General features: G+C 60.4%; 39 protein-coding genes and 1 pseudogene. 15 read left to right on the top strand and 25 right to left on the bottom strand.

Annotated features, from left to right (window positions below):
* Positions 1 to 500 precede the first annotated feature (500 nt).
* From C481_RS02560 to C481_RS02550, 3 genes are all read right to left on the bottom strand, one after another.
* The gene (locus tag C481_RS02560) at positions 501 to 1,253 is read right to left on the bottom strand and encodes a YqcI/YcgG family protein (RefSeq protein WP_006107319.1); all 753 of its coding nucleotides are present in this window, start codon (positions 1,251 to 1,253) and stop codon (positions 501 to 503) included.
* A 26-nt stretch (positions 1,254 to 1,279) separates the two neighbouring features.
* Positions 1,280 to 2,137 (bottom strand): adenylyl-sulfate kinase, encoded by an 858-nt coding sequence (gene cysC, locus C481_RS02555; RefSeq protein WP_006107318.1) that lies wholly within the window; start codon positions 2,135 to 2,137, stop codon positions 1,280 to 1,282.
* Between the two features lie 241 nt (positions 2,138 to 2,378).
* A complete protein-coding gene (locus C481_RS02550; RefSeq protein ID WP_006107317.1) occupies positions 2,379 to 3,602 on the bottom strand; it encodes a sulfotransferase family protein in 1,224 nt (407 codons plus the stop codon).
* Positions 3,603 to 4,213: 611 nt separating this feature from the next.
* On the opposite strand from C481_RS02550, the gene C481_RS02545 reads away from it, so the two are divergent.
* Complete coding sequence (locus tag C481_RS02545; RefSeq protein WP_006107316.1) at positions 4,214 to 4,861, top strand: hypothetical protein; 648 nt, start codon at positions 4,214 to 4,216, stop codon at positions 4,859 to 4,861.
* Between the two features lie 298 nt (positions 4,862 to 5,159).
* On the opposite strand, the gene C481_RS02540 is transcribed toward C481_RS02545, so the two are convergent.
* Positions 5,160 to 7,232, bottom strand: coding sequence for a PAS domain S-box protein (locus C481_RS02540; protein WP_049904361.1), 2,073 nt, complete (start codon positions 7,230 to 7,232; stop codon positions 5,160 to 5,162).
* 535 nt (positions 7,233 to 7,767) lie between these two features.
* On the opposite strand from C481_RS02540, the gene C481_RS02535 reads away from it, so the two are divergent.
* Together C481_RS02535 and C481_RS02530 are read left to right on the top strand one after the other, a co-directional pair.
* On the top strand, positions 7,768 to 9,411 hold the full coding sequence (locus tag C481_RS02535; RefSeq protein ID WP_006107314.1) for a BCCT family transporter: 1,644 nt from the start codon (positions 7,768 to 7,770) through the stop codon (positions 9,409 to 9,411).
* A 156-nt stretch (positions 9,412 to 9,567) separates the two neighbouring features.
* Positions 9,568 to 10,947: a class-III pyridoxal-phosphate-dependent aminotransferase gene (locus C481_RS02530; protein WP_006107313.1), complete on the top strand. Its 1,380-nt coding sequence runs from the start codon at positions 9,568 to 9,570 to the stop codon at positions 10,945 to 10,947.
* A gap of 113 nt (positions 10,948 to 11,060) precedes the next feature.
* Here C481_RS02530 and arcD read toward each other — a convergent pair whose 3' ends face one another.
* The 5 genes from arcD to hutU all read right to left on the bottom strand — a co-directional run bounded on the left by arcD (position 11,061) and on the right by hutU (position 18,188).
* The gene (arcD, locus tag C481_RS02525; RefSeq protein WP_006107312.1) at positions 11,061 to 12,536 is read right to left on the bottom strand and encodes an arginine/ornithine antiporter ArcD; all 1,476 of its coding nucleotides are present in this window, start codon (positions 12,534 to 12,536) and stop codon (positions 11,061 to 11,063) included.
* Positions 12,537 to 12,732: 196 nt separating this feature from the next.
* Complete coding sequence (gene hutH / locus C481_RS02520; RefSeq protein WP_006107311.1) at positions 12,733 to 14,307, bottom strand: histidine ammonia-lyase; 1,575 nt, start codon at positions 14,305 to 14,307, stop codon at positions 12,733 to 12,735.
* Positions 14,300 to 15,535, bottom strand: a complete 1,236-nt coding sequence (gene hutI, locus C481_RS02515) for an imidazolonepropionase (protein WP_049904360.1) — start codon at positions 15,533 to 15,535, stop codon at positions 14,300 to 14,302. The genes hutH and hutI overlap by 8 nt, the downstream gene beginning before the upstream one ends.
* A complete protein-coding gene (hutG, locus tag C481_RS02510) occupies positions 15,532 to 16,446 on the bottom strand; it encodes a formimidoylglutamase (RefSeq protein WP_006107309.1) in 915 nt (304 codons plus the stop codon). The genes hutI and hutG overlap by 4 nt, the downstream gene beginning before the upstream one ends.
* Complete coding sequence (gene hutU, locus C481_RS02505; RefSeq protein WP_006107308.1) at positions 16,443 to 18,188, bottom strand: urocanate hydratase; 1,746 nt, start codon at positions 18,186 to 18,188, stop codon at positions 16,443 to 16,445. Before hutU ends, hutG begins: the two co-directional genes overlap by 4 nt.
* A gap of 83 nt (positions 18,189 to 18,271) precedes the next feature.
* On the opposite strand from hutU, the gene C481_RS02500 reads away from it, so the two are divergent.
* Positions 18,272 to 18,916, top strand: a complete 645-nt coding sequence (locus C481_RS02500; RefSeq protein WP_006107307.1) for a helix-turn-helix domain-containing protein — start codon at positions 18,272 to 18,274, stop codon at positions 18,914 to 18,916.
* Between the two features lie 186 nt (positions 18,917 to 19,102).
* Here C481_RS02500 and C481_RS22060 read toward each other — a convergent pair whose 3' ends face one another.
* The 5 genes from C481_RS22060 to C481_RS02480 form a co-directional block, all read right to left on the bottom strand.
* Entirely contained in the window at positions 19,103 to 19,270 is a 168-nt protein-coding gene (locus C481_RS22060) for a hypothetical protein (protein WP_006107306.1), read from the bottom strand.
* A gap of 366 nt (positions 19,271 to 19,636) precedes the next feature.
* Positions 19,637 to 20,563, bottom strand: coding sequence for an NAD(P)/FAD-dependent oxidoreductase (locus C481_RS02495; protein WP_006107305.1), 927 nt, complete (start codon positions 20,561 to 20,563; stop codon positions 19,637 to 19,639).
* Positions 20,560 to 20,838, bottom strand: coding sequence for a hypothetical protein (locus tag C481_RS22380; protein WP_006107304.1), 279 nt, complete (start codon positions 20,836 to 20,838; stop codon positions 20,560 to 20,562). The genes C481_RS02495 and C481_RS22380 overlap by 4 nt, the downstream gene beginning before the upstream one ends.
* A 392-nt stretch (positions 20,839 to 21,230) precedes the next feature.
* Complete coding sequence (locus C481_RS02485) at positions 21,231 to 22,514, bottom strand: threonine ammonia-lyase (RefSeq protein ID WP_006107303.1); 1,284 nt, start codon at positions 22,512 to 22,514, stop codon at positions 21,231 to 21,233.
* The gene (locus tag C481_RS02480; RefSeq protein ID WP_006107302.1) at positions 22,511 to 23,854 is read right to left on the bottom strand and encodes an amidohydrolase; all 1,344 of its coding nucleotides are present in this window, start codon (positions 23,852 to 23,854) and stop codon (positions 22,511 to 22,513) included. Before C481_RS02480 ends, C481_RS02485 begins: the two co-directional genes overlap by 4 nt.
* 144 nt (positions 23,855 to 23,998) lie before the next feature.
* On the opposite strand from C481_RS02480, the gene C481_RS02475 reads away from it, so the two are divergent.
* Positions 23,999 to 24,973: an NAD(P)-dependent oxidoreductase gene (locus C481_RS02475; protein WP_049904367.1), complete on the top strand. Its 975-nt coding sequence runs from the start codon at positions 23,999 to 24,001 to the stop codon at positions 24,971 to 24,973.
* Positions 24,974 to 25,462: 489 nt separating this feature from the next.
* Here C481_RS02475 and C481_RS02470 read toward each other — a convergent pair whose 3' ends face one another.
* From C481_RS02470 to C481_RS02450, 5 genes are all read right to left on the bottom strand, one after another.
* Complete coding sequence (locus C481_RS02470) at positions 25,463 to 26,641, bottom strand: M24 family metallopeptidase (protein ID WP_006107300.1); 1,179 nt, start codon at positions 26,639 to 26,641, stop codon at positions 25,463 to 25,465.
* A gap of 81 nt (positions 26,642 to 26,722) precedes the next feature.
* Positions 26,723 to 28,339, bottom strand: coding sequence for a dihydrolipoyl dehydrogenase (locus tag C481_RS02465; RefSeq protein ID WP_006107299.1), 1,617 nt, complete (start codon positions 28,337 to 28,339; stop codon positions 26,723 to 26,725).
* Positions 28,340 to 28,426: 87 nt separating this feature from the next.
* On the bottom strand, positions 28,427 to 29,809 hold the full coding sequence (locus C481_RS02460) for a hemolysin family protein (RefSeq protein WP_006107298.1): 1,383 nt from the start codon (positions 29,807 to 29,809) through the stop codon (positions 28,427 to 28,429).
* 309 nt (positions 29,810 to 30,118) lie between these two features.
* Positions 30,119 to 30,544: a universal stress protein gene (locus C481_RS02455; protein WP_006107297.1), complete on the bottom strand. Its 426-nt coding sequence runs from the start codon at positions 30,542 to 30,544 to the stop codon at positions 30,119 to 30,121.
* Between the two features lie 242 nt (positions 30,545 to 30,786).
* The gene (locus C481_RS02450; RefSeq protein WP_006107296.1) at positions 30,787 to 31,845 is read right to left on the bottom strand and encodes a CNNM domain-containing protein; all 1,059 of its coding nucleotides are present in this window, start codon (positions 31,843 to 31,845) and stop codon (positions 30,787 to 30,789) included.
* A gap of 643 nt (positions 31,846 to 32,488) precedes the next feature.
* Here C481_RS02450 and C481_RS02445 point away from each other — a divergent pair.
* The 4 genes from C481_RS02445 (at position 32,489) to C481_RS23140 (ending at position 36,976) form a co-directional block, all read left to right on the top strand.
* Entirely contained in the window at positions 32,489 to 33,376 is an 888-nt protein-coding gene (locus C481_RS02445) for a phosphatase PAP2 family protein (protein WP_006107295.1), read from the top strand.
* 512 nt (positions 33,377 to 33,888) lie between these two features.
* Entirely contained in the window at positions 33,889 to 35,304 is a 1,416-nt protein-coding gene (locus C481_RS02440) for an aryl-sulfate sulfotransferase (RefSeq protein ID WP_006107294.1), read from the top strand.
* A gap of 76 nt (positions 35,305 to 35,380) precedes the next feature.
* A complete protein-coding gene (locus C481_RS02435) occupies positions 35,381 to 35,920 on the top strand; it encodes a metal-dependent hydrolase (RefSeq protein WP_049904358.1) in 540 nt (179 codons plus the stop codon).
* A gap of 585 nt (positions 35,921 to 36,505) precedes the next feature.
* A complete protein-coding gene (locus C481_RS23140) occupies positions 36,506 to 36,976 on the top strand; it encodes an alpha/beta fold hydrolase (RefSeq protein ID WP_394295597.1) in 471 nt (156 codons plus the stop codon).
* 444 nt (positions 36,977 to 37,420) lie between these two features.
* Here the strand turns inward: C481_RS23140 and C481_RS02425 are convergent.
* Together C481_RS02425 and C481_RS02420 are read right to left on the bottom strand one after the other, a co-directional pair.
* A pseudogene (locus tag C481_RS02425) lies at positions 37,421 to 38,241 on the bottom strand (IS5 family transposase).
* Positions 38,242 to 39,601: 1,360 nt separating this feature from the next.
* On the bottom strand, positions 39,602 to 41,827 hold the full coding sequence (locus C481_RS02420) for a glycoside hydrolase family 3 N-terminal domain-containing protein (protein WP_049904357.1): 2,226 nt from the start codon (positions 41,825 to 41,827) through the stop codon (positions 39,602 to 39,604).
* Positions 41,828 to 42,092: 265 nt separating this feature from the next.
* Between C481_RS02420 and C481_RS02415 the strand changes: the two genes are divergently transcribed.
* Genes C481_RS02415 through C481_RS02395 form a run of 5 tightly spaced genes read left to right on the top strand, consistent with a single transcriptional unit; the run spans position 42,093 to position 48,101 of the window.
* Positions 42,093 to 43,880 (top strand): ABC transporter substrate-binding protein, encoded by a 1,788-nt coding sequence (locus C481_RS02415; RefSeq protein ID WP_006107290.1) that lies wholly within the window; start codon positions 42,093 to 42,095, stop codon positions 43,878 to 43,880.
* Between the two features lie 21 nt (positions 43,881 to 43,901).
* On the top strand, positions 43,902 to 44,930 hold the full coding sequence (locus C481_RS02410; RefSeq protein WP_006107289.1) for an ABC transporter permease: 1,029 nt from the start codon (positions 43,902 to 43,904) through the stop codon (positions 44,928 to 44,930).
* On the top strand, positions 44,927 to 45,964 hold the full coding sequence (locus C481_RS02405) for an ABC transporter permease (RefSeq protein WP_006107288.1): 1,038 nt from the start codon (positions 44,927 to 44,929) through the stop codon (positions 45,962 to 45,964). The genes C481_RS02410 and C481_RS02405 overlap by 4 nt, the downstream gene beginning before the upstream one ends.
* Positions 45,961 to 47,019 carry an ABC transporter ATP-binding protein gene (locus C481_RS02400; RefSeq protein WP_006107287.1) on the top strand — a complete coding sequence of 353 codons (1,059 nt, stop codon included), beginning with the start codon at positions 45,961 to 45,963 and terminating at the stop codon, positions 47,017 to 47,019. Before C481_RS02405 ends, C481_RS02400 begins: the two co-directional genes overlap by 4 nt.
* Complete coding sequence (locus tag C481_RS02395; RefSeq protein WP_006107285.1) at positions 47,016 to 48,101, top strand: ABC transporter ATP-binding protein; 1,086 nt, start codon at positions 47,016 to 47,018, stop codon at positions 48,099 to 48,101. Before C481_RS02400 ends, C481_RS02395 begins: the two co-directional genes overlap by 4 nt.
* 166 nt (positions 48,102 to 48,267) lie before the next feature.
* On the opposite strand, the gene C481_RS02390 is transcribed toward C481_RS02395, so the two are convergent.
* Positions 48,268 to 50,124 (bottom strand): malectin domain-containing carbohydrate-binding protein, encoded by a 1,857-nt coding sequence (locus C481_RS02390; protein ID WP_006107284.1) that lies wholly within the window; start codon positions 50,122 to 50,124, stop codon positions 48,268 to 48,270.
* Between the two features lie 277 nt (positions 50,125 to 50,401).
* Positions 50,402 to 50,641 (bottom strand): hypothetical protein, encoded by a 240-nt coding sequence (locus C481_RS02385; RefSeq protein ID WP_006107283.1) that lies wholly within the window; start codon positions 50,639 to 50,641, stop codon positions 50,402 to 50,404.
* Positions 50,642 to 50,871: 230 nt separating this feature from the next.
* Here C481_RS02385 and C481_RS02380 point away from each other — a divergent pair, with 230 nt between their 5' ends.
* A complete protein-coding gene (locus C481_RS02380) occupies positions 50,872 to 53,628 on the top strand; it encodes a carbohydrate-binding protein (protein ID WP_006107282.1) in 2,757 nt (918 codons plus the stop codon).
* A gap of 99 nt (positions 53,629 to 53,727) precedes the next feature.
* Here C481_RS02380 and C481_RS02375 read toward each other — a convergent pair whose 3' ends face one another.
* Both C481_RS02375 and C481_RS02370 read right to left on the bottom strand, forming a co-directional pair.
* Positions 53,728 to 54,864 (bottom strand): TrmB family transcriptional regulator, encoded by a 1,137-nt coding sequence (locus tag C481_RS02375; protein ID WP_006107280.1) that lies wholly within the window; start codon positions 54,862 to 54,864, stop codon positions 53,728 to 53,730.
* A 105-nt stretch (positions 54,865 to 54,969) separates the two neighbouring features.
* On the bottom strand, positions 54,970 to 57,591 hold the full coding sequence (locus tag C481_RS02370) for a glycosyl hydrolase (protein WP_006107279.1): 2,622 nt from the start codon (positions 57,589 to 57,591) through the stop codon (positions 54,970 to 54,972).
* Positions 57,592 to 57,671 lie beyond the last annotated feature (80 nt).

Genomic DNA, 57,671 nt, shown 5'->3' with positions numbered 1-57,671 from the left:
ATCGCCCGTAGTCACCTCACTCGGGAGTCTCGTGAAGATAGCGGGAACTCGTCTCGGGTCTCGATGACAGCCGCTAATAACTCGCTTCGGCGCGTACGACTCGAACAAGGGTGCGAGCCGCACGGATGGCGCTTTAGACCGGACGAAAGGGGGTTCGAGCGCGTCCGACCGGAGATTGCTGATGGAGTACCCCGTTTGCTACTCGAACGTCCCACCTTCCGACTGCCGTCAGTGACGAGTCAGGTATGAGCGTCCGAGAGGCGTAATAATTCGTGGAAATCGGATCATCGTCTCCGTCTCTTCCGTTTGGTATCTGTTCAACGTCAGCGTGGATGTCTCGTGTAGCGCGTAGTTGATTCGCCCTCGTGACGGACATCGGTACTTCAGGGCGCAGGATCGAGCGCGCGATGTGGTCTCTACGGAAAATCTGGTGCGGAACACTCAACCACGCTCTCGATGGAAACGCGTCGACCGAGGAGGTGCAGAACAAGGGAGCGACCCTATGATCCGTCCGTATCTATTTCGAAGGGGAATTCATCCACGCTCTCATCGGTGGACTCCGGGAGCAAATACTGTTTCCATTCCCGAGTATTGGGATCGACGTAGTCACCGATGTCCGGGTGAGGGGCAACGTCATCGTAGTCCTGTAACCGATCCCTGATGACCGAGCGAGCACGTTGTCCTTCCGTCGTCTCTCCGCTAACATCGTCGAGAACTCTCCGTGGTTGGATCGTTATTTCTAGTCCGTACGGCGTGTACCTACTCTTCCGATCCGTATAGAACGGAGCGCGTCCGACGATAAACATCGATTCGCCACGGAAGCAAAATTCCCACTCCGGATCAGTTGGGTCCGCCGGAATATCACCGGGCCACGGGTCCGGATCCCGTTCGTTCAGGAATTCGAGTACCCTCCAGAATTGATCTCGGTAGTCCCGTTCGCTTTGCTCCTCGTCAGGAGGTCTGAAAAACATCACCAGGGTCGTTCGTTCGGCGATCGACTGATACCGTTCGAGATACTGTTGCAACCCCTCTTTCACTTTAAAGAGTGCATCGCGATCATGAGCATCCCCCACGAAGAGGTACCGAGCGGTATCGTTACGTTCAGCGTTCACCGCGAAGTAACACGGATAGCGAGTGTTCTGCATCGCCTCTCTGAACTCGATATACCTCTTTTTCTTCCACGCGGCTAGCTCTCCCGCTTCTATCGCATCTAGTAACTCGGATCGGTCAAACAGGAGCCCCGTCTTACTCATGATCGAGGTGTGGGTGATAAAAACATTTAATCCTCGAAATGTTGTCCCGAGAGAAGTTCGCTCTTTTCGTACTCCTCGCGCGTCTCGGTTCCGCTGATCTCTGCGACCTCCTCGGGAACTGAGACGACCGAGTACCCCACGTCCCGTCCGATAGCGACGGTATCCACGTCCGGAACGATCATCGTTTCTACATTCGGATGGTCCTCGTAGACGTCCTCGATTAACTCTCGGCGCTCCTGTGCGGTGAGCGGGTTCTCTTCGCTGAGTTCGGTGTCGCGGATGGCGATAATGACGTCTTTTCCGTTATCAGCGGCTGAATCGATGATCGTTCGGTGACCGTCGTGGAGCGGTTGCCAGCGGCCGATGAAGATGTGGCTCGGATCGAACTTGAGTTCCAGTTCCGTGTTGATCTTCTTGATGCTCTCCTCCGCCGAGTGCGTTGCCGTCCGAACTTCGAGTTCAATTTGCCCTCCCTCCGGGTCCTCGAACGGGGCATCGATGCCGGTAAACCCCTCGATCTCACCGTTTCGGGCCTGCTCGTACATCCCTTTTACATCGCGTTCCTCGCACACTTCGACCGGCGCATTAACGTAGATGAACGAGACGTCCTCGATCTTCTCGGCGATCAGTTCTCGCTGCGACCGATACGGGGTGATGAACGACGCGACGACATCGAACCCCTGTCCGTTCAACGCCTGTGCAACACCGGCGGTCCGCCTGAGGTTCTCGGTTCGATCCGCCTTCGAAAACCCGAGATCGGAATTGAGGGTGTTTCGAAGATAATCCCCGTCCAGGTGGACCGTATTCGGACCGAGTAATCCCTCGGCGAGCGTCGTCTTTCCGGAACACGGCAGTCCGAAGAGCCATATCGTTTTTCCCGACATCAATTGATCCCCTCCGTGAGGGCGGGACGTCTCCCCGCTTCTTTCCGAACAGCATCGATGATAGCGGTCTCGACGCTATCCACTCCGGCTCGGTGCGACTCCGCATTCGGTGTGTCGTTAGATACGAACATTGCTGCGTCTGCTGTGGCCGCGAAATCCCTCGTCATCGTTCTCGACGGTCGTTGTCTCGGCGTCGACGAGCAACGCAAGTCACCTCCGCCGCTCCCCTCCGTCGCTCCGCTCAGATCCATTCCGATTCCTCCGTGTATCCCAGTTCCTCGATCACCTCGGTATACGTCTCGTCGGCTCGATCGAGTGCGCTCCTGACGAGATCCTCCCTGTCTCGCCAGCGAGCGTGTCTCGGTTCCTTCGTCGTCATCACCTTGTTGGGGCTCTCGACGTTCTCCGAAAGCAACGCCGACTCGCCGAGATCGGCGAACTCGACGATCTCCTCGACGGTGGAACGGGTGTCGGTGAGAACATCCTCGAACCGAACTCGAAGAACGTTCTCGAACGCGTCGCGGCCGTCGAGGATGTGGCGGTGGGCTCGCGCCCACTGCATCAGGCAGACGTCGATAAGTTTTCCCGCACTATCCCACCCCGGTGGGAGATCGTAACACCATAGCGAGCCATCGTACCCGTCGATATCGAGCTCTCCTACGCCGTATGTTTGGAATCCCCTGTTCAGCCGCCAACCGTCGTAGAGCCCGTTGATCGACGCCGCCGGGTTCCGTGTGAGATGAACGACGTTGATCTCGGTTTCGGGAAATAGCTGTTCGCGGATCCACGGGAGTCGGTACACGTCGCCGCTCGCTTTGAGGACGAGCGTCCGCTCGAAGTCGTCGGCTGTGAGAGCACGCTTGTAACGGTGCGAAGAAACGAACGGTCGATCCTCGATCGTTTCCGTTTTGAACGGCCCGGTCGCGTCTCGGTCCGCGTATTCGTCGTACTGCAGCGGTGAGAGTCCGAGTTCTCCGAGTATCTCGTCGAGCGACGCTCCGTCGAGCAACGCTTCGTGAATCTCCTCGTACGGGAGGTCCCGATCCGGGAACTGCAACGGAAGCCGGATGAGCGTATTATCCACGCGATGCGTTCGATCGCCGGATCGGTCGGTCGCACCGACCTCGGCGAGGAGGTCCGTCAGGAGCCGTTCTCTATCGAACGACTCGAAGTCAGCCGGAATGACGTCGGATTCGAACGCCGGGTAACAGATTCCGTTCAGGGTGAACCATCGGTCGTGTTCACCATCGAGACTACACGTTTCTTCGTGGTGGCGAAGGATATCGAAAAGGAGACTGCTTCCCCCTCTCGGAGCCGACGTGATAAGCAATACGCTGTCGAAGTCGGTGACTTGATACTCCGACAAAATCGATCGTTTCTCCTCCGTGACAACCTCGTTCTTTACGAACTCGTAGTTCCGTTTGGCCCGGTCGCGGAAATCGCTCGGCGGTTCTTCAAGACTCACCAGCCGTCACCTCCTGGCGCGTCTCCCGTATCGATGCGTAGTCGTAACCGACTGTGCCGTTTCAGTGACCGGAATCGAGTCAACATAGGTTGGTGGGTGTCGACCACTGCTTCGGTGGCAACTGCGGGTTCCTTCTGGGCTCGGTCGCTCGTAGGCAGAGGTCGACGAGTAGGTGTACTCTCGCGGTGAGTCATAAAGTGAAAGCGGGTTTCATCTGCAAGGGGGCGACGAATCGGCGGACGGGAAGACTCGAAAGTACGACGCCGGACGGCGATTCACCGTCCGTGGATCAACGTCGGAGTTCGGGTCGGAAGGTTCCGCCACCGGCCCGTCGCCGAGCAAGCGAACAGTTCCAAGCTAAATGGATGATGGCTATCTCGCCCGTCGGACGAGCGGCGCTGAGGTCGCGTACTACGGCACCACTACTCTAGATCGAACTCCGACGGATCGTTTTTCGCGGGTGCGTTGAGAACGTCACCGTCGCGGTCGAACCGGATTCGGCCGTGAAGGCGTGGATCGTTGTGAGAGCCGCCGATCGTCCGAAGCTGTCTTTAAAATATCATGTTGGCTGAATCAGAAGGATTAATTCGCGGGCTCTCTGTGTATCCGGTATGAGCCAGGACGATGTGCCGGCGTCCCTTCGAACGGCAGCGGACTCGGATCGGCCGCGTGGCATACTCACACCCTCCGACCGCGACTTCCTGCTCGGACGGAAAACCGATTACACCGATCACTCGAAGAAGCAAAAGCGGAACCGAATCCGGCGTCGGGTGCGAAACGCGATTCTCGACTTCAGTATCCTCTTTGAATACATGGAGGAACGCGACCGGGAAACCGTATTCGACCCGGATAACGAGGACCGAGACGCCTATACGCAGGGGATCACCGATATGCTCGCGTTCCTCCATCTGGGGACGATGGGCTATCACACGCCGTTCAAGGACATGCTTTCGGAGGGCGTGGGCAAGGCCGAACAGCGCCTGGCCGGCTCGAACTACCGGATGGTCAACGTCGAGTTCAACGTCGACCCGGTCGGGCAGATCGACGTGGACGAGGTAATCGAGAAACTCGACAACGAGGAGTTCGCCCAGATTACCGACGAAGAACTCCGAGCGTTCGTGCGACTACTGACGATGTCCGATGGGTTCTCGCCCGAGACGACGCGCGAGGAGATCAAGGATCGGGTCGACGAGTTCGGGGAGCGCGTAGACGAGAGCGCTGAGACTCGCGCGCAAAAACTCGAGGAATTGACGAACTGAGTAACTGGCGGATCCAGCTCCGGTTCGATGTGCCCAGAAGCGCTGCTTTTGACTGAGACGTCACGATATGCGCTCGAGCAATCGATAGTCACTATCTGTAACGAATCGTCCGAATGGGTTGATCGGACCTGTTATCGCTGTTTGGCTCCGTTGAAACGCTTAACTGGTGCTAGGTTGAGCACCCTCAGCGAGGAGTTCAGGTTGACGACAGAACGCTACATGCCAGGGTATCATCGTTGGTTGTCAAAAACCGACTACTGAGTACAGAGAATACGCTCAGCAGAGCACGGTTTACAAACTATTCGGCAGCGTCTGGGATCGGAAGCGACAACGAGAACGTTGCCCCTTCATCCGGCTCCGAATCGACCCAGATTTTACCTTCATGGCGTTCGACAATTCGTTTGCACAGTGCGAGTCCGATGCCCGTGCCGGCGTATTCGTCCTGACTGTGGAGTCGCTGGAACACCTCGAAAATGTGATCCTGGTTCTCGGGGCTGATGCCGATCCCCTCGTCGGTGACCCTCAGGACCCACTCATCGCCGGTTTTTGTGGCGGAGACGTGTACGCGTGGCGGCTCATCACCACTGTACTCGATGGCATTTTCAAGCAGGTTTTGGAACAACTGGCGGAGCTGGCTGGCGTCTCCTTCCACCGTTGGAAGATTTTCGGCGGTTATCTCAGCGTTGCTTTCCTCGATCTGGAACTGGAGGTCAGTTAATACGTTTTTCAGGACAGCGTTCAGATCTACCGGTTCAAACGGATCTCCCTCCGTCTCTATGCGAGAGTACTCGAGCAGGCCGTCGATCATCTCGCGCATCCGCTCTGCACCATCCATGGCGAATTCGAAGAACTCCTCGCCGGTCTCGTCCAACTCGTCGGTGTACTGATCCTTGATGAGTTGAAGATAACTCGAGATCATGCGTAACGGCTCTTTGAGATCATGAGAGGCCGCGTACGCGAACTGTTCGAGCCGCTCGTTCGACTCCCTGAGTTCCCGCTCGCGCTTTTTACGCTCGGTGATGTCTTGGACTGCGCCACGGAGCAAGACCTCTCCGTCCTCTACATCGGGATTACCATTGACGTGGAGCCAGCGCACCTTGCCGCTTGGCGTCTGAAATCGAAGCTCTACATCGAAGGAGGTTCCGGAGTCGAGTGCCTCCTCGATAGCGTTCTCGATGATGGGGCGGTCCTCCTCATGGTAGACGGTTAGCGCTTCATCGAGGGACGGTTCCTCGCCGTAGGGTATCTCCAAAATCTCGAAAAGGTGCTCGGTCCAGAACACCTCACGTGTGTCCGTATCGATTTCCCAGCCGCCGACATCCGCAATCTGTTCTGCCCTCTCCAAGAGTTCGTGCGTCCGTTGTAATTCCTCTTCGCGCTTCTTGCGGTCGGTTATATCCCGAAAGTACACAGAGAGGCCGGACTCCGAGGGGTAAACCCGGACCATCGCCCAGATTCCCAACGGGTCAGAGTCCTGTTCGAAACTCATCGGTTCCTGGGTGGCCATCGCCGTCTTGAACTTCTCGAAGAGCAAGTCGGATTCATCGACGTCGAATACCTCCCAGGGTTTTCGTCCCAGAAGTTCCCCTGCTGATTTGCCGAGATATGTCTCGGCGTGTTCGTTCACATACTCGAATTGAAACTCGTCGTCGAGGGCATAGAACGCATCATCAATTCGCTCGAAGATGTCGTCGAGTTCCTCCTCAAGTTCGTCGCGCTGCCGTTCGAGCCGCTCAGCCTGCTCCTCCAGTTGCTGCTTGTATTCACGCTGGTCGGTCATGTCGCGGGTGACCTTCGTGAATCCCTTGAGCGCCCCCTCGTCATCTCGGATGGCAGTGATTGTGACGTTTGCCCAGAACGTCGAGCCATCCTTGCGGACCCGCCATCCCTCGTCCTCGATACGACCCTCTTCCGCAGCGGTTTCGAGATTTCGGTCGGGTACGTTGTTGATGATATCGTCCTCGGTATAGAACGTCGAGAAGTGTTCGCCGACGATTTCCTCTTCTGCATAGCCCTTGATCCGCTCGGCTCCCTCGTTCCAACTGATGATCGTACCCGTGGGATCAAGCATGAAGATAGCGTAATCTTTGACAGCACTCACGAATGCACCGAACTGCGCTTCATCTGGTTGTTGGTCTGATGGGTTCTCCTCGGGCTTCCACCAGATCCTGTTCGAGTCGGCTCTTTGTTTGGTTTGGATCTTGCCCCGTTCAACAAGCACCTGCAGACAGCGGCGCGCGGTTCGTCGAGGGTACTCTAGTTCATTCGCGATTTCCGCAGTAAAGAACGGCGTTGACGACCGGCTTGGGCGGCTAAAGAATTCTCGGATCTCGTTTAAAGTGTCGTCCGATACCGACCCAGAGGAACCCATTGTCTACGACTATTGCTGTAAGCCTATAAGCGCTTGGCGATAGCGGTGTAGTTCCCGCTATACCGCCGTATTGAGGCGTAAAACAGGTGCTGTCTCTGCAGCACGATTCAACGAACATTCCGGTATCTACGAGGATTTACGTTGCTCAATGGGCATCTCTGTGTAACGGCGTTTCAAACGGAATCACATCTGAAGAACGGGATTTCATCAGAGCCGACTGTTTATAGTGTCTCTGTAGCTGAGCGTGGCGATCAGATCGCGTCCGATCCGGTCAGAGTTCGTCCGTGGAGACGGCTCATTGGTTTCACTATGCAACAGAACTCGTGGGTATGCCGGACATTCATCCAATTGGTCGGGAACTCGATATCGGTTACTCCGGGGGCTTATGAACACAATCCGTATATGACGGACGAAAGTGAGAAACGTTTATTGTGTATGGTATCAACTGATTCGGTATGCTATCGCGCAGCACAGCTACTGGGTGGACGAGATACAGCAACGGAGTTGCTTATCGCTCGGAACAGGGGGTGGGACGATGAGCGACGCCGAGGGGGGAGTGGTCGACGAGTTCTTCGAAGAGATCGATCCGATCGTCTTCGCGTTCGGTGCGCTGTTGACGGTCGGGGTAATCGCGGCGTTCTTCATCAACCAGAGTGCCGTTACGGAGACGATCAACACCGTGTACGGCTGGGTCGTCGAGTACCTGAACTGGGCGCTGCTGGTGATCGTCTTTCTGATCGTCCTGTTCCTCCTCTTCCTGATTGTCGGCCCGTGGGGGAAGATCAAGATGGGAGACGAGGAGCCCGAGTACAGTTTTCTCTCGTTTTTTGCGATGTTGTACTCTGCGGGGTTCGCAGCGGGAGTCGTGTTCTGGGGACCGACGGAGGCGCTGTTTTACTATAACGACCCGTCACCGCTGTTCGGCGTCGAGGGCGGGACGAGCGAGGCGATTCCGATCGCGATCCAGCAGACGTTGTTCCACTGGGCGCTGCCGCAGCTGGCCGTGTTCACGATCATGGGGCTCGCCATCGCCTACTTCGCGTATAACTACGAGAACGTCCCGCTTCGGGTCTCCTCGGCGTTGACGCCGATCATCGGCGCGGAGAACCTCGACGGGCCGTTTGCGAAGGTCGTCGATATTCTCGCCGTGTTCGCGACGATCGGGGGTGTGGCGACCTCGCTCGGCTTCATCGGGAGCCAGTTCATCGCCGGTCTGAACTACCAGTGGGGAATTGATCTGGGGAACGTCGGCATCCTCCTCGTGGTGACGACGATGACGCTCCTGTTTACGATTTCGATGGTTCTCGGGGTCGATAGAGGGATCCGCCGGCTGTCGAACTTCAATATGATCCTGTTCGTCACGCTCATGCTCGCGACGTTCATCCTGGGGCCGACGCTGTTCTTGCTCCTGCTCGGCTCGCAGGCGATGGGCGGCATGATCGCCGACTTCACGTCGATGAGCCTCTACACCGGCACCGGTACCGACGGCGGTACGGGGTGGATGAACGAGTGGACGGTCTTCTACTGGGCGTGGGCCCTCTCGTGGTCCCCGTTCGCCGGACTGTTCATCGCTCGCATCTCCAAGGGCCGCACCGTCCGCGAAGTCGCGTTTACCGGCATCGGCGCGACCTCGGCCGCGACCATCCCGTGGTTCACGTTCATCGGCGGCACCGCGCTGCGATACCATCACACCGGGACGGCCGACTTCAGCACGGTGGTCGCCAACAATACGCCGGAGGTTTCGGGCTTCATCCTCTTCGAAGCGTTCCCCTTCGGAACCGTGTTCATGATCGCGTTCATGATTCTCGTGACGACGTTCTTCATCACGTCGGCGGACTCCTCGACACTCGCCGTCTCGATGATGACCACCGGCGGGAAAGCGAGGCCCTCGAGTATCAGTCGGGTCTTCTGGGGCGTCGTCCTCGGTCTGACCGCCGCGATCCTCATGATCATCGGCGGCGAGAGCGGGACGGGCGCGCTACAGGACGCGGTCATCATCACCGGTGCGCCGTTCGCGTTCGTCTGCTTCGCCGCGATGCTCTCGCTCATCAAGGACTTCAGCTCGAGCTACGGCCGGGTGTTGCTGCAGGACGAAACCGTCCTCATCGGCTCGAGTCGGAAAACGGACTCCGAATCGCCGGCCGGCCCCGGCGGTCCCGCGGAAATGGACGACGACTGATTCCACCCCGTCGATCAGTCGAAAGCGCGCCGATTGACTCACTCAACCGTCTTCCCGCCCGGTTTTCTCGTCAACGGCCTGCTAGCCGTTCCGGCGCTCCGATCCAAAACACCGGTGATAACAAGATTTAATGTACGTCATAAACATAAATTGTGTATGGATAGGGACACAGCGAAACCGGACGTGGACGCCTTCCCCGGGTCAAATGCGCGCAAGTGGGTCGAGTTCCACGGCAAGAACGCGGCCCCGAGCGAGTACTCCCACGAGTTCGTCTGGGACGTGACGCGCGAGGCGGACGGGCCGTTCGTCACCGACGTCGACGGCAACGTCTTGCTCGATTTCACCTGCCACATCGGGGCGGCACCGCTCGGCTACAACAACGAGAAGGTCACCGCCAAATTACGGGAATTCGACCTCGTCGAGCCGATGAAGATCGCCGGCCAGGACATGTACTTCGGTGCCGGCCCGACGCCCGAGGAATCGGCCGTTCCGGGGTCGAGCCATTTGATGGACGAACTAACCGAGGTCTCGAGTCAGTACGGCATGGATACCGTCTTCCTCTCGAACTCGGGTGCGGAGGCCATGGAGAACGCGATGAAGATCACCCACGACTCCCGTGTCCCCTCAAAGTACGGCGTCGCGTTCGACGGGAGTTTCCACGGGCGGACGTTCGGGACGCTGTCGATCACGAAGTCGAAGGAGGTCTACACGCGTCACTATCCCCAGCTAAGCGGGATCGAGACGGTGCCGTTCTGTGACTGCACCGGCGAGGATGACGGCGACCGGAACTGTGAGTGTGGCTTTTTCGCCGGCGAGGGATCTCAGCTCCGGACCATGCTCGCACCGGAGGGCGGCCGCATCAACCCCGAGGAAATCGCGTTTCTTGCCCTCGAGCCGATTCAGGGCGTCGGCGGCTACCGGTTCCCCAGCGAGGCGTTCATGCGAGAAGTCGCCGCCGTGACCGACGAATACGACATCCCGCTGGTCGTCGATGAAATCCAGTCGGGGATAGGGCGCACCGGCGAAATCTGGGCTTCGGATCACTACCCGATCGAACCCGACGTGATCGCCAGCGCGAAGGCCCTCCGCGTCGGTGCGACGATCTCTCGATCCGAGATCTTCCCCGCGGAGAAAAACCGACTCGGGTCGACGTTCGGCGGCGGCGATCTGCTCGGATCGATGATGGGGACGTTCACGCTCGAGGCCATTCAGGAACACGACCTGCTCGCGAACGCGACCCGGCGCGGCGAGCAGGCCAAAGAACTGCTTCGTGACGACTCGCCCGCCTCCGTCGAGGATGTCCGCGGAAAGGGCCTGATGCTCGCCGTCGAGTTCGATACGGCCGACCGACGGGAGGCCGTCGTGACGGCGTCGCTGGAACGCGGACTGCTGACGCTCGGCTGCGGCGAGAAAACGATCCGTCTGCTCCCGCCGCTCGATTCCAGCGAGCGCGAGATCAAACTCGGGATCGGGATCTTTCTCGACGCGATCGACGCCGCCGAAGCGGTTGATGCGAGTTCGAAAGCGCTCCGCTGAACTCGTTGTGCGATATCGCGTCACTCGGGGAAAACGTGATCTGGGTGTCGGTTCCAGTTCCAGTTCCAGTCCCAGTATTGGTACCGGTGCCGGTGGCGTGGAGACCGGATAGCTCAGTCTTCGCCGGGGACGCCGGTGCCGACGCCGCTACCCGGTGATGCGGTCTCATCGGCACCGCTCCCTTCCTTGTAGACGATCTGCCACCCGGTGAGACCCATGATCAGAAGGACAAGCGGCGAGAGGAAACCAAAGAAGTAGTAGGGGGCATATTCCAGCGTGGAAACGCCGAGCGTCCCGGCCATAAACAGGCCGCCGCTGCCCCAGGGGATAAGCGCACTCGTCGTCGTCCCGGACGCCTCGATAGCGCGCGAGAGGTTCTTCGCTTTCAGCCCCTGTTCCTCGTAGAGGTTCCGGAGGGTCATTCCCGGAACGACGATGCTTACGTACTGCTCGGCGGCGAGGATATTCATAGAGACCGCGGAGAAGGCGGTGACGCCCGTCAAACTCGCGACCCCGCGACAGAGCCTGCCAAGGTGGTGGGCGAGGACGGCGAGAATCCCGGTCCGCTCGAGCATGCCGCCGAGCGAGAGTGCGGCGATGGCGATCGTCACGATCCAGGCACCGCCGATCAGCCCTGAACTATCGAGGAGTCCGTTCACGAGTTCCATTCCCGTTTCGGGTCCGGTCCCGGACTGGGCGGCCGACCACGCGGCGGCGAAGCCGGTACCCTGGACGAGCATCGACGTGAATACGCCCGCGAAGACGCCGGTTCCGAGCGCAGGGACCGCCGGAATACCGTAGATCGCGAGTCCGAAGGTGACGATGACCGGCAGGAAGACGAGTGGCGAGATAACGTAACTCCCCTGGAGAGCCGTTTGGATCGAGGCGAGGCGGCCGGCGGGGATCGATCCGGCGGCGTTCAGTCCGATGGCGGCGTACAGCACGACCGAGAGGCCGAACGCGACGAGGGTTCCGGCCCGCATCGCGTTGATGTGGTCGTACAGATCGGTGTTCGTCACCGCGGCGGCGAGGTTCGTCGTATCCGAGAGGGGTGACTGCTTGTCGCCCGCGTAGGCTCCGCTGAGGATCGCCCCGGCGGTCATCGGCTCGGGAATGCCGAGTCCGGACCCGATACCGATGAACGCGACGCCGAGGGCGCCCGCCGTCGTCCACGACGAGCCGACCGCAAAGGAGATGATCGCGGCGAGGATGGCAGTTACCGGAAGAAACACCGCGGGCGTGAGAAATTCCAACCCGTAGTACATCAGGCCCGGAATCGTCCCGGCTTGAATCCACGACGAGATGAGCGCGTAGACGGTGAACATGATGATGATCACCTTCATCCCCATGAGGAGACTATCCGTGATCCCGTCGTACAGGTCGTCCCAGGAGAGACCGAGGTGATACCGGGCGAACAGCCCGGTGAAGGCGATCCCCCAGAAGAGCGGGAACTGCGGATCCAGGTCGAACGCGACGATGCCGACGCTGAGGAAGACGATCATGCCCGCGATGGGAACGAGCGCCGCCGCGAGCGACGGACGTTCGTCGGGATCGATGTCCTCGAACAGCCGCGGCTCAAATGCTACCATCGGATCACCGCATCGTCAAGCCGATCCGGAAGACAACTCGGTCGATTGCTCACCATGTACCCTGTTATCATACTCTATGAATACTAGTCGAAGAGTACTGCAAATAGCAGCAGTTTCCATTCGGGTAGGTCTTTAAATACCTCAGTCGACTCACGGTTTGGTAGTGAGTCGCAGCAGCACACTAAAAACAGTGTCGCTACGGCGGTCCGGCGTCGATCGCCATCTCGACGTTCTCGAACAATTGATCCGACCGGAGAAGCGCCAGCATTCGATCGATATCACCGTGAAGCGGCCGGTCCTCGTCGAGATGAGAGACGTGTTCGCGGACGGTCCGATAGGCCGCGTGCGTTCCGATTCCGGGATCGAGTTCAGCGACGAAATCGAGCGACTGCGCCGCACAGAGCAGTTCGATACCGACGACGCGGAGCGTAGCTGAGACGGTCTCTCTGGCGGCGTAGCCGCTTTGGGCGCTCATGCTCACGTGATCTTCCTGATTGCCGCTGACCGGGATGTTATCCGTCGACGGCCGTCCCTGGGACCGGTTCGTGCTCACGAGATCCGCCGCCGTGTACTGGGCGATCATGTACCCCGATCGAAGGCCGCTCCCTTCGGTCAGGAACGGCGGCAAGTGCACTTCTTGAACGTTCGGATTGAGCATCCGATCCATCCGCCGTTCCGAAATCGACGCGAGTTCAGCCAGGGCGCTCGCGGCGTAATCCAGCCGCAGCGCCAGCGGTTGGCCGTGGAAGTTCCCGCCCGAGAGAACCGCCGCTCGATCGGTCCCGCTCGCGCGGTCGTCCGCTTCGTCGGCGGGGAACACGAGCGGGTTGTCCGTCGCGCTGTTGAGTTCCGTCTCGACGGCCTCGCGGAGGTGCTGGATCGAATCCCGGACCGCGCCGTGAACCTGCGGGAGACACCGGAGCGAGTACGCGTCCTGCACTCGATCGCAGTTGCGGTGGGACTCGACGATTTCGGAATCGCGGGTCAGCCGACGGATATTCCTGGCGCTTTCAGTTTGGCCCGGGTGTGGCCGAACGTTCTGAATGCTCGGATGTGAACTCGCGGTGGTACTCATCGTCGCTTCCGTCGTCATCGCACCGGCGATATCCGCCGCTTGGAGCGCACGCTCGGCATCGCGGACGACGAGCGCGGCCAAGCCGACGGTTAGCTGCGTTCCGTTGATGAGCCCTAACCCCTCCTTCGCCCGGAGCGTCACCGGTTCGAGTTCCGCTCGCGCCAGCGCTTCGTCACCGGGCAGTCGATCGTCGCCGACGGTGGCTTCACCCTCACCGATGAGGACGAGCGCGAGGTGGGCAAGCGGCGCGAGATCGCCGCTTGCACCGAGACTCCCCTTGGCTCTCACGACGGGGTGGACGCCGTCGTTTAACATTCCGACGAGCAGATCGACGATGCGTTCCCGGACGCCGCTGTAGCCTTTCACCAGGGCGTTGAGTCGGGTTACGAGCATCGCTCGAACCTCCGCTCGATCGAGTTCATCGCCGGTGCCGGCGGCGTGGCTCCGAATGAGATTCTGCTGGAGCGTTTCGATGTCGTCCGCAGGGATGCGTTCCTGGACGAGTTCACCGAAGCCGGTGTTGACGCCGTAGACGGCCTGTCCGGAGTCGACGATGTCGACGATGCGCTCTCGCGATTCGCGAACGCGCTCGCGGGCGGATTCGGGGACCGAGACGGGTGCGCCCGCTCGGGCGACGCGTTCGACGGCCGCCGGCGTGAGCGTTTCGCCGTCGACGACGACCGGGTCGTCAGTCACGGTGCACCACCGTTCCGTTCTTGATGACTGTTCGAACGTTCGAGACGCCGAAGTTGTACGGGATGTGTTGATAGTTGGTCACGGTTGCGATGGCGAGGTCGCCGGGTGCGCCCTCGCGAATGGTGCCCGTGCCGTCGGTACGGTCGACGGCGCGGGCGGCGGTGGCGGTTGCGCCGCGGATAGCCGCGGCCGGTGTCATTCGCATGCCGTTACAGGCGAGTTCGACGACGGATTCCATGCTCTGTGAGAAGCAGTTCGGATTGAAGTCCGTGGCGAGGGCGACCGGCACGTCCGCCGCCTCGAAGGCCGCCGCGTCCGCGTACGCCGCGCCGAGCGAGAACGCCGTCCCCGGCAGGAGCACCGGCGTCACGCCAGCCTCGCCGAGCGCCGCGATGTCCTCGTCGGTCGCCTGCAACAGGTGGTCGGCGCTGGTCGCGCCGCAGTCGGCCGCCAGTTGCGACCCGCCGAGTCGCTCGAACTCCTCGGCGTGGATCTTCGGCGTCAGACCCAGCTCCTGGCCAGCCGCGAGAATCCGTCGGGACTGCGGAACCGAGAAGACGCCCGCCTCGCAGAACACGTCGCAGAACTCGGCGAGGCCGGCGTCGGCGACCGCGGGCAGTTGCTCCTCGATGACGCGGTCGACGTACTCTTCGGTGTCCGCGCCTTTGGGAACCGCGTGTGCGCCCATAAACGTCGGTACGACGTCGATCGGGTGGCGGTCGGCCGCCTCGTCGATCGCTTCGAGTAACTTCAGTTCCGTCTCGACATCGAGCCCGTAGCCGGACTTTACCTCGACCGTCGTCGTGCCGTGGGCGAGCATGGTATCGAGGTTCTCAAGCAGATTCGCGACGAGTTCATCGCGGGAGGCGTCGCGCGTCGACCGAACCGTCCGCAGGATTCCGCCACCCTCCGCTAAGATGTCCTGGTAGCTCGCGCCCGCGAGCTTCGCGGTGAACTCGTCGACCCGGTCGCCGGCGAAGACGGCGTGCGTGTGGGGATCGACGAAGCCCGGCAGGACCGTCTGCCCGGTGGCGTCGACGGACTCCGTCGCGTTCTCCGGTGGATGTGCGCGCGTTACGTCTGCCGTGGGGCCGACGGCGACGACGACGCCGTCTTCGATCGCGACGGCACCGTTTTCGATGATTTCGAGTCCGCTATTCGAATTATCGCCATCGCTGCCGGTCGGGGTCGCGACCTGTGCGGCGTCGGAGACGACGAGGTCGGTCATGCGTTCCACCCCGCGAGGAAGTGTGCGATCGTCCGCGCGGCGGCGTCGACCGTTCGGCCGTCGGTATCCAGCGGCGGCGCGCACTCGACGACCTCGAATCCGGCGAGTCGGTCGTCGCTGGCGACGAGCCGAACGAGGCGGAACAGTTCCCGCGGCGTCAGCCCGCCCGGCGTCGGCGCGCTCGACCCGCAGTAGGGCGCATCGAGGACGTCGATGTCGACGCTACAGTAGAGCCGGTCGACGCCGTCGAGCGCCGAGAGCGCCCGATCGACGGCCTGCAGGGGGTCGTCCGCAACCTCCTCGGCGGTCACGATCTCTCCGTCGCGTTCGCGCACGAAATCGTGATACGCCGAACTCGTTTCGAAGTGCCGCGCGCCGACGCAGGCGTAGCCGTCCAGTCCGGCGTCGTACAACTGGCGGTAGGGCGTCCCGCTGGTCGGTCGCTCTCCGAACTCGCGCACGTCGAGGTGGGCGTCGAAATTGACGACGCCGACGCTCGCGTCCTCGAGCAGCGGCGCGACGTTCGCGAAGGTCAGCGAGTTGTCGCCGCCGAGAAAGACGGGGAGCGCGTCGCTGTCGTGGACCGACGCCGCGGCCTCGCGGACCGCGTGCTGCACCGTGGCGACGGAACCGTCCGGAATCGCCACGTCGCCGACATCGCCGATATCGCGCAGCGGCCCGGCGTCGAAGTGATGGCTCTTCACCGCCGCGAGCGATTCCCTGAGAGTGGTCGGCCCCTCGGCAGCGCCCTCTCGGGAGACGACGCCGCCGTCGTATGGTTCTCCCACGAGCACCGCGTCGAACTCGCCGGCGTCGTCGACGGTCGTTCCGGTAACGACGTCACCGAGCTGTTCGTCGACCGAATCCGACGACGGTCCCGTCCAGTCCTGTGGAGTGGTAAACGAACTCATTCGTGATCGTGCATTGGAACGCGGACGTTCGACGCCGACGCCTCGTCGATCGCGTCCTCGTAGCCGGCGTCGGCGTGGCGAATCACACCCATGCCGGGATCGGTCGTAAAGACCCGGCGCGCTTTTTCGGCGGCCAGATCCGACCCGTCGAGGACGACGTGGTTGTTGGCGTGGATGGCGTTGCCGATGCCCACGCCGCCCCCGTCGTGGACGCTCACGATGTCGGCCCCGGCGGCGCAGTTCAGAAGGGCGTTCAGGATCGGCCAGTCCGCGACGGCGTCGGAGCCGTCCCGCATCGCCTCGGTCTCCCGGTTCGGGCTGGCGACGCTTCCCGCGTCGAGGTGGTCGCGCGTGACGACGATCGGTGCCGTGATCTCTCCGTCGGCGACGAGTTCGTTGATCCGAAGTGCGAACCGTGCGCGCTCGGTGAGGCCGTCGGGGTCGTCCTCGGCGCGGTACCCGAGCCAGCAGACGCGACTCGGGAGTCCCTGAAACGACACCTGCTCCTGCGCGAGGTCGATCCAGCGGTGGAGGTTCTCCTTGTCCGGAAACAGATCGCGTACGGCGTCATCGGTGTGGTGAATGTCCGCCTCGTCGCCGGAGAGGGCGACCCAGCGGAACGGTCCCTTCCCGCGACAAAACAGCGGTCGGATGTACGCCGGCACGAAGCCGGGGAAGTCGAAGGCGTTCTCCACGTCCCGGTGGTCCTGTACCTGCCCGCGGATGTTGTTGCCGTACTCGAACGCGACCGCGCCACGTTCTTGCATCTCGAGGATGCCCTCGACGTGGCGCGTCATGGTATCGAGGCTCTCCGCGACGTAGGAGTCGGGATCCGTCTCGCGGAGTCGGTCGGCCTCGTCGACGGTATAGCCCGCCGGATAGTAGCCCTCGAGTTCGTCGTGGGCGCTCGTCTGATCGGTGACGATATCGGGCACGAACTCGCGCTCGAGCATTCCGTCGAACATGTCCGCGGCGTTCGCGTGGAGGCCGATGGACAACGCCTCGCCTGCGGCTGCGGCCTCCCGAGCGAGTTCGATGGCCTCGCCGAGATCGTCGGTCTTTTCCGTGCAGTAGTCCGTCTCGAGTCGTCTGTCGATACGGCGTTCGTCCACCTCGGCGGCGATACAAACGCCGTGGTTCATCGTCACGGCGAGCGGTTGGGCCCCGCCCATGCCGCCGAGGCCGCCGGTGACGGTGATCGTTCCACGTAACCCCTCGCTCTCGGGGAAGTGCTGGCGCGCGACCTCGGCCAGCGTCTCGAACGTCCCCTGGATGATGCCCTGCGTGCCGATGTAGGCCCAGGAGCCGGCGGTCATCTGCCCGTACATGATCAGCCCCCGGGCCTCGAGTTCGTGGAAGTGCTCCCAATCGTCCCAGTTGCCGACGAGGTTCGAGTTCGCGATCAGCACTCGCGGCGCTCGCTCGTGGGTCGTGAACCGGCCGACCGGTTTCCCCGATTGGACGAGCAACGTCTCGTCGCTCTCGAGATCGCGGAGCTCCGCGAGAATCCCGTCGTAGGCGTCCCAACTTCGGGCCGCCCGGCCGGTCCCGCCGTAGACGACCAGCTCTTCCGGGCGCTCGCCGACGTCGGGATCGAGGTTATTGTTGAGCAGCCGAAGTGCCGCCTCCTGTCGCCATCCCTCACACTCGATGTCCGTCCCGGTCGGTGCACCCTGGTACTCGAGCCACTGCGGCGACGGCTCGCCGATTCCGCGATCGGAACGCTCCGTTGACTGTTCCATGCGTGTGTCTAACAACGGGAAACCCGATAGGATCGGCTCTCCGTGTGGCAAAGGTTTTTTAAGTGGCGGTGCAACGAGCACCCGTGTACAAGGCCGTCTTTCGCATCCGGAGTGACGATCCCTATTCGAACTCGACGGCGAACAATAACACGAGTATCGAACTCTGGTGCAACGATCACTGCGACCTGCTTCACGTCACCGGCGAACGCCAGGACGACGTGGTCGCCTATGTGAACGCGGAAGTCGGAGTACAAGAACAGCTCAGAAACGGAGACGACCGAACGGTCATCACCGAAGCGTGCCTGAAACAACACGGCGGAAGCTACATCGAGGCACCGCTTGCGGCCAGCGACTGCCTTCTATTACCGCCATTGCGGTACGAGGACGGCGCGAAGGTCGTTCGAGTTCTCGCGCTCGACTCCGCGAACCTGACCGCGTTCTACGCCGATGTTGCCGACGATCACACCGTAACGGTCGAATCGAAGAAGGAACTCCAAACCGTCGCCTCGGAGACGCCGGTGTTGTCGGTCGGGTCGGTCCTCCCGACGCTTTCCGATCGCCAGCGGGTCGTCTTCCTGACTGCCCACGATCGAGGCTACTACGAGATACCCCGGGAGACGACAACCGCCGAAATCGCAACCGAAGTCGGAATCGGCCGACGGACGGCAGAACACCACCTCAGACGCGCTGAAGAAAAACTCGCGGATGCGTTCGCCGCATACCTGTAGCCCGCTTCTCGCCGCTGCCACCTCGCTGAACTCGTCGCTTCAACAGCGACAGGTAAGACAGATGTGAATAACCGCGGATTACGGCCAACAGTACGAGCAGCGTATCAGGAACGAGTTCACCGACCAGGCCCGTGAGTATCACTTGTCGATGACGGGTGCAGCAGTCGAGTTAGCACAAGGGGGCGACTACTGGATTACATCAACGAGGACGGTGCTCGAAATCCAGCCATCGGTATTCCCGGATTCGATGAAAACGGATTTGTCGGGGCCGCTTTGGCAGACTTCGATCTCGGGTCTGCCGGTCGGGGTCGGTTCGGACTTCCGGTTGGCATCCGACTGGGTACCGGGGGTCATTAGCAGTGTTTAGGCAGGCCTAAAGCAAAAACCATGCGGTTTGTTACACCCGCTGTCCGGCGAGCCACATCACGAGTTCTCCGAGGAGCGTAAAGCCGAAGAGTCATCGTGTGTCGAAAGGGGGCGATAATATCGTGTCCCGAAGGTGACTTCGCTATCGCTAGAAGCGTCGCTGCAAGACGATCTACCACCAGTGGACTGACTGCTCCCGTTACCGCTATCGCCTCGCGCTCGTACTCGGAGAGTTCAAGAACATCACGGAAGAACTGCGAGAGGGTATTGTAGATTTCGTGCGTTCGTAACCGGGTCCCGGTCGCCAACACACGACGCGAAGGTGCGATTCACCGACATGGTCGTCTCTCCGAATTACGTTCCGCTGGATCGTTGCTCGGCATCGATTTCACGGGCCGCAGCGAGGATGAGCTCATCGTCGATGTGCTCGAGTAGTTGCCGCTGCCCGCGCTCGCTCCGACGGTCGATTTCGTCGTCGGAGAGATACATTGCGAATCGGCGATCGATCTCTTGTTCGCGTATCGCCGCGAGTCGTTCTGCCCCGAGGCCGTGATCGGCAGGTAACCGGTCATCGAAATAGTCGCGCCATCGATCCCGGTCGCTCCACTCGTCGTCGAGTTCGGTGTCCGCGCGCATCCAGTCGTAGTAGTTCGCCACGGGCTCCGGATACCCTTCCTCCCGTCGAACGGCCTCGATGACGGTGATTCCGACTTGTGCGCCGCGGCCGGCGGCCATGAGTGCCTGATAGCCCGTCTCGCCGTACGGCGACGCGATGAAGAGTCCGTCGACCGGTGTCGATCCGTCGCTCTCGGCGTACCGTTTATCGAAGTGTTCGCGTTCCTCACCGTCGTGTTCGTGCGTCTCGAACATGGCCGCGTCACCGTCGAGACCGCGCATGTACTCGCCGTCGTAGCGTGTGGCCGCGACCACGAAGCGAGCGGTGACCGGGTCGCCATCTTGCGCGTGAACGAGAAACCCATCAGCGTCGTCGCGGCGCTCGACCGACGCCACGAAGTCGGAAACGATCTCACAGCCCGCCGTCGACGCGTGATCGTGCATTAATCCGTACAGCGTTTCGATGTCGACCCCCGCGGGGAAGCCGAGGTAGTTCTCGAGGTACGCACACCGTTGGATCGACGAGCGCCCGCGATCGAAGATCACCGTCTCTAGATCATACCGGGCGGTGAAAACGCCGACCGAGCAGCCCGCAGGTCCGCCACCGACTACGACGACGTCGTAATCGAGGGTTGTCTCCGGCCGCGACGAGTCTAGCGCGCTCATTGGTCGACTCCTCCAGTGCCGTCCTGGTAGCGTTCGACGAGGGCGTCGGCGTCAGCGGAGACGCCGGGAAGTCCGTCGTACAGATGGGAGCCGTACCCGGCACGAACGCCAATTGCCGACGACCCAGCGCTCTGACCAAGCGCGACACCCGTATCCGCGTCATCCCCGGTGTACGGCGTCGCGAGCGTCGGATCGAAGAACCATCCGAACCGCGTCTCGCTCACCGACGATGCCGCCGTCCGTTTCGTTCCGACGCACGAGTTCTTCTCACTCATCGTCGAACCACGTACTCCGTCGGGACGGAACTGTGGCGCTCGGTTCCGTCGGGTGCGTTCTCACCGTGTCCGCTCGATTTCGAACACCGAGCAGACGGCACATCGCCACTGTCGCCGTTACGGGCACTTGCCGAACTGAGACGAGACGGTCCTCGAGTTCATCGGCCATAGTATTTTAGGCCAACCTAAACAATAAAACCGTTCCGGTTTTTGGGCCGGCTAATACGCCGCGTCGTCGGGCACCGCATTGAGGGTACGGCGGTACTCGGGTCCCGGTACAGGAAGAACGAGCCCACAAGGCGGCGGTGCACTCGGACAACGAAGTCGAATACTCACAGCCGACTGCGACAGGTGCCCCAGCGCGGTTAGTAAACGAAAACCGTGCGCCACGGCTATCGGTCACAACGAGAGCACTCGATGACCGAAATAGCGCCGAGTTCAGCCAGCGCGGAGAGCACGCCGTCGAGATGCTCGGGACCGCTCCCTTCGAGTCCGATCGTCACCGGAACGCGGTTCGGACGGTCGACCGTCCCTGCGCCGCGGCGGGCGCGCTCTAACGCGTCGAGTTCGGCCCCTTCGGCCTCGACCGTTTCGACTACATCGCCGATAGCCGTCGGCCAGCCGTCGAGGGCCAGCCGCGCCTCGACGTAGCGCCCGAGTTCGTGCAGGCCGGTTCGGGTCAATTCGGCGTGCTCGGTGAGGTTCACGTTGCCGCCGGAGACGACGACGCCGACGTGTTCGCCTTCGAGAGCGAGTCCGGCGTCGTCCGACAGCGCGGCCGCGAGCGGAGCGGCACCGGCACCCTCGGCGACGGTCTTGGCCCGCTCCGCCAGCAGGGTGACGGCGGTCGCGATTTCGCGGTCCGTGACCGTCACCGCGTCGTCGACGACCGCGCGGGCGGTCGCGGCCGTGGTCTCGAGCATCCGGGTGTCCGCGATCCCCTCCGCGACGGTATCCACGTCTGCGAGTTCGTGTATGCCCGCACCCTCGTCGTCCCGAGCGTCTGCTGCGGTCTCGAGCGTCCGTTTCGCGTGGGCGGCACCCTCGGGCTGGACGCCGATAACACGGATGTCGTGCTCGGCGGCCTCGAGCGCCGTGCCGACGCCCGAGATGAGGCCGCCGCCGCCGATCGCGACGAGCACCGTCTCCATCTCAGGGTACTGGTCGCGAAGTTCGAGTCCGATCGTCCCCTGGCCGGCGATGATCGCCTCGTCGTCGAACGGGTGGACGAACGTCTCCCCGGTTTCGTCGGCTCGGTCGAGTGCGAACTCGTAGGCTCGTTCGTAGATATCGCCCTCGACGACGACCTCGGCACCGTAGCCGCGGGTGGCCTCGATCTTCGCGGCGGGCGTGACCTCGGGGACGACGATGGTCGTCTCGATATCGAGCAGTCGTCCCGCCAGCGCGACGCCCTGGGCGTGGTTGCCCGCGCTCGCGGAGATAACGCCCGCCTCCCGTTCTTGGGCATCCAACTGCGCCAGCTTGTTGTACGCGCCGCGGATCTTGAACGAACCCGTCCGCTGAACGTTCTCGAGTTTGAGTCCGACGGACGCTGCGCCGCTCAGTTCGGCGAACGTTCGCGACGTATCGAGCGGCGTTCGGTGGACGATGTCGTCGATCCGCGCACGGGCGTCCTCGATATCCGCGGGCGTGACGAGGCCGTCGTGCCCGCTCATCTGTTCCCCTCCGTCTCCGCGATGGGGGTGTCTACGTCCGCGTCCGCGGGATCGACGTGCGGGATCGGGTGCCGAGACTCGAGTTCGCGGATCGTCTCGGCGAGCACGTCGACCCCGTGTTCGAGACTCGCCTCGTCGACGTCGAACGTCGGGGTGTGGTGGCTGGTCGGGTGATCGGTCCCGACGATGAGGTACGTCGCGAGCCCCCCGTCGCGCTGGACGCGTTCCATCAGGAAGGTCGCGTCCTCGCTCGCGCCGAAGTCGGCGGCCGGCAGCACGCGCTCGATACCCGCCGCGCCGTCGGCGACCTCGCTGACGAGCGCCTGCAACTCGGGATCGCTGTCCGCGCGCGGCGATTCGCTGACGACCTCGACCTCGGCCCGGCAGTCGTGCATCGTCGCGGCCGATTTGACGGTGCGCTCCAGCCGATCTTTCACGAACTCCATCAGCTCGGTCGTCTCGCCGCGCGCTTCGGCTTCCATGTGGGCGCGCTCGGCGATAACGTTGCTCGCGGTACCCGCTTCGGCTTTCCCGATGTTCACCCGCGTCATGCCGTCGCTGTGGCGGGGAATTCCGTAGGCGTTCTCGATCGCCGTCCCCATCGCGTGCATGGCGTTTGCCCCCTCGTTCGGCGCTTTCCCCGCGTGCGCGGAGGCACCGTGGATCGTCGCGTCGACGTGGCACATGGCCAGTGGCTTCTCGATCCCGGCGACGACCTCGCCCGTCGGATGATCGAGGCCGACGTGCACGGCGAGCAGGTAGTCCAGCCCGTCCGCGAACTCGCTTTTCGCCATCGGACAGCCGCCGCCGCTAGTCTCCTCGGCGGGCTGGAAGAAGACGACCAGCCGACCCGCAAAGTCGCTTTCTGCGATGGCTTCGAGGACGGCCAACCCCCACGTCATGTGCACGTCGTGCCCGCAGGCGTGCATCGCGCCGTCGATCTCCGATCGGAACCCCTCCGCGGCCGGATCGTGTTCCTCGGCGGTCGACTCCTCGATGAACAGCGCATCGATATCGACCCGCAGTCCGATTACGGGTCCCTCGCCGCGGTCGAGAACGGCGACCGCGCCCGTGTTGCCGCCGGTCATCCGATCGAGCAGCGCCGGATCCGCGCCCCGCTCGCGAGCGCGCTCGATCCACGGCCCGAGTTCAGCGTCGGGAACGGCCATCCGATCCGCGGGGTCGTAAGCGTCCGGCCCGACGGCCAGTTCGTCGACGCCGATCGCTCGAATCTCCTCGACGAGACGAGCGGTCGTGTAGAACTCGCGCCACGCCGGCTCCGGGTGGCGGTGAAGGTTCCGTCGAAGGGTCACGAGACGATCTCGTATCGGTTCGTTCATGCCAGACACTGACTCACTCCACTAACTTAATTATACACAATCAGTGTTTATGGTAGGTACACAAAAGGAATAAGAGAGGCGATGACAACCGTTGGGTACGAGTCGTTTCAGTGGCGAGAACACGCTACTGCGACGGAGGATCATATGAACACGAGTACGAGCACGAACGCAGATGTCGTCGTTCTCCGCGAGGGAACGGAAGGGCTATCGATGGAATCGTACGCCGAAACGCTGCGCGAGCGACTGCCGAACCACACCGTCGCGCTCGCACGGACGCCGGCGGAAGAACGCGAACTCGTCCCGCAGGCGCGGGTCGTGACAGGGATCACGATCGAAGAGGCCCTCCTCGATCGGGCCGAGCGACTCGAACTCTTCGCGTGTACGTTCGCCGGCACCGACCACGTGCCGATGGAGGCGCTGGCCGAGCACGGCGTGGCCGTGACGAACGCCGGCGGCATCCACGCACCAGGGATCGCCGAACAGTCGATCGCCAATATGCTCGTCTTCGCGCGCAACCTTCACGAGGGGTGGCGGCGCAAGCAAAACGGCGAGTGGCGACACTTCCAGTCCCACGAGTTCACCGGGAGCACCGTCACAGTGGTGGGACTCGGCTCGATCGGTCAGGAAATCGTCCGGCGACTCCAGGGCTTCGAGGTCGAGACGATCGGCATCCGTTACACGCCCTCGAAAGGCGGCCCGACGGACGAGGTCCTCGGGTTCGAGGCGGAAGACATCCACGAGGCGTTCGCCCGCAGCGAGTACGTCGTGCTCGCGTGTCCGCTGAACGACCTGACGCGAGGACTCGTCGGCGCGGACGAACTGGCGACGCTGCCCCCGAACGCGGTCGTCGTCAACGCCGCGCGCGGCGGCCTCGTCGATACCGACGCGCTCGTTGCAGCGCTGCAGTCGAACGGCATTCGGGGAGCCGCGCTCGACGTGACCGAACCCGAACCGCTGCCGAACGATCACGACCTCTGGGATCTCGAAAACTGTCTGCTGACCCCCCACACGGGCGGGCACACGCCGAAACACTGGGATCGGTTAGCCGATATCGTCGCGCACAACGTGAGCGCGCTCGAGGACGGCGACGCTGAACTCGAGAACGTCGTCTCTCAGTAAATATCACCCTTATTCGTTAGGGATATCCCCGGAACTAGGGTGAACGCGGGTCAACGATCGTTCTTCCACGACTTATTAAAAACCGCATCCATTGTCACAGCCGTCCCACCCAGTCCGAGCAAGAGTCCCACTTCCGGGAACGAAGACAGTTCGTTAAAGTATGCAACGAGATAGAGGCCGATAAGCGTGAGTTGAACGCCGAGAATTCCTTGGGCTGTAGTGTCCATGAAAATGTATTTCTAAGATCTAATAAAGGTAGTGGCATAAAGCTCGCAGACTCATTTACCGAATCGCTATTTCGGTTTTGCATCCTGCGCTGGATGAAAATCGTGTTTCCAACCGCAGGTACCGATCAAGATCGAACTGAAAGACGGTGTGCCGAACTCGAGTTCCGAAGCGCCCACAAGACCGATCCGGGAACCGAGAGGTGTTCGCCGCCGAAGGGCAGCGAGAAAACGCGGTGGAGAGCGTAGACGGTAGAGCAGCGAGTTATGCCGTAAACAACTGCCGCGGGAAGTCCGCCAACGTTTCTGCGCCGGAACTCGTCACGCGGAACGTCTCGCTGGTTTCCATACCGATCTCTTCCGTCCAAATCCCCGGGATCATGTGGAAGGTCATGTCCTCCTCGAGAACCGTCTCGTCACCGGGTCGGATGCTCGCCGTGTGCTCGCCCCAGTCCGGCGGGTAGCCCAGTCCCATCGAGTACCCGATGCGATCCTCCTTCTCGATGTCGTACTGCGCGATGGTCTCTCGCCAGGCCTTCTCGACGGCCTCGCAGGTGACGCCCGGTTCGGCGGCGGCGAGCGCGGCCTCGATTCCCTCGGTGACGATATCCGCGGTCCGCTCGAGTTCAGCCGGCGGGTCGCCGACGAACGTCGTCCGGGCGAGCGGCGAGTGATAGCGGTGACGACAGCCCGAGAGTTCGATGATGACCGGGTCGCCGTCCTCGAACGGGCGGTCGGTCCAGGTCAGGTGCGGCGTGCCGGTGTGGTCGCCCGAGGGCATCAGGGGGACGATCGAGGGGTAGTCGCCGCCGAACTCGTCGGTGCCGGTGATGAGCGCGTCGTAGATCGCGGCTGCGGCCTCGTACTCGGGGACGCCCTCCTCGATGGCGTCGATTCCGGCCCGCATGGCGTTCTCCGAGATGCGGGCGGCCTCGCGCATGTACGCGAGTTCCTGTTCGGATTTCTTGACCCGGACCCAGTTGACGAGCAGCGTCGCGTCGCTGAACTCGGCCTTGGGAAGGTTTTCCTGCAGACGCGTGTAGGATTTCGCGGTGAAGTAGTAGGCGTCCATCTCGAGTCCGATGCGACCGTCGCCGACGTCGAGTTCGTCGAGGACGCCCGCGACGTAGTCCATCGGGTGGAGGTCGTACGGCGAGTGAACGTGGTCGTCGCTGTACGACTGGATACTGTCTGCGGAGAGGATGGTCGTCGCCCGTGCGCCGTCGGCGTCCATTTCGCGGCCGACCCAGATCGGTTCGTCGCGGTCGGCCGTCACGATGACCGCCTGGTGAACGTAGAACGACCAGCCGTCGTAGCCGGTGAGGTAGTTCATGTTGGCGGGGTCGGCGACGACGATCGCGTCGAGGTTCTCCTCGCGCAAGCGCGCTTTCGTCCGGTCGAGTCGACGGTCGTATTCGGCAGTGTCGAAAACAGCTCGTGACATGATACCAGGGCCTATGCGAACAGTTGATCAGCGGGACCTAAAACTTTTCGTGTATAGTAAATACGGATACTGTTTACTATCTCAGTCGGACTGCTGGTCGTGGCCGTGGTCGCCCCGGTGGCCCTCGTGGTCGTGCCCGTGCTGGTGATTGCTGTGCTCGCGCTCGTGGTCGGAGTGGTCGCGAGAACGCTGGTGCTCGTGAGCATGGTCGTGGTCACGGTCATGATCGTGATCGTGATCGTGATCGTGCTGGTGCCGGTGATGATGCTCGTGCGTCCCCCCGTGACGCGTGAACTGCCCGGCGAATGCCCGATCGACGACCTCCGACAGCGCTGGATGGATGTGGACCGACTCGCGGATATCCCAGACGGACCCCGTCCCCGCCGTCATCGCGACGACGACCTCCTCGATGAGATTCGACGCCTCCGGCCCGACGATGTGACAGCCGAGTAGCCCGCCGTCCGGTTCGGCGATGACCTTGACGAATCCCTCGGCGTGCATCGCCTGCCCGCGGGCGGTATCCTCGTAGCGATACGTCCGCGTCGCGTACTCTCGATCCGCCTCGCGGAGCGTTTGTTCGTGGACCCCGACGCCGGCCACTTCCGGCGAGCAGAACACGGCGAAGGGCATCGCCGTGTAATCGACCGGTTCGAGTTCGTCGCCGAATAGATTCCGAACGACGGCCCGAGCCTCGTGGTTCGCGTTGTGCTTCAACAGGAACTCCCCGACGATATCTCCGAGTGCCCAGATCCCATCCGCCGTCGTGCGCAGGTACTCGTCCGTCTCGATAAAGCCGAACTCGTCGGTTTCGACGCCGGTTGCACCGAGGTTCAGCGTATCCGAGTTCGGCTGTCGGCCCGCCGCGACGAGCACGGTGTCGCCGGTCACGGTGACGGGATCGCGCGCCGACGGATCGTCCCACGCCGGCGGGTACGGCCGCGCCTCGATGGTTACATCCTCGCCGGATTGCGAGGCGGCGACGGCCTCGTACCCCGTGTGCACGTCGAAGCGTTCGTCGTAACGCTCGGTGAGCGCGGCCGCACTATCCTCGTCGCTCTCCGGAAGCAGATACTGGCGGCGACCCACGATCGACACGTCGCTGCCGAACGTCCCGAAGAAGTGCGCGAGTTCAGCCGCGATGTACCCGCCGCCGACGATGACGAGGTGATCGGGTGGCGTCTCGAGTTGGAGGGCATCCCGACTGGTGAGGAAGTCGACGGTGTCGATGCCTTCGATCGGCGGGATAGCCGGTCGCGTTCCGGCCGCGATGAGAACCGTGTCGGCGCGAGCGCGTGCACCGGCGTCCGGCCCGTCGACGAGTTCGACCGCCCGGTCGTCGACGAAGCGACACTCACCCTCGAACAGCGTGTGCTGCTCCGAGGCCTGTACGCCGCGGTAAATCGAGTCCGAACTCCCCGACACGTCCTCGTTGACCTCGCGGACGATCTCGGCGAAGTCGACGCCGGCCACCTCGGCGTCGATCCCGAACTCGTCGGCGCGCTCGATGGTCTGTCGAACCTCCGCGTGATACAGCAGTTTCTTCGACGGGATGCAGCCGCGATTGAGACAGGTGCCGCCGAGGGGTCCCTTCTCGACGACCGCGACTGACTGGCCGCGGTTCGCTGCGGCGCTCGCTACGTCGAGTCCGGAACCCGATCCGACGACGAGGAAGTCGAACTCCGCGATATCCGTCTCCATACGCTATCGACGGCTTCGAGACCCATTACCTTTACAGGAAAATTCTCACCTATCCATACTGTTTCGCGTTCCGTTTAGTTATATAGTTTACTGAGATTTCATGTTTGTTGGGGTCTCTGTCGCATCGCGTTCGACACCATTGATCTTCGAAACACGAACATTCAGGATGCGTGTATCCTCAACTCGTTCAACACGAAGCCGAACACCGTCATAAGCGATTGTCTCGTCTTCTTCAACGAGACGACCCGCACGGTTGAAAATGAATCCAGCGACAGTTTCGAACTCTTCGCCCTCCGGAAGTTCAATATCGAGTTCGTCGTTAATCTCGTCAATGTTGAGTTTTCCTTGCACGATTGCGGTATCAGTGTCAAGGAACTCGATCGGTTCTTCCTCTTCGCCTTCGAGAATATCGCCGACAATTTTTTCGACCATATCTTCCATCGTGATGAGCCCTTCAGTAGTGCCGAATTCATCGATAACAATGACCATCTGTATACGGTTCTCACGCATTTCGGCCAAGAGTTCGTCAGCATTCTTACTTTCAGGAATATGGAGAGTTGGCTGAATTACATCATCAAGTTCGATATCGCTATTCTCACCGTAGGTACTCTCCCTGATTAGATCGCGAATGTGAATGATGCCGACGACATTATCCAAACTCTTCTCGTAAACGGGAACACGCTCATGCCCACTGTGGACCAGTGTCTCGATAGCCTCATCGACGCTTGCGGTCTTTGGGACAGCAGTCATATCAAGACGCGGAGTCATCACTTCTTTAGCGATGGTATTGTTGAACCGAAAGATTCGCTGAAGCATTTCGTGTTCGTCCTCGTTAAGAACACCCTGTCGCTCGCCAGTTTCGATCATCCCTTGAATTTCGTCACGGGTGATGTAGGTGCTCTCGATGGCCATCTCGCCACCAGTGATACTATTAATAAGTTTAGTAAGATAGTCAAAGAGCACGACAAGTGGCAGAAGAAGGTACTCGGAGTATTTGAGTGGCCTAGCGACGCGACGTGACCATGTTTCGGTGTTCTCGATTGCATAGGACTTTGGTACGCTCTCGCCGAACAGGAGGACGACCGCTGTGATACCGAGCGTAGAAAGGACGGCTGCGGTTGCACCGCCAAAGTAAAACCCCAATAGAGTCGTTGCAATCGATGTCATCGCAATATTGACAAGATTGTTTCCGACAAGAATCGTCACGAGCAGTCGGTGCGGGTCGGATTTGAGATGGGAAATCATGTCTGCGCCGGGAAGGCCCTCCTCAACGAGCGCATCGACTCGATGGCTGGGGAGTGAGAACATAGCAATCTCGGACGACGAGAAGAAAGCCGAGACCCCAATAAGGATAACGATGATTCCAGCCCCCGTCCATGTCATAAGCTCTTCAGTCACCATGATATCGAAAAATCCGATGGCAGGCAGGGCCTGCAACAGTATATCGGGTGGAGGTGGGAGTGGTATCATCAAATACTTCCTCCCGAAAATGGATGAGAATAAGTTAAGTAATGATTGAACAGTTGTTTTTTGAAATTCCGCTGAATCGTCTGGAGTGAATCGATCTTAGTCGGGTCTCTGAGAATCCGATCGTTTCGAAATGCCACTATAATTCGTACTAGTGAACGGGCACCAAAACCGTGATTGTTTCGGAATTAAGCATATCTACCGTTCGGACATGTTGAGGATCTCCCGTGTGAATGCCAACAACGATTGCCAGGGTGAATAATTAGTCTCAGAAAGTATAGACAAAAATGTATCTATCTTCGAGAATTGGCATTAAGGACGCGCAATAAGGATAGGTGTGTCAACGGAGCGAATAACACGGTCCGTCGAACTTCCTAGAAGATGGTCTTTGATCCCAGAACGTCCACTTGCCCCCATGACAATAAGATCGATATCGTAATCCGTACTATATTCGGCTATCACTTCGTGAGGGACCCCTTCAAGGATATCCCGTTCATACGTTATATCAGCGTCTTCGGCCTTTGAAGCCGCTCTATCGAGTATCTTAGTCGCCTCTTGTTCGAACGTCTCTGTGAGTTCGGGCGCAATGTTCCCAGTGGCAGCCATCTCTGTCCCTACATCCACTACGTGTAGAAAGTGAACTCTCGCTCCGTGCGGTTCTGCAATACTAATTCCGTGATCAACTGCAGCAGCACTCGAGTCACTCCCATCGGTTGGCACGACAATATCGGAATACATGTGTCACCAGTCTACCGCTAACGGAAAAAGCTGAATCAGAACGATACACTACGACGGCGATTCAGTATCGCTTGAGACGTTGTTACCTTCTGTGCTTTTCGGACAGAGCTTGTTCCTGCCCCTAGTTATCCGAAATCGCTCGTCAAGCCGTCTGTACAGCGGTAGCGAGGCGAAAGATCATAGCGTTGGCCGTGGAGAACCTCAGTGTTCCCGGTCGACAGCTCTACTTGGATGAGATAACGTTAACCGAGTTGTTCTCGGTCAAGAGGGTCTTCGATGTCGCCCATAATCGCTTCTAAGAGATCCGTGACAGTCACCAATCCAACGGCTTCGCCATCCTCGATTACGAGCGCGAGTTCCTGTCGTTCCGTTTGGAACTGATCGATCGCATCGCTGATATCTGTATCGGGGGAGAGCGTCATGGGTGGAGCAGCTAATTCAGCGAAATCGATATTACCATCGAATAATTCGTCACGATTTCTGACGAGAATCGGGGTATAAATAATGCCACGGAAGTCGGTCAAATCGTCATCGACTAGGGGATATCGCGTATGGGGACGCTCTTCCATCCGCTGAAAATTCTCTTCAGAGTCAACTTCGGTAGACAATGCGACAACATCTGTCGGAGAGACCATTAGCTCGCTTACAGGTTTATCACCGATTTGAAACGCGTTCAGGATCTCTTCGCGACGTTCATCGGGGAGGTCGCCCTCCTCAAGGACAGATCCGAGCCGGTTGCGGAGGTCAGCCCGGGATTCGATGACCTCTTGTTCGGTCTCACGCCACGCCCCGGTCATCTCGATACCGAACAGACCAAGCGTTCCCTTTGCAACCAAATCACCGAACTTGATTGCTGGGGCGAGTACCTTCGCGAACCAGTACAGCGGGCGCGCTCCGTACCGACAGACCTGCTTCGAGCGCTCGACACCGAGGTATGTCGGTGTTTGTTCACCGTGGGTAAGGTGGAGGAGGTTGATAAGTAAGAATCCAAGTAACGATCCAGCACCGACCGATGCGAGCGCTGTATTCTGGAATAACGGCTCGAATAGCGCTGCCAGACCAGGTTCAGCAACGATACCCAGTGCAATACTCGTGCCGGAAATCCAAATTTGACATGTTGTCAGATAAAATTCGAGGTCATTAGTCATATCCCAGGCAAGTTGGAGCGACGGCGTGTCGAACTCAGATTTTGAATACTGTCGGGCACGAGTCAGGCCGAACTCGATCGCGACGAAATATGCATTCAATCCGATGAGGATAATGCCCGCTAGTATCCGTCCGCTTATCTCTAGTGGCTCCATCACTGCCACGTTCCACTGTGGAGTTACAAATTAGTATGGAAATCGATCACTGCACCTATGATCAGCTTCGTCATTTTTCGGGTATGCCATGAACTCCGGACTCTATTTTAGTCGAAATTACTCGGTAGGGGCGCTGCTGAAATCCTCTCCTTTAGACACCTACTCTCCTGAAACTGCTGTTCACTACACCTGCGAATTTATCACTCAGACTTCGCCGAGAACATCCTGCGTTCTATCCCCGATTTTTGTAACTACCTAGCAATCATATATTATGAGCAGTATTCGGAATGTCAGAGAGGGCGTTTATTGATAGACTTATAGATTAGATTTAATGGTTCAGTTAGTCGTGTTTCAAATAGTCTTGGTATCGTGGAAAATACCGAAGTTTATGGGATGCTGAAGGACATCTTGAGTGGCGTACTATTGCTTGTGGCAGTGGTCTGCCTCGTCAGCGGGGTGTATCTCCGCCAACATAGTTCGAGAGATATTTGTCCCGCACAGAGCATCTTGCCCCAGTTCCGTTGGAATTCATACATCGGATACTACTATCATTTCGATAAGAGGGTGTAAGGGTACTACTGTGCTAGAAAAAATTCATGCATAAATAACAACCAACATACGTGTATGTTAGTCAACGAGGTAGATGTTTGAACTGTCATTACTAAACATGATGACTCTGACCACTCTTACTGTCTTGGTTGGGTTATTGATCACCTTCTCGGTCTGTCTTAATCTCCAGCAGATCAGGCGAACAACCGATGAATTCAATTATCGGCTTCGGAACGTTGCACCCTACCTTGGTACTGCGGCGCTGTTCTTCTTAGCAAAGCGAGCAACACACAAGTATAGTTTGCAAATTTCGTATGCACTTGATTGGAACATCACTGATGAACTCTATGCTATCGAAGGCAAATTCGTCGCCATCCTTCAAAATCTTGTCCCAGAAACCACGCTAGAATTTTTCTCGGCGATGTATATGTTCGGATTCCCGTTTCTCGTAGTGGCTCCACTAATCCTTTATTTCCTGTTGCCGTCACAGCGCCATCTCAAGGAACTCCTTATCGCATACCTTCTAAACTATTTGATCGGGTCAATCTGTTATACGCTGTTCATCGCATACGTCCCTCGCAATCACTTGGCATCTGTTGATGGCCTGATGTACCAGTTCTATCCCCAAACTCAAGATCTCACGGCAGCGGTCTCGGCGAATACATATGTATTTCCGTCACTACATACGTCATTGGCTATCGTCGTTCTACTATTCGCCTGGCGGTCTCGGCGAGAATATCCACGGTGGTTCCCCATTGCAGCGTTCGTGGTCGCGGGCGTTGTCTTCTCAACGATGTACCTCGGTATCCACTGGGTACTCGATGTCGTAGCAGGTGTCATGCTCGGTGCAGGAACCATCTATGCGGCCGAACAGTTCGTTGCTCGCGTGGAAAGCAGAACTACCCAAGTATCCGCCTCTAAGGAGTCCGGGGGGAGTATTACACCAGACATGAACAAACGATATCCGCTACAGAAAAGTTGATCACTACTATTCTATCTGCTCTTGTGATCGCTACGAACTATTTCCGCTAGAAAATTTGGGTGGAAGAACATTAACGAACCCATCAAGATCTCGTGTCTGGTACCAGCCTGTTCCCGGGCCAGTGAACTCGAAGACAATGCCCTCTCCACTGAGCAACGGCACTTTAGACCGCCAACTCGTTGAGTTTCAAACTCGATACCGCCGTCCCAAGCGATCAGGTATTCATTATCAAGCGTATATGATTCTCCAGTGTCGAGATTGAGATGTTCGAGACCATATAGGCATCAATAAATACCACTCATTCCGCGCTCAATAGGCAAGAACCGACAGTTCTTGTCGATTAAGCATCTGCTTGGTAAGGTCGTTTGTGCGCGAAATTGGATCAAGAGTAGCGGCGATACGAGACACTAGTAGCGACGCACAAGAGTAGCAAAAGTACTAGTATCTCGCCTCGTGAAATGATACTCGATGACTCCCCGACTGCTCTGTGAACTCCCGGTGGTGAATCCGCCGTGACCGACCAACAACTGCCGTCGCTCGATCGCGTTCGCGCTGTCCTTTCGCGAAATCGGCTTCGAGTAACGTTTATCGTCCTCATTCTCGTTTCGGCCGCCGTCGTCGCCAGTGCGGCGACCTCGGGTGGGCTTTCAACTGCGTCCGAAGACGAATTGCCCGAAGCACCGCCGACGGAGAACCACACCGTCATCACCGAGTCGGGACGCGCCGGCACGATCACCGCGTACGCACCCGACGGCGAACCGGTCTATTACAACAACACGCGAACGAAGTACTTCGACGTCGACCCCGTCGAAAACGAGTCGATGACGGTCGAGTACACGGCGACCGACACGATCCACGCCGAAGGGCCAACGTGTTCCGCGCCGCCGTGTGCGTTGAACGTCGTCGAGCGCGCCAACCTCTCGACCGGCGAGGTCGAGGTGCTCTACGAGCGATACGATCACCAGGAAACCGCCGGCGAGTGGCACGACGCCGATCGGATCAACGAGACTCATATCGCAATCGCCGACATCGTCGCGGACCAAGTGTTCATCGTGAACACCGAGACGGAAGTCGTCGACTGGCTCTGGGACGCCCAGAGCGACTTCCCCGTCGAAGAGGGAGGCCCCTACCCGGGTGACTGGGCCCACATCAACGACGTGGAGTACATCGAGGAGGGCGAAATGGCGGGCAATCTCATGGCCAGTCTGCGGAATCAGGATCAAGTCGTCTTCCTCGATCCACAGGAAGGACTCGTCGAAGACTGGACGCTCGGAGACGAAAACGAATACGACATCCAGTACGAACAGCACAATCCAGATTACATCCCAGAGAGCGAGGGCGGCCCGGCCGTCGTCGTCGCCGACTCCGAAAACGGACGCATCCAGGAGTTCCAGCGCAACGGCAGCGAGTGGGCTCGCTCTTGGGAATGGTCCGACAGCCAGATGCAGTGGCCCCGCGACGCGGACCGACTTCCCAACGGAAACACGCTCGTCACCGACACGCACGGCAACCGCGTGATGGAACTCAACGAGTCCGGCGACATCGTCTGGGAAGTCGGCTCGACGCTTCCCTACGAGGCCGAACGACTCGAAACCGGAGACGAAAGCAGCGGCGGGCAAAGCGCCAGCGAACTCGGCCTCGAATCCCGGACCGAAGCCGAGAGCAGCGGCGGTGGCGGCAGCAGTGGAAGCAGTCTCATCGGCATCGACCCCCTCGGCTCCATCGGAGACTTCATCGAATCGACCCTTCCGCATCGAATATATAACGGGCTCCTGTTCGCGAGTCCCATTTGGATGGGGTCGTCCGAGTTCGCCGCGGTCGGAATCGCACTCCTCACCGGAATCGTGTGGATCGGTCTGGAGATTCGGTGGCAGCTTCACGACGCCGGCATCCGGTTCCGACGACCGTTTTACCGGGGTGGTAACTGACGGGAGATAGCGCCGCCGGCAGGACCTCACGACCGCAAACTATGTGAACGAGTCGTCCGAAAGAACGGACAAACGGATGGAACTCGGACGTATACTGTTTCTCCTTGGTGCGTTCGCCACGCACGCTTTCGTCGGGTACGCGCTTGTTCGCGGGTGTACCGACGTCGATCCGCGGCTCGGACTCGCTTTCGGGCTCCTCCCGGACGGTGACTTTCTGTTCCCCGCCGACTGGGGGTGGCCGTTCGTGCACCGCGGACTGACGCACACGCCGCTTTTCGCGGTTGGACTGCTCGCAGGGCTCTACCTTGCCAGTCGCAACCGGTCGGTTGCACTGGCCGGCGGGTTGGCCATCGGCTCACACCTCGCGATCGATTCGCTCTCCCCGATGGGAATTCGGTGGCTGTTCCCGCTGCGGACGGCGTGGAATCCTAGTCCCGGACTCGCGGTCCACAGTCCGGCCGCGACAGCGCTCCTCTGGACGGCAGCACTCGGTATCCTCGCGTTCCGAGCGATCCAGCGACGCAGCCACGACCGAGAACCAACCACGGACCACAAACAGGAACACGACGACAAACAACCAACACCGACACCGGACGCTACCACTGAACTCGAGTAGCACGAGTCGACCGCACAGTCCCGTTCGATACCGTCGACAAGGCAACCGAACTGAACCGGCAGAGACAGAGGGATCACCGGCTGCGAGCAGCAGTCATCCGATCGGTGAGACACTGTAAAAAAGGTAAGATCTACAATGAGAAGATACTGTCTAGTTTAGCACCTCGTCAGCTGGCGTTCCTCCATCGAGCGATCGATGCGGTCTTTGAGGGTTATAGAAATATATCTCTGTTGAAATACTCAGATAGTGATAGTTTGACGAGGCCGTGCTGCATAAACAGCGCGTATATCGCAGCGGATCTTTGTCAGAACGGTCATACGAAGCGGTTGTTGATGTCGCGTTCCCCGTTCCGACAGAATCGCTCAATTGACATCAGGACTAGTCGCATGGGTATTCAGCGCGGGTCGTTACCCACGCAACAGACCTCAGAAATCGCAAGAATGCTCTCCATCAACAACGTGTCACAAGAGCGTTGTCAGCAAGAGAGAACTTGAATCGTTCAGTATAGCTATATAACGTTCGCGTCCTACCGAGAAACATGGAACGACAGTTTGTTCTCGTCCCCGGAGCCTGGCTCGGTGGCTGGTGCTGGAAGTACTCACCCCACCGCTCCGTGAGGTAGGACACGAGGTATATACACCGACACTCACTGGACTTGGTGAACGAGAACACCTCGCCCGCTTTGAGATCAACTTGGAAACACATATCATGGATATTGTGAATATGCTTGAATACAACGATCTCACGGATGTTGTCCTACTCGGACATAGCTATGCAGGCCTTGTTGTAACGGGGGTGGCAGAACGAGTGCCAAGCGGCTCAGTCACATCGTGTATCTGGATGCGCTGGTTCCAATGGATGACGAGCCGGTTTCAGCATCTGAATTCTATCCCTCAGACGAGTGGGAAGCGATGGAAGCAGCGGCAAAAGATCATGCTGGCGGCTGGCCTCTCCCCGATGACCATCCGGGTTGGGTGGGTATCTCGGACGAGGACACAAAGTGGATGCGGCAAAAAGCTGTACCGCATCCACTGCACACGTTCAGACAGCAAGTGAACGTCGGTAACTCAGACGGATCGTTATCTACCAGCTATGTTCTCTGCACCCAGAACGGGATGGACGACTCCACCCTCGATATGATTCGGCAACTGTGTGAGCAACGTAAGTGGCAACTGTGCGAACTCGACACGGGTCACTGGCCTATGGTATCAAAACCCCAAAAACTTACTCGTCAAATTCTTGACGTTTTGTAGGGAGTAGCGGTCATTCTACGCAATCTATTGGCTCCCGTCTGGTCTCGTTGTCCACACTCTCGCCGCCTTACTACTCCAAAGCTGTGCGAAAGATACGCACGTACACTGAGCAGCTGGTTCAGCAGGAAGCTTCTGAAAGAAACATAGTCGCCGTGCTGCATCCACGCTCTGAGTCGTTCACGGCTCTTCTGCCAAAAATCAGATATATGCGACCAATTACCCTCCATCGTTCATCTATATCCACTGTTCAGAGTGCCTTGTCGATGTTGTGAGTAAGACAGTTGACAACGAGTTCACGGAACTGCTTCCACCAGTGTCGAGGTCGGGCGAATGCGCCATGTTTCCACTTGAGACGGGAGTTCACTGTCTCGTTTTGGCTACGTTGCCCGTAGAGGTCGGCGTCCAGCCGAACGTTCCACGCCTTACGGAGCGGCGAAATTCTCGGTGCTTGATGAGGGGACGAACACCAGCGTCACAGGCTAACGCGCGAACCTTCTGGTCGTCGTATCCCTTATCTCCGAGGAGAATCGCCACATTCCTGCTATTTCGCTTGATGAGCGACGGTGCGATCTTTAAATCGTGTTTTCTGGTTGTCGTCACGTGCAGATCGAGGATAGCATTCGCTCTCATGTCTACGAGCAATGTAACTTTCAACTGCTGAATCGTCAACCTCGTTCGTTTCGTGTAGTGTTTCGAGGCGTGACTGCGGTCGAACCCGGAGGCGTCGATCCCGACGACACCGTTGGTCGGGAGAAGTGTAACCGAGAGGTGGAGCAGGACACGCCAAACCGCCATATCGAGCTGATTGAACGCCTTACATAACGTCGAAGGAGACGGTAGTTCCTCAAGATCGATGGCATTCCGAATCCGGGGCATCTCGATAAGCTCGTCGAGCAGTTCGCGGTAGGTCGTATTCTTCTGCACCTTGAGACAGAGCAAGACGATGTGCTGGTGAAGTGTGTACCGGCGTTTCGAGAATTTCGATGAGTAGCGAGCGACAGTTCGTCGCGCCAAGTGAAATGCCTGCTCGACGAACCGGAGTAACCGCGACTTCGGGAGGGTCTGCATTCGCTCACACTACCGACGTACCTGTAACTCCCTGAGGATTTCAACAGAACCAGAAATGTGCAAAACCCTCAAGACACTTGCGGACGCTGGCCCGACTGCTCACCCACGAGTTCTGTAAGCAATCGATACGCATTTTGAGGACGTAAAACCACTTTCCGATGCGTTTTCAGTCAATATAGTTAACCCGGCAGCTCAACCGTAACCATGAGAAGACACACCAGTAGATGAATTGATTGATAAGAGGTTCAATCTCGGGGAGATCGCATCTCTCGAAGAGTTTATGCAAAAATGCAGCCGCTGGAGCAGTGCCAGACAGACCACACAACGCGACATCAAGAATCAACTGTGTCGCGATATGTATTGTAGTGTATGGACAATATCACTCTTCATTAATCCTGACATCAGTCTCGTCGACAACGACTTGCGACGGCTTCTGTCGGCGAATCACGTTCTGTATAAACCATCATGCATGTCAACGATCAGTACTCCGTGAGAACATTCAACGCCTAGTTCCGTAAGAATCGTTGTTGGTTCTCGAGTAAACAATCAGTCTGATCGAGGCGGACGGCAAACGTCCCAACGGCCGTTCGCTCGTTCTCTCAAGATTCTTCTAAATTCGTCTCGTCGCTCTTACTGAGCCGGTCTGCGAGCATTAATCCAGATCAAATTCATGGCCTACTCGCTGCTCAAACTGGCTCAACTAGACAGTGCCAACTGATGGAGCACAGTCAGAAAATAATGGGTAGTGGATGCGTGTATCAATCACGAGTAGATGTCACTCTCACAACCGTCCTCCTTTCGGGTCGTCTGCAATCCACAGAGCCAAATGAATATACAGTAGTACGTCTGTAAATATATCCCGAGATTACATTACAGATGTCGCTCTGTAAATGGACCGGGTGGGAGTCCTCCACGTTCGGCTAATAGCACAAGCAGAGTGGACCGAAGAGAGGGGCCGCTCACCGGATCGGCTGTGTTGTTCCGGTATGGAGGTCGAAGACCATCTACTCCGGAGGGAGGCCGAGAACCGGTGTCCCCGATGGCGCGTAGGATTTGCCGCTTTCATAGATAGTACCCGCCAGAATACATATCATATTTCAGTTATTGTTCGACGAGTACGGGTATGATATCTATTTAATCGTCTACTGTAGTGCGATTCTCGATCTAGATTCTGCAATAAATAGGTGGCACTCTCCGTATATTTCTCGCAAAGTGAAAATTAGGACACCTATTAGACGAGGACTGCCACCATAGCTCCTCCTCGTCAGCGACACGGTCACTAGAGTGGGGTCGTAACGAACTCGACTGTCGGAAAAGAAAAAAGGACCACTTCCTCGAGAAACGACCGGCAGTCAGTGCATCACCGTACGTCGAGGTCGAACGTTCGATCCGCCACGAAGAGCCGGAGACGTCCCTCATGGATTCGCTCACCGTGAGATTGCTCGAAGCGTCCAATCTCGTCCGCGCTGAGCCGAAGTTCCACCTCCGTTCGCTCCCCGGGATCGAGTTCAACGCGCTCGAACGCCCACAGTTCGCGGACGGGCGTTACGACCGAACTGAACTCGTCTCGGCCAAACACCTGGACGACCTCGCTCCCGTGCCGATCGCCGGTGTTGGCCACGGTGGCCCGAACCGTAAGCTCCTCGTCCGGGCGGACCACGTCACGGGAGACGTCGACCGACTCGTACTCGATAGTGGTGTAGCTGAGCCCGTGACCGAACTCGAATAACGGGTCGTACGACGCGGGGTGCTCATCGGCCCCAATCGGTTGTGGATGGGGGAGCCGATTGAAGTATGTCGGGAGCGTCTCCGCCGAGCGCGGGATCGAAATTGGAAGCCGCCCGCCGGGTTCGGCCGCTCCGAACAGGGTCTCTGCGATCACCTCGCCGCCGACCCGACCGGGATAGTACGCCATGAGGATCGCCGGGACTTCCGCTGCCAACCACTCGACGGCCAGCGGGCGACCGGTGACGAGGACTGCAACGATCGGTGTGCCGGTCGCGGATACTGCCTCGACGAGGTCACGCTGTGCGTCCGGAAGTGAGAGTTCGTTCCGCGTCGGGAACTCGCCGGTCTCCCCATCGGTCTCCGCGGACGGACCGAACTCGTGAAGATACCAGTCCTCGCCGAGGGCAACCACGGCGATATCCGCCTCGGCGGCGCGTTCTGCGGCGGCATCGACATCGCCAGGAGTGGAGATTCCGCTCCCGGGTTCGTGGGTGACGACCGTGTCGGTGTCGACGGTATCGGAGATTCCCTCGAGAATCGTCGTCCCGGGAATGCCGGTATCCGCGTTGCAGCTCCAGCCGCCGTTCTGGTGGACCATCTCGTCGGCGTTCGGGCCGGTCACGAATACCTCACCGACGCTATCGTCGAGGGGGAGTACGTCCTCCTCGTTTTGCAACAGGGTAAGCGACTTCCGAACGGCCTCGCGAGCGGTGTCGAGATGGGCGGGAGCGCCCAGTACGGCTTCAACATCGGGATCCGGATACGGATCCTCGAAGAGACCGAGAGAGAACTTCGCCCGCAGCACTCGCTCAGCGCTGTCCTCGATCGCTCGTTCGGACAATGCGCCCTGCTCGACGAGGTCCCGGATGTGCTGTGCGTGTTCGCCACCGGCAACCGAGCCAACGTCGAGGCCCGCAAGGCGCGTTTGACGTGCTGCCTCGATCGGGGTTCCCGCCGTGCGGTGGTCCTCGTACAACTGGGTAATGCCGTTCCAGTCCGAGACAACGAGTCCGTCGAAGTTCAGTTCCTCCCGAAGGAGGTCGGTCAGATATCGGCGGGACCCGTGAGCCGGTTCGCCGTCGATCGAGTTATAACACGGCATTACTGCCCCAACGTCCTCGTTGAGGACTGCCTCGAACGGCGGGAGGAGCATCTGTCGTAGCGTGGACGGGGAGACATCGACCGGTGCGGCGTCCTCGCCGCGCGTCGGTGCTCCGTAGGCCGGGAAGTGTTTTGCCGTCGCGAGCACGGCGTCTCCGGGGCCACCACCCTGATAGCCTCGGATCTCGCTGCTTGCTAGCGCCCCGACGAGGAACGGGCTCTCGCCGAACGTCTCTCCGGTTCGTCCCCACCGCGGATCGCGAACGACATCGCACGTTGGACTGTAGTTCTGGGCAGCCCCCGTTGCTCGCATCTCTGTCGCGGTGATTTCGGCGGCACGCTCGACGAGATCGGGACTCCACGTCGCCGCTGCACCGAGGTTGTTCGGGAAGACCGTCGACTCTTTGATGTAGGCGTGACCGTGAATCGCGTCAGCGGCGAACAGCAGCGGGACACCGAGTCGCGTCGATTCAAGAGCGTGCTCTTGCAGTCGACGAGCCGCGTCCGTGGCCTCCGCGATCGACTCGTTGGGCGAGCCGCCCCAGCCGAAGGGGGCGACTGCGCCGATGTGATACTCGTCGATTTCGTCGATAACGTCGTCGACCCCGTGGAGGCCATCAGCAAGCACCCCGATGTAGGAACCAGCTAGCTGACCGATCTTCTCTTCGAGCGTCATCCGGTCGAGGAGGTCTGCGACGCGCTCTTCGATCGGTAGCGATGGATCTAGGTATGACTCACTGTCCTCTAGGCTTGTCATGGATGTAGTTATCTGGAGAGGTAGTAAATAAACGTATCCCTCACCGTCCGGAATGCGACGGTCGGCGAGTAGGAGGAACGATCACCGCACGCTGTCAGTCGCTTGTTGCCCGCAGTCGAACACGCCGATCGGTTCCACCTTACATCCTGCCACCGATTCTCCGCCGTTTCCATTCGGGCCGCACGGACACACAGTGAAATAGACATCACAAATAGTATAGATTCAAAAATTATTTACAATGGTACACGTAACGTAGGGTAACACCATGCGATCAGAGGGCATGTTCCACAGAGACGTAGAGGCATCACGCCGGCCATTCCTCCAGTTGGTCGGCGCGACGGGGGCGGCGGCGCTTGCAGGCTGTTTCGGTACCGACAGCAGCCCGAGCAACGAGGAGATCACCGGCGATGAGCCAATGACCGACCGAACGTTCACCGCGCCAACATCGGTCCTCCCCGAAGACATGCAATGGAACAGTGCGAACGACAGTAACTATCCGGACCGACCCGGCTACGTGGTCTTCGACCGGCTCGTGTACTTCCAGGCGACGACCGGGGAATTCGTTGCAGGAGCCCTCGCCGACTGGGAGGTCACCGAAGATGCGGCAACACTGACGGTACAGGATGATCTGACCTGGCACAACGGCACTGACGCCACGGCGGACGATCTCGTCCGGAAACTCCACATTTCGCTATACGACAGCCACCCGATCGGAAACTTCACCGCCGTCGAGAACGTCACCGCCGTTGACGAGACGACCGTCGAGGTCGGACTCGAAACGACCGTTTCCGAGCCCGTCTTCCTCAACTCGATCAAGAGCATGCTGCTCGACACGCCGGCTGCGCAGTACGACGACATCCTCTCGGAACTGGAGGACGATCCCGAGTCAACAGCTCTCTCGGACTTCGCGGCCGCGGAACCGATCGGGACGGGCCCGTTCCAGTACGAACGCACCGGCGAGCAAGAACTCGTCACCACGAAGTTCGAAGACTCCCACTGGGCCGATAGGGTTAATTTTGCCGAGTACCGGTTCCGGTTCATCGACGGGAACGAGCAAGCCTGGCAGGCGATCCGCGGCGGCTCGGTCGATGCCCTACACAACATCTTCACATCGCCGGACATCATGGGATCGTTCCCCAACTCCGTCCTCGAGATTCAACAACCCGCCAACTGGGGCCTGTCGATCGCGTTCGACCACGATCACAAGCACTTCGGACGGCGAGCGGTCCGCAAAGCGATCGCCCACGCCGTCGATCGCGAAATCGTCGCGGAGAACTCCGCGGGCGGTGGCGACGCAAAAGCACCCGTTGGAACGCCAACGGGAATCGTCGGCAACTTCGACGATTCAGCCGACGACTGGCTCGACAATCCGGGCGGCTTCGAGGAGTACGCTGGGCGGAACACCGACCGCGCCGCCGAACTGCTCGAGTCGGCCGGCTTCTCGATGGAAGACGGCACCTGGGTCGACGAGGACGGCGAGACACTCACGTTCGAATGCAAGGTGCCCGCCGCCTGGAACGAGTGGGTCGATGCCCTGATCACGTTCAACCAGCACCTCCAGGACTTCGGCATCGAGACCAACCTCATCACCCGGGACGACAGCGTCTACTTCGGACAGGACCTCTACGGCGATACGGGCTTCGATGCGGCCGGCTTCTGGTGGTCCGACGGCTGGACGTACCCCTACCACTCCCTCAACTGGAACCTAAACAGCGCGGACGCCCAGACCGTCTACAACTACCCCACATCGGTCGACGTTCCACCGAAGGGCGACCCCGACGGGGATCCCGAAACGGTCGAACTCGCGCCTGAACTCGAAGCACTCGTCGGTATGGATGCCGACAGCGACGCCGCACGTCGGAAAATTCAGGAGTTGGCGTGGATCTTCAACTACGACCTACCCCAACTTCCGGTACAGGAGAAGATCGACCAGTGTTTCGTCTCCGTCGAGAACTTCAAGGTCGCCGAGAACCCGGACCCGGCGACGTCCGTCCAGTACCCGACGACGTATCTCCCTCGCGTTGGAAAACTCGTTGCGAAGGCCGAGGACTAGCTCGGACGAGCGCCACAACCCATGCAACAATACTACCTCGAACGCACACTTCAGGCGGTCATCACGGTGGTCTCGGTGATGACCCTCGCGTTTTTCCTTCTGCGGCTGATGCCCGGTAACCCCGCAGACGCCTACCGAGCGGAACTCATCCAGAACAATCCCCAGCTGTCGCAGGCCGATATTGACCACCGTGTCGAGCAGAAACTCAACGTCCTCCCGGATGCGCCGCTCCACGAGCAGTACATCAACTACGTGGCCGGACTGCTGCAAGGAGACCTCGGCGAGTCGATCAACGAGGGCGTTCCCGTCTCGGAGATTATCTCGGAGGCGCTTCCGTGGACGATCTTCACGATGTCCCTCGCGCTATTGCTCTCGTTCGCCATCGGCATCTCATTCGGGGCCATAATGGCGTACAAGGAGGGGAGTTACTTCGACAACGGCCTCTCCGTGCTCTCGATTTTCTGCAACTCGATTCCGAACTACATCGTCGGCATTCTGTCGATCTGGTTCCTCGGCTATCAGCTCGAGCTGTTTCCGACGGGCGGTCGGTACTCGACGGAAATGGAACCGACAGTGGGGCTACTGGAGCCGATCCAGACGCTTGCCTTCCTCGGCGACGCCCTCTGGCACGCCTCGTTGCTAATCCTGTCGTACACGGTTGTCGCGGCCGGCGGCTGGGCGTTGCGGATGCGCGGCAACAGCATCCAAGTACTCGGTGAGGAATACCTGCGAGTCGCGCGGCTTCGCGGGCTCTCCGAGCGGCGAATCGCGACGCGCTACGTCGGTCGAAACGCGGTATTGCCGCTGTATACGGCGCTCCTCATTGCCATCGGGTTCGCGCTCGGCGGCAGCGTCATCCTCGAACAGGTGTTCACGTACCCCGGCGTCGGGTACTACATGATCGAGGGGCTGGAAGCGCGCGACTACCCGCTCATGATGGGCGTCTTCCTCGTGATGACGGTCGCAGTCGTGCTCGGCGTCTACATCGCCGATCTCACGTACGGGCTCATCGATCCTCGAGCCCAGACTCGAGGGGGTGATCACCGATGAGCGAACGCACGGAATCACTGCGTGCGATCGACGACGGTGACGCGTTCGAAGCCGTGGCCGACAAGACGATGAGTCGCAGAGAGCGCTACCGGCGGCTGTTCGACCGGTGGGTGCTCGCCCCGGGTCGGATCATCCGAGGCGATGTCCGTGCTCGCATCGGCGCGTCGATCCTGCTACTGTACGCGCTCGTCGGCCTATTCGGTCCGAGACTCTACACGGAACCGGAAGTCAACCAGGGGCCGCGGTCAATCACGCCCCTCTCCGAGGGGCTGACCCACCCCCTCGGAACCGACAATCTCGGTCGCGACATCCTCGCCCAGATCATCCACGCAACACCGTCGATGCTGCAGATGATCGTCGCCGGCGGCCTGTTCGTGACGGTCCTTGGCGTCACCGTGGGCACGACCGCAGGGTTTTCCGGCGGACGAACCGATCGGGTCCTCTCACTGCTCACTGACATCGTGATGACCATCCCAGGGCTTCCGCTCATCGTTATCCTGGCCGCGCTACTCGAACCGCAGGACCCGGTCGTCACGGGACTCGTCCTGACAATCAACGTTTGGGCCGGACTCGCCAGAGAGATCCGGTCACAAGTCCTCTCGATTAGCCGCCACTCCTACGTGGAGGCATCGCAGGCCATGGGGCTATCGACCCCGACGATCATCGTCAAAGACATCCTTCCAAACATCATGCCATACGTGTTAATTACGTTCGTTAATGCGGCGAGACAGGTTATCTTCGCCTCGATCGGGCTGTACTTCCTCGGCGTATTGCCCTACGACAGCGTCGTCAATTGGGGCGTCATGATCGATCAGGCGGTCAGCGGCGGTGCGATGCACGTCATGTCGCTGGCCCACTGGCTGATCGCGCCGCTGGCGGCGATCACGCTTCTATCGTTCGGTCTAATCCTGTTCTCACAGGGCACGGATCGAATGTTCAATCCGCGCGTTCGTGCCCGTCATTCCTCGACAACCGACACCGCCGACGAACCGGCGGATGAAACGACCACGACGACCGGGGGTGGGATCCGATGAGCAGACACGCCGATGCGGCGCCCACCGCGAAGACCCAGACCCGATCAGACGCCATCCTCACCTGTCGGGACCTCTCCGTCGAGTTCACTATGGACCGCGGCACGTCGACGGTCCTCAACGGATTGGACATCGACATCGAGCGCAACGAGATCATCGGTATCGTCGGCGAATCCGGCTCCGGGAAGTCGATGTTCGCGTCCGCACTGTTGGACGCCGTCGTCGAACCCGGAGTAACCACCGGGACGATCACCTACCGGCCGGCGGAGGGCCGGGAGATCGATGTCCTCGACCGTTCGGACGATCAACTCCAGCAGCTACGCTGGGAGGACATTTCGATGGTATTCCAGGGTGCGCTCTCCTCGTTCAACCCGACGCTGAAACTCCGCGGCCACTTCGTCGAGACGCTCGAAGCACACGGCTACGACGTCGAGTCGGGAATGGAACGGACGCACGAACTCCTCTCGGATCTCTATCTCGATCCCGGTCGCGTGCTCGGCAGTTACCCCCACGAACTCTCCGGCGGGATGAAACAGCGCGCGCTCATCGCACTCTCGCTCGTCCTCGAACCGGACGTGCTCGTGATGGACGAGCCGACGGCGGCGCTTGACCTGCTGATGCAGCGATCGATCATCAGCCTGCTCTCTGCTCTCCGGGAGAAGTACGACCTGACGATGGTCTTTATCACGCACGACCTGCCGCTCGTGACGAAGCTCGCGGACCGGATCGGCGTCCTTTACGCGTTCGAACTCGCCGAAGTCAGCGGGACCGAGGAACTCCTTCGCTCCCCGAGGCATCCCTACACCCGAGCGCTGCTGAACTCGACGCCCGATATCGAGTCACCGCTAGCGGAGATGCAACCGATCGAGGGGTCAGCACCCGATCCCGTCGACGTGCCACCGGGCTGTCCGTACCACGAGCGATGCCCGCTGGCGACCGCTGACTGTGCGGCAGTCAAGCCCGCTATGGAAGCCGCCAGCGAAACCCACGACGTCGCCTGTCACTACTGGGAGCGCGTCCCCGACGAAATCGATCTGACGACGGAGGTGAGCCGATGAGCGCAGACGACCCCGTCGTTTCGATGTCCGGCGTCGACATCCACTTCGAAATGGACGGCACCCTCAATCCCTTCGAGGGACCACGGACGGTGCAAGCAGTCGACGGTGTCGACCTCGATATTCCCGAAAACGATGTCGTCGCCATCGTCGGCGAGTCCGGCAGCGGCAAAACTACCCTCGGCAAGGCGGCCGTTGGCCTCCAACAACCGAGTTCAGGTACCGTCACCTTCCGCGGGCAGGATATCTGGAACGCCAAAAAACGCTTCACGAACCCGTCAATCCCGTATTCGGAGATCCGTCAGTCGCTGCAGATTATTCACCAGGACCCCGGATCGTCGTTGAATCCACACCGAACCGTCGAGGCATCGCTCGCCGAACCGCTGAAGACGGTCCAGACAGAGCTGGGTCCCGAAGACCGCGAGGCGCGAATCCTCGCGATGTTAGAGCGCGTCGGGATGACGCCGCCCCACGACTACGCCCGGCGGTATCCCCATCAACTGAGCGGCGGGGAGAAACAGCGCGTCGCACTGGTTCGAGCGCTGCTGATGAATCCGGACCTCATCCTGGCCGACGAGGCCGTGAGCGCGCTCGATGTCTCACTGCGTGTCGAAGTGATGGACCTGATGCTCGAACTCCAGGGCGCGTTCGACACGTCCTTTCTCTTTATCTCACACGACCTTTCGAACGCTCGCTATTTGGCCGAGCACGCTGACGGTCGACTCGGCGTGATGTACCTCGGTGAACTCGTTGAACTCGGTGGTGCGGAAGAAGTGCTCCGGAACCCACAGCACCCCTATACGAAGGTGTTGAAGTGGGCGACTCCTTCCCTCGGCATCGAGGAGGGTCCGGCAGAGCCGCCGGTTCGGGAGATCGATATCCCCGATCCGGTCGATCCGCCCTCCGGCTGTCGGTTCCACACGCGGTGTCCGTACGCGACCGAACACTGCCGTGAAATGACCCCCGACAGGCGCTCGGTCGGCGAGGCTTCCCACCGAGTGTCCTGCTTTCGTAGCGAGGAAGACAGCGAGTACTGGCACAGCGATCCACTCGAGGGAGCCAGCCTCGACGCTGACGAGCGGTAACAGCGGTTCACAGCCGTCCGCTTCAGTGACATGGTTCTCGCGTGTACTTTTCAAATAAATGAATGTTTTCTCGGTTAGCCGTTGCCTTCACAACGAGATATCTGTTCCGCCGGTGGCACACCACTGAATAAGAGATCCCCCCACCGGTTATCGTCTCGATTCGTGCTTACGCTTCGGTGAACAGCCGAACGTAGTCGATCTCCATCCGCTGCGGGAAGGTCGTCGTTTCGTCGGGCGAGCCGGGCCACTCGCCGCCGACGGCGCAATTGAGAATTAACCAGAAGGGGCCGTCGTCGAACACCCAGTCGTTACCGCCGCTCTCGACGTCCTCGCGGGTGACCGTGAAAAAGTGCTCGCCGTCGACGTACCACTTGATCACACCGGGATCCCACACGACGGAGAAGACGTGGAAGTCGTCGGCGAAGACGCCGCTGTCGAGGTGATAGCCCCCGCCGATGGAGCCGCCGCCCGAGTAACCGGGTCCGTGGACGGTTCCGTGGACCGCCGCGGGTTCGTTACCGACCAGTTCCATGATGTCGATCTCGCCGTCGTCCGGCCAGGCCGCGTCGCCGGCCGGTAACATCCAGTGGGCCGGCCACAGTCCCTGGTCCTCGACGAGCTTCGAACGGAAGTCGACGCGACCGTACTGGAAGTCGAGATTACCCTGAGTCACCAGCTTCCCCGACGTATAGTCGTACGTCCCGTGTTCGTCCGACGCCTGTTCCTCGCGGATCTCGACGACCAGGTTGCTATTCTCAACCCACCTGTTGTCCCGGCTGTAATACTGCTCCTCGCCGTTCCCCCAGCCGGGGACGCCGTAGTCGTGGCCGTTCCCTTCCTGGTCCACCCAGACGCTCGTATCGAGCGAGTCGCCGTCGAAGTGGTCGGCGAAGAACTGGTCCCAGGACCGGCCGTCGAGGTTCCCCGGATCGTCGGGATAGGTCGCCCCACCGTCACCGCCCGCGGGGCGTAACTCGAGATAGTTGAAGTTCCAGTCACCGGTCTCCGCGTAAACTCGGACGACGTGTTGACCGGCAGCCAGATTGACCGAACCGGCGGTAACGGTCGTCCACTCTTGCCAGCCGCCGGTGGCATCGAAATCGAGCGAGCCGGTGACGTCGGTCCCGTCGACCTCGACGCGAACCTGCCCACCGCCCGAGGCGGAGGCGACTCGAAGATCCAGGTCGTAGGTGGTGGTGCTGTCGGCGTCAACGGTGTACTCGAGCCATTCGTCGGCCGCAATCCAGCCGACGTTGTACCCGCCTTCGGTTGCGGACTCGATATCGACATCGTCGGCGCGGTACGCGCCGCCAGCGTTCCCCGAGGTGGTGTCGTGATAGGCAACGCCTTCGCCACCAGTATCGTAATCTTCAGCCTCGATACGACCGGGAATCGTCCACGCCGATCCGCCGTACGGCTGCTGGCTAGACGAGCCGTCGCCGTTGGCTTCGACCACCCTGATCGCGTTGATAACGGCATTGTCGACATCGCTAGTAGCCGATATCGTGAGCGTCCCGCCGGGAACATCGACGCCGGAAATCGTCCGCACCAGCGCCGCGTCGTGACCGACTTCGGCGTAGATGTCGAGATCGGCGACCGCCTCGGTACCCGCTACCGAAACGTCGAACACGCGGTCGCCGCTTGCCTCCCAGTATGTCTCGGCGAAGTGGAGTTCGATATCGTACGTCCCGGCAGCGAGTTCAATGTCGTAGCTGAAATCGCCGTATCGCTCGCTCCGGTAGAGGTCGTCGTCGTCGGTACCGGCGATCGAATCGCTCGACTGTGCAGCGCTCCCGCCGCTATAACTCGTATCTGCCCGATAGTCAGTCCCGTCCGCAGCCGTGTAGGCGCTCCCGCCGGCGTTGACCGCGAACGCGACGTCACCGGGAGCCGCACTCGCGACTGAACTCGCAAGACCGGCACCGGCCGCGGCGACCGCAGCCGCACCCAGAAACCGCCTGCGCGGAACGGTCGTGTCTTTCGAACCCTCTGCTCTCCGTGCTGCGTGTCGTTGGTCTGTCATCGTTCTCAATTGGATTGTATCCGCTGTCTCCCGGCGGATCGGCGTCTTCCGACCACGCTTCCAGTGGTGTCACTCTATCGACTCATCGACTCGACGCGAGCCACCGGAAGACACAATGGATGTCACAGTCACGTCAATGATAAAGTTAATTCTGTACGGTTGATGTTTTGGAGAGGTACTACGGCTCGTCGTTCGTGCTGACGACGATTTTTCCTGACTCGACGCCTCGTGGTAGCGGCAACCGAGAACGCGGGTCTCGTCGCTCACTCGGGGGTGATCAGCGGCCGTGCCGGCGCTGCCGACAGCGATAGAGCACGTAGGCCGCGGCAAAAAAGCCGGTCCCGACGAGGACGAAATCGGCCGCGAGTACGGTTCTCGTTTCGGATCCCGCCGGCTGTAGCCACAGCGCGATCACCAAGAGTGCGAGCAGGACGGCTTCGAGACCCAAGAGGAGTACGACGGCGGAGCGGTACTCGCAGATCGTCTTCCAGAACCGATCCGAATAGGTGCCGGCCATTAACAGGGGTGATCCATCGCCGGCACTTGGATGTACCGATTAAACGGTACTGTGGCGGATTGAGAGAACCGAGCGCGACGTCCCTGACGATTGCGCTCAACATCACGTGAATGATAAAATGGACTATATATGGCTTTCGTATACTGTTGCAGTAGTTGGGCGGAGCGGCGAACGAGAGGACAGTTCCTCAGCGCATCGCTGCCTCCAGGCCAACGAAACGAGTGCACACCATGACGGACAACGATTGCGGAACGGACGAACAGTATCGACCGCCGAGTAGCGGGGCGGACACCACCGGCGTCGACCGACGGAATTTTCTCGAGGCAGTCGGCATCGGAACCGCCGGGCTCGTCGCCACCGGCAGCATGGCGGGAACGACGGTTGCGGCTTCGAGTGACGGTTCGCCGGTTCTCGACCTCGTCGACGGAGATTCGACGATCGAACAACCGACGCACACGGCCGTCGGAGACGGGCGATGGAACGACGCGACGACGTGGGACGATGGCGTCCCCGACACCGACGCCAGGGTAACAATCCCGGCTGGCGTAACGGTGACGTTGGGCGGTGAAACCGCACGCCTTCACTGGCTCCGGGTTGACGGGACGTATCGAGTGGATCCGACCACGGACACCCACCTTCGGGTAGACACGATCATCTCGACCGCGGGGAGTACCGTCGAAATCGGCACGGCGGCCGACCCGGTGGCACCCGCCGTCACCGCAGCGGTCACGTTCCTCGATCGCGGGCCGATCGACGAGGAGTGGGACCCCGACCGACTGAGCCGAGGGGTGCTTGTCGGGGGCGGTCTCGAACTCGTCGGCGCGTCAAAAACGGCCCATACGACCCTCGACGCACACCCGCGAGCGGGGGACAGCCACCTCGAACTCGAGACGCTACCGACGAACTGGCGGCCCGGCGACACACTGGTCGTTCCCGGCGTCTCCGCCCGAGAAAACCAGGACGAGGAGGTGACCATCGCGAGCGTCGACGGATCGACGGTCGTCCTCGAAGCGCCCCTCAGTGACGACCACGTTCCGCCGGTCGGATACGACCTGAACTCGTACGTACTGCACCTGGACCGTTCCGTCCGATTCCGATCGGAGAATACCGAGATCAAGCGTCGCGGGCACGTAATGATACTGGCGGCGGGATCGACGATCGATCACGCTGGCTTTTACGATCTCGGACGGACGAACAAGATGCGTCGGTTCTCCAACCCCCAATACGGCGGCTCGGAACTCGAGCTGGATCCGAACGAGAACGTCAAATCCCGCTATGCGCTGCACTTTCACAAGACGGGCCCCGACTACGATCTCGATCCCCACGACGTCACCGGTTGCGTCGTCGCACCGCGGACCGACGGCGACGGCTGGAAGGGCAGCCCCGGCTGGGGATTCACCAACCACCAGAGCTACGCCGCCGTGGAAGATTGTATCAGCTACAAGGTCAGCGGAACCGGGTTTATGACCGAGACCGGCGTCGAGATCGGCCACTTCCGGAACAACTTCGCGCTCCGCTCGGAAGGGAGCGGCCGAGACCCCGACTGGCGCGAGTTCATCGAGAACTTCAATCACGAGCGAAATATCGACGACTACGGCCACGGTGGCCACGGATTCTGGCTGCACGGCCCGCTCGTCTCCGTCGAAAATAACGTCGCTGCGGGCCACCGGAACTTCGCCTTCGCCTACTGGACGCGGGCGTTAGGCGACTACGTCCCCGAGGCGCTTCCCTACGACGATCCGCGGACGCGGAACGCACCGACCGACGAACTGACCGAGGCGGATATCGGTCGTCACCGCGGAACCATCCCGAACGTGCCCGCGGACTACGCCGACGATAAGCCGACCGACGAACGCAACGTCGCGCCGGGAACCGACGGCCCTAACGTCGCGGAATTCGCCCACGCCACCTACGAGGCCGACGACGGCACCGTCTACGTCGACGAAGGCTCGATTCCGTTCCGGAACCTCGACAACGTCGCGTTCGCCTCGGGGTCGGGAATCGACGTGATGAACGTCATGCGAGGAGCACGCGCCGAGGTCATCGAGGGCAACGCGGAGTACTACGCCCGAATCGAGAACTTCACCGGCTGGAATCTCCGAGGTCGGGACGGCGAGGACGAACTCCCGCACGCGACCGTCGAGGGCTTCGGCGGCATCCGCGGCGTCGACCTGGGGATCGCCCTCCGGTACTCCGGGTACGCGACGATCAGGAACTCGCGCCTGATCGGCGACGGACGGGGCGTCGGCATCAGCCACAACATGCGCATGGACTCCCTCGTCGTCGAAGATACGACGATCGAGCGCTTCGAGGACGGGATCGGGGCACTGAATCCCGGGACGACCACCGTCACAACGAGCGACTTCGACAACGCGAACGCCGACGTGTACATCAGCGGCGAGAAAATCTTCGGCGGCGACGTAACGGTCGAACTGCGGGATATCGATGTCGACGAAACCGTCCAGCTAGATTCGGGCGACGGGAGCGGGATGGACCAAGAGCTAACCATGGGCGGCAACGACGTGTACTACGAGGCGACCGCCCCACCGGAGGCCGAGGAAGATCCCCGACTCGTCGATGGGCTGATCGTCGAGGGGACTGATGACGAAGACGACCTCGCGACGACGATCGACGCAGTCGCGTACGACGACTCGGCAGGCGATTACGGGATCGAAGACAACGGCGAGGGCGGCGAGTCGATCGGCTGGATCGACGACAACAATTGGTGGGCCTACGAGTCGGTAGTCGACACCGAGGGCACCGTCGACGTTGTCGCAAACGTCTCCTCGCCTGAGTCGGACTCCGCGTTCCACCTCGAAATCGACGGCCGGAACGTCTCCGGGACGGTTGACGTGCCGTCCACCGGCGGCTGGCACGACTGGACCGACGTTACCGTCGCCACCGGCGTCGCAATCGATACCCAGAGCACGGTCCGGATCGTCGCCGAAACCGGCTCCTGGAACTTCAACGCGATCACGCTGCAGTGAACTCGCGACCGGGTCGGCGCTCGCGTGCGGATCCGAGTCAAACGCCGGTCCAACGAGTTCACTGGGGCGGTCACAATCGAGTTCGAGAAGCGTCGTCGATCAATCGTCTTCCGATTCGATCCCGACCGCCCATGCGTCGTCGCTGCCGGCGCTTCCCACACTGTTCGGTTCGTCGAACTCGATGGTCTCGAGCGTGATTTGGACCGCCTCGATATCCTCGTAAACGGTCCCCCATCCGCCGACGCTGTACAGGTCGCCGTCGACGGCCAGCGTCAGTTGCAGGAAGCCGGCTAACTCCTCGAACGACGGACGGCCCTCGGACCGGTAAACGCCCGGGTATTCGATGTCGGTGACGATCCCGGTGATCTCGCAGGCGTCGTTCGTGTCGGCCCACGTCCCGTCGACCGTCACTGCGACGTTCGCTCCGTCCCGCCAGAGCGGTGCGACGTCCTGGACGAACTCTTCGAGAGTCATGTAGGTGTAGGGCGGGTCGGTATCCTCGTACACCGTCTCCCAGAGCGCCCAGACGCCCGTCTGGAAGTACCAGTGGAAGATAAACGAGAGAATGTAGTCGTCGATCAGGACGCCGAACGGCCTGTTGGCCCAATCGTTCGGCGTAAAGCACGTCTGTGTGCGGTCTGCCACGAGTAGGAACGGCCCCGGGATTCGGCACGCGCGGAGTTCTGTCACCGTTTCTTCGAACGAGACGGTCGCGAGTTGCGCTTCCAGGTCGACCCCGTATACCGCTACCTTCGTGATGACGCCGCGATCGCGGGCGTCCTCCAGGGCGTTCGTGAGGGTCCGGAATTGGTCGACGGTCGCCGACAGTTCGATGAAACTCTCCGCGTCTCGGATCAGATCGCGCGCCCGGTCGACGACCGTCTCCTCGTGTTTGACGACGCTTACCTTGTGATCGCTAACTGCCGGTTGCTCCCACCGATCTTCGATCGCATCTGCCGCCGAGTTCATTAGTTCGCTTCGAGACCGGAGTTCACGAAGGACAGTGATCGGCTCCCGCGGGCGGGCGTGGAGTTTGTCCTGGTCGAACGTCTCGATGTAGTCCATCCGCTCGAGAGCGCGAAGGACATCGTAGATCTGGGACACCGGGACGGAACAGCGCTTGGCGACCTCCACCGCTGGCATCATTCCTTGCTCGAGTAGCGTGATGTACGCGTCGGCCTGGTACGAGGTCAACCCCGCGTCCTGTAGCGCGTCCCGGAGTGGATCCCTGTCCATGCCCCCACCACTGGAGCAACCGGTAATCAGTCTTTTGCAAAATCGGGGCGAATCAATGTCTTCGCCACCGATACAGCCGGTCTCTATCCAGCTGATCGGAACCGGTCAGTACTGGTGTGTGAACGCAGCAGAGACGTACTGTCCACCGGCCCCGTCGTCCCAGACGAACCGGACATCGATCGAGTCGCCATCATCGGCGGCGTCACGAGTGTGGACGTGGGTGCCCCCGTCGGCCGCCATGCGATACCCGACCCAGCCGCCGCCGTCGTCGAACTGCACGTCCGCCCAGTCGGCAGCGTCGTTCGGATCGAACTCCCAGTGACCGCCGTCCGAAACGGTAGCAGTCCATCCATCACCGGCGTCTCCGGAATAGGTTTCTCCATCATTACCGTCGCCGCCGTCGCCACCATCACCACCGTCGCCGCCATCACCACCATCATCACCGGTAGCCGTCGCCAGCGAGTTCGCCGGGACGGACAACTGCGTCCCATCGGAGAAGGAGACGGTCCGCTCGGAGTCGCCAGCATTGTAGGCGACGTAGGTCCGCTGGGTCCCGTCGCTAAACACCTGGTAGAACGGCGTATCAGCGGTGATGTCGCCGTCCGGTGTGCCCATCGCACGAAGGTTGTAGATCCAGTGGTACGTCTGGGCGCGGGTGTGGCCACCCTCGACCTCGTACTCGTCCTTTCGCGCCTCGAACTTGTCGACGGCATCCTGCCCGTCGGAGAACGCCCGGTACATCCACATGAGATCCGGCCAGTAGCTGAACTCGTCGGTTCCCTTGTTCGCGACGAGTTCGTCGTAGTTCGCTTCGGGGGCCGCATCGTCCCACCCCAGGTGGAGTGAGTAGCCGGCGAGCGGGAGCCAGTTGATACCGTGGATCGCCTCCTCGTCCGCGGTCCACCAGGTTGCGTAGGCGTAGCCGTTGCCCCACACCATCCCGGCGGTGTCGTAGTCCCACGAGTCGGGGTGATTCGTGTCGTCGGCGTCGAACCAGTACTCGTGGACGGCGTGGAGTTCGGTCGTGTACAGGTAGACGCCGAAGTCCCGCAGTTCCGCGTTGTCGGTGTATTCGCCCCACTCGATGATCGCCGCGTACGCGTTGAGCGCTTCGGAGGAGGATTCCTGGTTGTTCCCGTCGGCGAACTCTGCGCCGCCTCCTTCCGCCCAGGAGTGCCCGCAGTAGGGGCTGAAGTTCCGGGCGAAGGGGAACATATCGTCTTCGCGATCGGGGGTTGCGTAGTCGCGAATCAGGTGTTCAACCATGCCGCCCCATTCGGATGCAGTGCCCCACCCGGGGTTCGTACGCGCGATCTCGGCGGCGGCGCGGACGTAGTACCCGTAGTGGAAGTGGTGATCGGACAGCGACGACGCCGAGCCGTGGCTCTCGGGATACCCGAGCAGGGTTCCCCAATTGTCGTCGTAGTAGAACAGTTCGTCCGATCCGCTCTCGGCCTGAAGCCACCGCTCGAGGTGGTCGCGAAGTGAGCCGACGATATCGTCGCGCTTGTCGCTCGGGCCGAACTGTTCGGCAAGCGCCTTGCTCTCGACCAGTCGGCCGTAGTCCTTGCCGACGTTGTACGTGTCTGGCCCGTCGATCGCGGTATCGATCTCATCGATGTATCCCCGTAGTTCCGCGGTATCGTAATCTCCTTCGTCGGGCAAGAACGGGAGCATGCCGCCGTAGTCGTAGGTCGTCGAGAACGACGGCCCGGCAACGACGCGCATCTCTCCGCGCGGGGACGTGAAGGTCGTGCCCAACGTCTCGTCGTCGCTGTATTTCCACTGGTGGGGATGCAGGGCTGTGATCGTTCCCGCCGCCGCGCTCTCGGGCCTATCGGCGGTCTCGAAGTTGTACGTGGTGTGGACCGCGGCATTTGCCTGATCGTACTCCCAGTCGACCTGGGTGTCGGTGACGAAATTGTACGCGTACTCCTCGAACGTACCGAGGGAACCGGTCTCGGGGAGGGCCGCGATCGAGCAGTATCCCGCGCCGCCGAGGTCGTTGGCGAGCGTGTCGGTACCGACGCCCGTCCAGTTCGTTCCCGAGGGGGCGAACAACCCGTAGTGATGACCGGAGACCGTGACGCCGAGAACGTTGCCCTCGTCGGCCCAGACCGCCGGCGCATCGTCAAAACCGATCTCGGCGCCGCCGCCCTCGTATTCGCAGAAGACGAACGGTGATCCCTGCGCGAACGTTGCACGCAGTGTGGTGGTGGTTCCATCGCCCCAGATCGCATCGACCGACCAGTCGCCGTGATCGTCGAGACGCGCGTCGCCGAAGCTATCGGTACCCGCATGTCCGATCGTCAGGTCGCGCCCCTGATTGTCCATTACTGTTGTCGACCCATCGATCCACTCGGTCGGATTCTTGACGAGGAGGCCGTCCTCTACCGCCCGAAGCATCAGCGGCTGAGAGAACATGTTCTCGGAGAACGAGTTCCAGACGAGACTCGACCACCAGTCGTTGGTCGGAACCGGATCGCCGCCGAACGCCGATGTCGTCCAGATAGCGGCCTGCGGTGCCTCCGCTCCCGATGGCAACGCTGTCGTGTAGCTGCCATTGCCGACCGGAACATGACTGCTCGCGCCAACTGTGCCGACTGCACCGACCGCTCCCGCCGCTGAAGCGGCGCTGATCAGTTTGCAGTAGTTCCTGCGCGAGATGTCGCTCGAGTGTAGTTCGCTGTCGATGCCCTCGTCATCCGACGGTTGTCTATCGTTCATGACTGTCTCCCGATAGCGCCCGGGCGCGGCACTCCGGCGGTGAACGCGTCCGTCTGCTCTTCCGTCTAGCACTCCGCTCG

Origin of the sequence: Natrialba asiatica DSM 12278 (assembly GCF_000337555.1) — an archaeon.
Classification (GTDB): domain Archaea; phylum Halobacteriota; class Halobacteria; order Halobacteriales; family Natrialbaceae; genus Natrialba; species Natrialba asiatica.
This window is presented reverse-complemented; position numbering and strand designations above follow the sequence as displayed.

Coding starts and splice junctions, on each gene's coding strand:
- C481_RS02560 (WP_006107319.1), bottom strand. CDS start 1,253: ATGAGTAAGACGGGGCTCCTGTTTGACCGATCCGAGTTACTAGATGCG.
- cysC (WP_006107318.1), bottom strand. CDS start 2,137: ATGTCGGGAAAAACGATATGGCTCTTCGGACTGCCGTGTTCCGGAAAG.
- C481_RS02545 (WP_006107316.1), top strand. CDS start 4,214: ATGAGCCAGGACGATGTGCCGGCGTCCCTTCGAACGGCAGCGGACTCG.
- C481_RS02540 (WP_049904361.1), bottom strand. CDS start 7,232: ATGGGTTCCTCTGGGTCGGTATCGGACGACACTTTAAACGAGATCCGA.
- C481_RS02535 (WP_006107314.1), top strand. CDS start 7,768: ATGAGCGACGCCGAGGGGGGAGTGGTCGACGAGTTCTTCGAAGAGATC.
- C481_RS02530 (WP_006107313.1), top strand. CDS start 9,568: ATGGATAGGGACACAGCGAAACCGGACGTGGACGCCTTCCCCGGGTCA.
- arcD (WP_006107312.1), bottom strand. CDS start 12,536: ATGGTAGCATTTGAGCCGCGGCTGTTCGAGGACATCGATCCCGACGAA.
- hutI (WP_049904360.1), bottom strand. CDS start 15,535: ATGACCGACCTCGTCGTCTCCGACGCCGCACAGGTCGCGACCCCGACC.
- hutG (WP_006107309.1), bottom strand. CDS start 16,446: ATGAGTTCGTTTACCACTCCACAGGACTGGACGGGACCGTCGTCGGAT.
- hutU (WP_006107308.1), bottom strand. CDS start 18,188: ATGGAACAGTCAACGGAGCGTTCCGATCGCGGAATCGGCGAGCCGTCG.
- C481_RS22060 (WP_006107306.1), bottom strand. CDS start 19,270: ATGACCCCCGGTACCCAGTCGGATGCCAACCGGAAGTCCGAACCGACC.
- C481_RS02495 (WP_006107305.1), bottom strand. CDS start 20,563: ATGAGCGCGCTAGACTCGTCGCGGCCGGAGACAACCCTCGATTACGAC.
- C481_RS22380 (WP_006107304.1), bottom strand. CDS start 20,838: ATGAGTGAGAAGAACTCGTGCGTCGGAACGAAACGGACGGCGGCATCG.
- C481_RS02485 (WP_006107303.1), bottom strand. CDS start 22,514: ATGAGCGGGCACGACGGCCTCGTCACGCCCGCGGATATCGAGGACGCC.
- C481_RS02480 (WP_006107302.1), bottom strand. CDS start 23,854: ATGAACGAACCGATACGAGATCGTCTCGTGACCCTTCGACGGAACCTT.
- C481_RS02475 (WP_049904367.1), top strand. CDS start 23,999: ATGAACACGAGTACGAGCACGAACGCAGATGTCGTCGTTCTCCGCGAG.
- C481_RS02470 (WP_006107300.1), bottom strand. CDS start 26,641: ATGTCACGAGCTGTTTTCGACACTGCCGAATACGACCGTCGACTCGAC.
- C481_RS02465 (WP_006107299.1), bottom strand. CDS start 28,339: ATGGAGACGGATATCGCGGAGTTCGACTTCCTCGTCGTCGGATCGGGT.
- C481_RS02460 (WP_006107298.1), bottom strand. CDS start 29,809: ATGATACCACTCCCACCTCCACCCGATATACTGTTGCAGGCCCTGCCT.
- C481_RS02455 (WP_006107297.1), bottom strand. CDS start 30,544: ATGTATTCCGATATTGTCGTGCCAACCGATGGGAGTGACTCGAGTGCT.
- C481_RS02450 (WP_006107296.1), bottom strand. CDS start 31,845: ATGGAGCCACTAGAGATAAGCGGACGGATACTAGCGGGCATTATCCTC.
- C481_RS02445 (WP_006107295.1), top strand. CDS start 32,489: ATGTTTGAACTGTCATTACTAAACATGATGACTCTGACCACTCTTACT.
- C481_RS02435 (WP_049904358.1), top strand. CDS start 35,381: ATGGAACTCGGACGTATACTGTTTCTCCTTGGTGCGTTCGCCACGCAC.
- C481_RS02420 (WP_049904357.1), bottom strand. CDS start 41,827: ATGACAAGCCTAGAGGACAGTGAGTCATACCTAGATCCATCGCTACCG.
- C481_RS02415 (WP_006107290.1), top strand. CDS start 42,093: ATGCGATCAGAGGGCATGTTCCACAGAGACGTAGAGGCATCACGCCGG.
- C481_RS02410 (WP_006107289.1), top strand. CDS start 43,902: ATGCAACAATACTACCTCGAACGCACACTTCAGGCGGTCATCACGGTG.
- C481_RS02405 (WP_006107288.1), top strand. CDS start 44,927: ATGAGCGAACGCACGGAATCACTGCGTGCGATCGACGACGGTGACGCG.
- C481_RS02400 (WP_006107287.1), top strand. CDS start 45,961: ATGAGCAGACACGCCGATGCGGCGCCCACCGCGAAGACCCAGACCCGA.
- C481_RS02395 (WP_006107285.1), top strand. CDS start 47,016: ATGAGCGCAGACGACCCCGTCGTTTCGATGTCCGGCGTCGACATCCAC.
- C481_RS02390 (WP_006107284.1), bottom strand. CDS start 50,124: ATGACAGACCAACGACACGCAGCACGGAGAGCAGAGGGTTCGAAAGAC.
- C481_RS02385 (WP_006107283.1), bottom strand. CDS start 50,641: ATGGCCGGCACCTATTCGGATCGGTTCTGGAAGACGATCTGCGAGTAC.
- C481_RS02380 (WP_006107282.1), top strand. CDS start 50,872: ATGACGGACAACGATTGCGGAACGGACGAACAGTATCGACCGCCGAGT.
- C481_RS02375 (WP_006107280.1), bottom strand. CDS start 54,864: ATGGACAGGGATCCACTCCGGGACGCGCTACAGGACGCGGGGTTGACC.
- C481_RS02370 (WP_006107279.1), bottom strand. CDS start 57,591: ATGAACGATAGACAACCGTCGGATGACGAGGGCATCGACAGCGAACTA.